Below are 56619 nucleotides of genomic sequence, written 5' to 3'. Positions count from 1 at the left end.
GATTCATTCCTCGATCCGTCATGGTCGGATTCGTCAATGCTTTAGCGATTTTGATTTTCTCGGCACAACTGCCGCAGTTCGAAGGACAGAACTGGATCATGTACGCAATGGTCGCAGCATCACTCGCCATCATCCTGTTATTCCCACGCGTGACGAAAGCGATTCCGGCACCACTCGTTGCGATTACGATCATGACAGTGTTGACGGTCGTCTTCTCACTCGATACACGAGTCATCGGGGACATGGGACAAATCGAAGCGGCGTTACCAAGCTTCTTCTTACCGGATGTTCCGTTCTCGCTTGAGACGCTGCAAATCATCTTCCCGTATGCTTTGTCACTTGCATTCGTTGGTTTGATCGAATCGTTGCTGACGGCACGAATCGTCGATGAGATGACGGATACGACATCAAACAAAGCAATGGAATCACGCGGACAAGGGATTGCGAACATCATCGCAGGTATGTTCGGTGGAATGCCGGGCTGTGCGATGATCGGTCAATCGGTCATCAATGTTACGTCCGGTGGGCGCGGTCGCTTGTCGACGTTGACAGCAGGTGTGTTCCTGATGCTGTTGATGTTTACGATGAACGATCTATTGATGACGATTCCAATGGGAGCGCTCGTCGGTGTCATGTTCTTCGTTTCGTATGCGACATTTGACTGGGGCTCATTTAAGATGCTCAAGACGTCACCGAAGAGTGATTCTGCGGTCATGCTCGCAACCGTTCTTGTCACCGTATTGACGCATGACTTATCGATGGGCGTTCTTGTCGGGATCTTGCTTGCTGCGCTATTATTCGCGTCAAAAATTTCTCGTATTCAAGTCGAGCGCAAGGAGCAAACAGATCGAGTCCGTTATACAATACGTGGACCGTTGTTCTTCGCATCGACGACGACATTTTCAGAACAGTTCCAGCTCGAGGCTGATCCATCGTCCGTCATCACGCTTAATTTCTCAGCGTGTCACTTGTTTGATGATTCCGCTATTGAAGCAATCGAAAACGTCGTCTTGAAATACGAACGACTTGGCAAAAAAGTCGAACTCGTTGGATTGAATGAAGAGTCGCGGGCTCTTGTTGATCGGCTCGCTCAACGGATTGCGTAAAGATTAAATGAGAAGGTAGAGATAGGGAGAAGTAGCCGGAGCAGTGTCGGCTACTTTTTTTAATCTCTGATATATCGATGAAAAGTGCGTCCATTGATTGGGTTCGCTATACTTAAAACAAAAGGGGGCAATTAGAATGAAATGGTTTCGATTTGAGCAAGACGGAAAAGTAGGCATCGGGGTTGAACGGGATGGCTCTACATATGATGTGACGGCACAAGTCTATACGGATTCATTGCTTGAAGTGATTTCACGTGAGTTCGATGTTGATCTTGATTTGGATATCGCACCGTTACTTAAAGGGAATGTTCGCCAGCTCGCACCGTATGTACCGGCACGTAACGTCATCTGTGTCGGCAAGAACTATGCCGATCACATCAAGGAGATGGATACGGCGGGAGCGGGGAAATTCGTCTTATTCACGAAAGCACCGACATCGATCGTCGGTCCGTTCGAATCGATTGAGCGGCATGCGGATTTGACACAGCAACTGGATTATGAAGGAGAACTCGCCATCATCATCGGCACAACGGGGCGTGATCTGACACCTGAGAATGCACTTGATCACGTGTTCGGCTATAGTATCGTCAATGACGTGACAGCGCGGGATTTACAAAAAGAACACGTCCAGTTCTTCCGTGGTAAATCGCTTGATGGGTTCTGTCCGTTCGGACCGGTCATCGTCTCAGCGGACAGCTTTGATCCGCGTGACGTCCTCGTCGAGACGCGCGTGAACGGGCAACTCCGACAGTCGGGATCAACCGCGTTGATGTTGCGTGACGTTGTGACGATTTTAGTTGAAGTGTCGCGCGGAATGACGCTTGAAGCAGGGGACATCATTGCGACAGGAACTCCAGCTGGTGTGGGTCACGGCATGAAACCACCGGTCTACCTTCAGACAGGGGATGTCGTCGAGGTATCGATTGAAGGAATCGGTCGCCTGCAAAATGAAGTCCAGTGAACGAAGATGACCGAAATGATTGAATTTCATTCACCGCTTTCCACATTACTTTGGAAAGCGGTTTTTTATTTTGCGAAATACATAGATAATTTGAAAAATGATTGATTTTATTCGATAAAACAGTCATCATATGACCGTTTTTGATGTATAATGAAACTATAAGGACGGTTTAATGTCGAAAAAAGTCGTATTTTGAACGTTTTATAGAGAAATTATATAATTTTTGAACGTTTTTGATTGATTTTTGAATGTAAACGCTTTATATTATAGATGTGGAGGGAAACCTTATGTTAACGAAAAAACGCCATCAACTCATTCTCGAATTACTAGCTCGAGAAGAAGTCGTCAAGATGCAAAAAATCGTCGAGCAAACCGGTGCCAGTGAGTCTACGATTCGTCGGGATTTATCACAGCTTGAGACAGCAGGTCATCTGCGTCGGGTGCACGGGGGCGCGACAGCGAACCATTTGCAAATTGAGGAACCGAGTTACTTCGAAAAGAGTGACAAACATGTCGAAGAAAAGGAACGGATCGCACGAGCGGCCGCTGACCTGATCGAAGACGGCATGTATGTCTACCTCGATGCCGGAACGACGACGCTTGCCATCGTTCCGTATCTCGAAGAGAAGGCGATTACGGTCGTGACGAACAGTCTTCCTCTAGCGAACACGTTACTCTATCACCGTATCCCGACGTTCGTCGTCGGAGGTCAACTGAAGCATTCAACGCAAGCACTCGTCGGTTACAACGCACGTGAAGGAATGTTGATTTACCATTTTGATGTCGCGTTCCTTGGGATGAACGGTGTTCATCCGACACAAGGCTTCACGACACCAGATCCGGAAGAGGCACTCGTAAAGAAGACAGCGATCGAGTTAGCAAAACAATCGTATGTACTCGTCGATGAGACGAAACTGGATGCAATCAGCTTCAGTCGGGTGGCGTCCTTGCAAGCGGCGACGATCATCACGACGACATCCAGCGAGCAAGAAGCGAAATACAGTCAATACACAGAGGTGGTGAACGCGAAATGATTTATACACTGACACTCAATCCATCCATCGACTATTATGTCACGTTACCGGTATTTGAGGCAGGACAAGTCAATCGTGTCGAACAGGCGGAAAAAGTGGCCGGAGGGAAAGGAATCAACGTCTCTCTCGTCCTAAAAAACTATGAGGTAGAAACACAAGCACTCGGATTCCTTGGGGGAAGTACCGGACAATTCATCCGGACAGAACTCGAGAAACGAGGCGTGTTAACAGACTTCACACCGATTCAAGATGAGACGCGGATCAACGTGAAGATTCGTGCCGATCAAGAATCTGAGCTGAATGCAGCGGGACCGAAGATTCAACCGGAAGAGCTGGAGCATTTATTATCCCGATTCAAGACGATGCAAGCCGGTGACATCGTCGTCTTCGCAGGCAGTATCCCAAGCAGTCTGCCGCATGATCTCTATCGTCATATCGCGACGATCTTGAATGAACGGAACGTCCGCTTCGCCGTCGATACGACGAAGGAAGCGATGCTTGAAGTCTTACCGCTTGGTCCATTTTTAATCAAGCCGAATCACCATGAACTCGGTGAAATTTTCGACGTCGAGATTACGTCGAAGGAGATGGCCGTTCCATACGCACAGCAGCTCGTCGAGCGTGGTGCCGAGAACGTCGTCATCTCATTTGCAGGAGACGGAGCACTGCTCGTCAATCGGCAAGGTGCCTACACGGCAAATACACCGGCAGGAAAGCTCGTCAATTCTGTCGGTGCAGGAGATTCACTCGTCGCCGGATTCGTCGCCAGCCATGCGCTCGGTAAATCACCAGAAGAAGCGTTCCGCTATGCGGTGACGACTGGTAGCGCGTCTGCTTATTCCTTCGGTCTTTGTACGAAGGAAGATATTGATCGTCTCCTCGTAGATGTTAACGTCGTTGAACTCATTCAATCCTAAAAGGAGTGTGACTACTCATGAAAATTACTGATCTCTTGACACGTGATACGATTCAGCTCGATTTACAAGCGTCATCTAAAGCCGCTGTCATCGACGAACTCGTCAACGTCCTCGATCGGGCAGGAAAACTGAACGATCGCTCGGCATATAAAGAAGCGATTCTCGCACGGGAAGCGCAAAGCACGACAGGTTTAGGGGAAGGCATTGCCATCCCACACGCAAAAACAGCAGCAGTCAAAACACCAGCGATCGCTTTCGGTCGTTCGGCAGGTGTTGACTACGAAGCACTCGATGGTCAACCAAGTCGGTTGTTCTTCATGATCGCAGCGGGTGAGAACGCAGATAATGCGCACCTTGAAACACTTTCGAAACTATCCGTTTATCTGATGGATATGAACTTCCGCGATACGATTCTTGCGGCTAAAACAAAAGACGAAGTGATCGCAGCGATCGAAGCGAAGGAACGCGAAGAAGAAGGTCCGGTTGACGTCTCAAGCGACAACGTCGACCAAGACGCACCGTATATCCTTGCTGTCACAGCTTGTCCTACAGGAATCGCACACACGTATATGGCAGCTGATGCCCTTCGTCAAAAAGCGGAAGAGATGGGTGTCCGCATCAAAGTCGAGACGAACGGATCGACAGGAGTCAAGAACGGTTTGACACAACAAGACATCAACGATGCGACAGCGATCATCGTCGCTGCGGATAAAGCGGTTGAGATGGATCGCTTCAACGGGAAACACGTCGTTGAAGTACCGGTCGCACAAGGAATTCGTAAACCACAAGAATTGATTAACCGTGCCGTCAAACAGGACGCGCCTGTTTACAAAGCAAGCGGTTCAAGCGAAAGTTCAAAACCAGCTCGTGGTGGATTCTACAAACACTTGATGAGTGGGGTATCCGCGATGTTGCCACTCGTCGTCGCTGGTGGTCTCTTGATCGCGATCAGCTTCTTCTGGGGCATCAACTCCGCAAACCCGGATGATCCATCGTACAATGAATTTGCTGCACAATTGATGACGATCGGAAAAGCCGCATTCGGTCTCTTGATTCCGATCCTCGCTGGATTCATCGCGATGTCGATCGCTGATAAACCAGGTCTTGCTCCTGGTCTGATCGCTGGGTTCCTTGCAAGCAGTGGTAACGCTGGTTTCCTCGGTGGATTGATTGCCGGTTTCCTTGCTGGTTACGTCGTTCTCTTACTCGTTAAAGTCTTCAAAGGTCTCCCGGCAGCTCTTGAAGGAATCAAACCAGTCTTGCTTTATCCATTGTTTGGTTCATTCATCACAGGGATGATCATGTTGCTCGTCATCAATGAGCCGATCGCGCAATTCATGAAATGGCTCACGGATTCATTGAACGGACTCAGTGGCGGGAACGCAATCCTCCTCGGTATGCTCGTCGCAGGTATGATGGCAATCGACATGGGTGGTCCAATCAACAAAACAGCATACGTTTTCGGTACAGCTGCTCTTACAGCAGGTAACACAGAAGTCATGGCAGCCGTTATGGCAGGTGGGATGGTTCCACCACTCATCGTGGCTTTCTCATCAACATTGTTCGCACGTAAGAAATTCACACCGCAAGAACGTGAAGCAGGTATCGCTGCTTACGCAATGGGTGCATCGTTCGTCACAGAAGGTGCGATTCCATTCGCAGCAGCCGATCCACTCCGCGTCATTCCGTCAAGCGTCATCGGTTCAGCGATCGCTGGTGCGTTGACAATCGTCTTCGGCGTCTTGCTCCCGGCACCACACGGCGGTATCTTCGTCTTCCCGCTCCTTGATGGTCCATCAGGTACAGTTATGGCAATCGTCGGTTACGCAGGTGCGATCCTCATCGGGTCACTCGTCGGTGCGGCAATCCTATCCTTCCTCAAAAAACCGCTCGTTGACCAATCGGTCGCAAAAGCGGAAATGACAGAAGGAACAGGTACGAAAGCATCATAATTCACTCAAATCCTCTCCGTTTTCAAGCGGAGGGGATTTTTTGTTGAATTTTGACGGCTAACGGTGAAGAATAGAGGGCATACTGAATAAGAAGGAGGGATGGACATGGGTGGACAATCCTTACAAATCGGACCACGGACCATCAAGACAGGTCTTGCAGTCATCTTGGCGCTGTTGATCAGTAATCTGTTCAACCTTAGCCCGATCCTGCCTGCAATCTCGGCAGCGACGACACTCCTGCCTTCGGTCTATCAGACATGGAAACAATTTCTCGAGGAAGCAGAGGCCAACTTGATTGGTGCCTTTTTGACGTTACTCGCACTTTGGATTTTAGGGGATAATCCGGCGAATCCGCTTGCGATCGGAATCGTCATCATGGCAGCAATCTCGATCTTGCTTGCCTTTGGTTTTGGGCGGACGATTCCACACGTCGTCTTGATGATCATCGTCATTCTTGAGAGTGTAGCGACCGCGACCGAGCCACTTTGGCAAGTCGTCTTGATCCGTTACTTGCTCGTCATGCTCGGGATCGGCTGTGCGCTCGGTATCAATGCGTTGATCTTCCCGCCGCGCTACGGCAATGTCTATTACCAGAAAGCGACGAAACTCTTCGAGAAGCTGCTCGTCGTCACGCGAGCGATTGCCTTTGAAGGCAAGGTCGCCCCGTATCGTGCGGCAATCGATAAGATGGGACGTTCGCTCCTTGAGACACAAAATCTGTTCAACCTACACAAGGAAGAGATTCGAGGAACGCGTCAGAAGCACGCCTCGCTCTTACGGAACCTGTTAATCCTCAAACATATGCAATCGTGCCTTGAACGTGGTGTCGCGACGGCAGAGCGCTTCAGAGAGCGAGAGAAGGCACTCGACTCCATCGCGGACGATCTTCGGAGCGAGTTGTTCTATCACTTGATGCATATCGCTCAGCGCCAGGAGAAGGTCTTACTGACATATGATCTCTTGTTGACGGAAGAACCACTTGCGATGGAGGATCTCGTCAAAGAGAACATCGCCTTCGTCAAACACTCTTTCCTGGACCGCGATGAACTCGAGGAAGAAGTCATCATGGAAATCTTACCGATCGTCGTTTCGATGAACGAGTGGATCCAAGAGCTTGAGGCATTCGAAAAACGGCTCAATGGTGCGCTTCGTCGTCACATCACCTCACTGACGATCGAACAAAAATCAGTCCGTGATAAAACATTTAATCGATTTAAACGTAAAAAAGCCATTGACGAAAGTAAAAAGTAAGCGTATAGTCCTCCTTAACGATACTTTACTTGCTAAAAGCATAACAGTATAACAGCATAACAGAACGAAAGATTAAGCGATGATGAAACCGAAGTAAAGACCATCTCCCTGTTTCAGAGAGCACGTGGCGCTGCGAACGTGTACACAGATGGTGTTGAATTACAGTTTCTGAGCTTCTTGCGTAAGCGAGCGGAGCACACCGTTATCCCAATCATGAGTGACTCAGTCGATGACTGGGTAATCAGGGTGGTACCGCGGCTTTCGTCGCCCCTGTCGAACAATATGTTCGGCAGGGGCTTTTTTGTTATCTCACATTCATTCAAGGGGGAACTCATATGTCTACACCAATCATTCCAAGTCACTTACGTCCACACGTCGCACCACAGCACTACGAAGACTACACACCAACGGATCATGCCGTTTGGAGATACGTCATGCGACTGAATTTAAATACATTACAAGATACAGCACATCCGGCATACCTCGAAGGGCTTGCTGCATCGGGTATCAGCCCGGAACGGATTCCGGATGTGCGTGAGATGACAGCGAACCTAAGCCGTGGAGGCTGGGGAACAGTCGCTGTTGATGGTCTCATTCCTGGCGTCGCCTTCTTCGATTTCCAAGGGCACGGTCTCTTGCCGATCGCGACTGACATCCGGAAGGTCGATAACATTCTTTACACACCAGCGCCAGATATCTTGCATGAAGCAGCGGGGCACGCGCCAATCTTGATGAACCCGGTCTACGCGGAATTCGTTCGACGCTTCGGTGAGATCGGGGCACATGCCTTTAACCATAAAGCTGAGCATGATGTATTCAAGGCACTAAAGAAATTGACGATCGTCAAAGAGAGCCCGTTCTCGACGCCAGCCGACATCGAGCAAGCTGAAGTTGAACTCGCGGAGACACGGACACACGTCAAAGGGATTTCGGAAGCGAACGAAATCTCACGTCTGTTCTGGTGGACGGTTGAATTCGGTCTGATTGGTGATATCGACAACCCACAAATCTATGGGGCAGGTCTTCTATCATCTGTCGGTGAAAGTCGTCACTGCTTAACGGACGCGGTCGTTAAACATCCATTCTCGCTTGAGAAGGCACTTGCGACGAAACATGACGTGACGAGCATGCAAAAAGAACTCTTCGTTTGTGAATCGTTCGAACAGCTCCGCGATGCTCTCGAAGAATTCGCACAGTCGATGTCTTACATCCGTGGTGGTATCCACGGACTGACGAAAGCGGTCGAATCAGGTAACTTATCGACGCTCGTTTTCGACAGTGGTCTCTCGCTCGTTGGTGTTCCTGAAACGCAAGAGATTCACGATTCGCTGCATCTCGTCAAACTAACAGGTCCAACAGCACTTGCTGCGAACGGTGAAGTGTTGACAGGTCAAGGACTGGCAGATCATCCGGAAGGCTTTACACTCCTTCACGGCAAGGAATTGAACGAAGTATTGATGCAAGTCAAAGTCGGTGAACGTCTCGACTGGGCGGAAGGAAATGTTCACGTCACTGGGGAGATCACAGCGATTCAAAATGTCAATGGAAACCGGGCGCTTGTCGTCTTAGAGGCAGCGACGCTTGTAAACGACGGGAAAACGATGACGATGGACCGGATGGAATTGATCGTCGGTGACATCACGTCAGCATTCCCGGGAACGGAAGTTGAAGCACTGAAGCCGATTCCGGAAACGGTCGAGTTCGAACGAATCGAACGTCCGTTGACAGCGGCTGATCCGATCTTCGAAGTCGTCCGCGAGATTCGTGAAGGACGTGCCGGTCGGGAACGGTTGCCGCAACTGATCGACCAGACACTCGTACAGTTACCGGACGCTTGGTTACTCCGTCTTGAATTACTCGAGTTAGCGGATGAAGTCGATCAACCACGTCTGATTGCAGATCTCGAGCGCTTAAAAGCGACGTCTGAGCAGCGAAATGAATTGATCACGCGTGGGATGGCCTTACTCGACGTCGTTCATCAATGAGTCGAACTCCGGTTCTGAACCTGTTAGAATGGAGACATTCGGTAAAAGGGGATGATCGGTTATGACAAATTATTATCAAGACGTAAAGGAATTCCACCGTGTGTTTTCACACCCTGGTGCAATGACGCCAACACCTATGACGGTCGATCGTGGAATCAAACGTTCGACTTGGACGGCGGAAGAAGCGGTCGTTGAGTTCCTGCATCAATCGGCGACGAGTGAAGCGGAATTTCTCGAAGCGATCGAACGTTTCAAGTCAGGACTTGATACAGCGGTCGAAAAATCGCTCCAGATGAAACAACCCAAAACAGATGTCGAACGGCTCGTCGGACAAGGAGATGCCTTGACGGACGCTCTCTACTTCATCATGGGAAGCTTCGTTGAGATTGGGCTTGATCCGGCTCCATTGTTTGAGATCGTCCAGCGTGCGAACATGGCGAAGCTTGGACCGGACGGAAAACCAATCTTCCGGGAATCGGACCAAAAGGTCATGAAACCGGAAGGCTGGCAACCACCAGAACCACAACTCGAAGCAGAAGTACGTCGACAAATCGCTGTAGCTTCGAGTACGTCGAAGGCTTGATTCATGACGATAAAAAGAGAGGGATGACTGGTCTGCGGACCGGTCATCCCTCTCTTGTTGTATCTATTCACTTTTGACTTGATAACGTGATAAATCAAGTTGACGGGCGGTCAGGAATTCGACACCTTCTGCTTCAAGCGCCAGTCGCTGTTCATCGCCTTCAAGCGATAGTTTTCCACCAGCAGCAAGCACACGGTACCATGGTAGACGTTCCGTTTTACTCATACTGTGAAGAATCCGCGCTACTTGTCGTGCGCTACGCGGATGGCCAGCGAGTCGAGCGACTTGCCCGTACGTCATGACCCGACCAACAGGGATCGAACGGATGATGGTCAGGACATCTTGCGTGAATGGTGTCATGTTTCGTCAGAAGCGACGACGTACTGTTGAATCTTATCGTCTTCATCAAATCCGATCGTCACATCGATGATGCCTTGCTGCAGGCGAATCTGCAGTTCGAGACGGTCCTTGATGTCGTCTGCTTGTGCGATCGTCAACGCCGGATCGACCTCGATCTCGACTTCGACATGGAAATGGTCGCCTTCTTTAATAACTTCAAGCTTACTAATATCCTTGACGTCAGGATCCTTCATAATTAGTCCGCCGAGACGTGCTGCCATCGTCTCATCGGCTTCACCCAGTGCACCAGCTGCGTTTTGCAAGAAAACATTTCCGACGACGTAAAACATCATCAGTCCGATTAGGATCGAAGCGATTCCTTCTGCCTGATGGAACGGTGTCACATGCGAGATGATGACGGCAATCATCGCGACGACGCCACCAGCCGTTGCGACCAAATCTTCCAGGAACACAAGGCGTGTTGCGGGTTTCGCTTGTTTGAGTGAGCGGAAGCTGTCGAGAATCAAACGTGGTCCTTTCGAGTCTAACTTCGCATCGTGTGCGATCTCTTGCATCGCTTTGACAAAAACGCCACTCTCCAAAACGACACCAGCGAATAAGACGGATAACGTAATCCAGAAGCCTGTTGATTCGGTTGGTTCAATGATATGGGCGATGCCTTCATGAATCGTTTCGTACGCCATGATACCGACGAAGAGGATGGCACCGAGCAAGACGAGATTGACGAGACGACCGAAGCCGTTCGGGAAACGTTTCGTCGGTGCCTTTTTACTGAGGGCAGAACCGATGAAAACGAAAAATTGGTTGGCAGCGTCCCCGAGCGTATGCATCATCTCCGCGAACATCGCGACATTTCCCGTCAGGACGTAGGCAATTGCCTTGATGATGGCGATGATGGAGTTAACAATGCCTGCCGTCAGCGCCGACCGGTTTCCCCGGCGTAATAATGTAAAAAATTCTCCCATGATTGTACTCCTTTTAGTTAAGTTACGTATTAGTTCATTTTATTATGTTACATCATTTTGAGAAAAACGACTATCTTCACATGAAAAAACCCACGCAAGTTGCGCGGGTTTAACTCGTCAAGACAAGTCGACTGTCTTATTGATTTCGTTCTCATCGTCTTTGCCGACGACTTTCTTCAATACTTGTTTGACGGACTTCGTCGTGTTTCCCGTTTCCCAGTATTCAGCAGCTTCCGTGTTGACCTTGATCAAGACGACTTTCGGATCTTCGTATGTCGTTCCAAGATATGCTTCATAGCGTGGGCTCCAAAGCTCTTTTTTTCGTTCGATGTCTTCGACGAGTTCTGCTGTCCCACGAATCGAGACGTATGATTTGTCGACGTACGCGACGTTGACACTCGGATTCTTAAGTAGTTCTTGGTACTTGTCTGTCTCTTTTGAAGTGAGGAACCAGAGGTCGCCATCAAATTCGATATCCTGTGTCTGCATTGGACGCGATACGAGCCCTTCTGCTGAAATCGTCGTCAGCATCGCTGTTTCGATTTTATCAATCAGTTTCTTGACCGTTTCGACTGCTTCTTGATTCGTAGTATGGGTTGACATGTGACTCCACCTCATTCGTTAGATTTTTATGCTCACTTAGGCATTGTTCCCTGAATTTCAAAATGAAAACGTCCCCATGACGGAAAGAAGCAGTTTCGTTGCACCGTACAACGAGGAGGCGTACAGTGTAGGTACGCATTCGAAAGAAAAAGGAGAGACATACATGAAACTTAGTATTTTAGACCAATCCCCGGTCTCTAAAGGACAATCCCCATCTGATGCCTTACACGAAACAGTCGAGCTCGCAAAAATCGCGGACGAACTCGGTTATCATCGTCTGTGGGTATCTGAGCACCACTTCGCGAAAACACTGGCGGGTTCAAGCCCGGAAGTCTTGATTGCCTACATGGCGGCGGTGACGAAACAGATTCGTCTCGGTTCAGGCGGTGTCATGTTGCCGCATTACAGTGCCTATAAAGTCGCAGAGAACTTCCGTGTCCTTGAAGGTCTTGCACCGAACCGGATCGACCTTGGACTCGGTCGGGCACCGGGCGGTATGCCGCTTGCGACACGTGCGTTGCAAGAAGGATCGTCACCACGTTTTGGTGGAGCCGATTACGGCGAACAACTCGATGATCTCGTCGATTACTTGAAAGACGGAGCACCTGCCGGACATCGGTTCGCGGGACTCGTCGCAACACCAGAAGTCGATACGACACCAGAAGGCTGGTTGCTTGGATCAAGTGGGGGTAGTGCCTTGAACGCCGCACAACGCGGATTCGGATTTGCTTTTGCTCACTTCATCAATGGACAAGGTGGACAAGAAGTGATGGACTACTACCGTCATAACTTCATGGCGACGTCGTTCAATGAGACACCACAAACGCTCGTCTCGATCTTCGTGACGTGTGCTGAAACGACGGAAGAAGCAGAACGGTTAGCTTCAAGCCTGGATCTGTCACTACTCTTACTTGAAAAAGGGGTCTCGTCGACAGGAACGCCAACTCCAGAAGAGGCAGCGGCGTATCCGTATACGTTCCAAGACCAATTCCGAATCGCTGAAAACCGGAAGCGGATGATCGTTGGTAACCCGGAATCCGTTGCAAAACAATTGCAAGAGCTCGCTGATTCGTACGGGACAGACGAAGTAATGATCGCTTCGATGATCGCTGACAAGGAAGCAAAACAACAATCATTAAAATTGATCATGGATGCCGTCAAAGCGACGGTCTGACCGATACGCACGTCCTTTCTCACGAAGTGAGGGAGGACGTGTTTTTTGCGTCTGCTACAGGAATGCTCTCGGATAAGATGTCTTTACGAAGTCGAAGGAATCCGAATGATGCAGCACCGAATAAGCCGACTGTACCGACTCCAAGTAGCACGATGATAGATACATGATCACTGAGTAAACCAAACAATAGGGTACCAATCGGCATCATCGCCATCGCGACCGATTCCAGCACGCCGATGACACGTCCGAGGTATGCCGGATCGGTCTGTTTTTGAACGATGAGCTGTAGTGGAATATTCATCCGTAAGACGAGCATGCCGTCGATGAACAATAGAATCATGAAAAAAGGTAGTAGTAGAGCAGGTTGAACATAGCCGAGTAGGGCAAGTGCAGGAAGCGCATAACAAGAGGCGATTAAAAAGAGCGACTCGAATATCGTGCGTAACGGACGTTTCACCGTAAAGCGAGGTAAGGCAAGAAGCAACGAAGCGACAAGAAGACCGGCACCGAGTGCGGACTCGACCAGTCCAAACCGAAATGGTGTGAATTGCAGTCGATCGAGCAAAATGATCGGTAACAAGATTTCAAAAGCGACAAAAAAGAAGTTCAGGACGATCGCCATCAGGACGAGTGTCGTCAAGACTGGTTGACGGAACAGATAGCGGTAGCCCTCTTTAAACTCCGAGACGAAAGACAGCGTATCGGTAGTAGCTAGAGGAGAAGTATCCACTGCAAGAAAGCGGAGGCGGCTATTCCACCAGGCAGCAGAAGCAAACAAGAGGAACGGTAAGATCAAGAATTGCGTGATGGAGACAGTGGCGATAAGCAATCCCGCAACGAGTGGAGCGGTGATCGTTGAGGTCGATTGAATCGTTGAGAAGAGCGCGTTCCCGCGTTGTAACTCCTCTTCTGCTACAAGTCGCGGTAACGAGCTTGATAAGGTGACGGACAGGAACGTTGACAGGCTCGTCAAGAGGACACTCGCAACGATGTAATGAACGGTATGTAGAGGGGCTTGTAGCGAATAGAGCAAAAGTCCAAACAAGACGAGTGCACTTAAGCTTTCGGTCATGACGATGATTCGTTTGCGGTTCCAGCGATCAGCAAGGACACCAGCAACCGGTGAGAGTAAAATTCGTGGCACTGATCCTGCAAGCAGGACGAGCGCAAACTGAAAACCAGACGATGTTTCCCGTAAGACGGTCAGTCCGGCGACGAAGGTGAATAGACTAGCCGCAAATAACGAACAAAACTTTCCAAATAAGACACGCTTTAAATTAAATGACATCATGTTCACTCCTTTAGAGTTAAATTTTATTGAACTTTAGTGTAGGATAAAGGAGTGGAAGAAAAATGTAAAGATAAAGTTCAATATAATTTAACTTTTATGATAAAAGGAGTGACCAGTGTGTTAGGGGAACGTATCAAACAGATCCGAAAACAGAAAAAAATGACACAAACGGACGTTGCGACCGGCATCATCACGAAGTCGATGCTCAGTATGGTTGAGAATGGGAAGGCGACACCGTCTGTACCCGCATTACAGGCGATTGCTAGGCGATTACAGGTGACAGTCGAAGAATTAATGCTCGATCCGCGAGATGTTCAGATGCGGGAACTCATCGAAACAATCCGTTCACGGCATACCCCATATTTTTCAGACGAAAAAATTCAGGAACTTCTAGAACCTTACTTGGTTCCGGAAACGACTTCCTATTGGCAAGGGCAGGTCTACCATAAATACGGCGATGCCCTCCGAGCGTCTGACCCGGAGCTTGGTTTGACATATTACGAGAAAGCAGAGCGAATTTTTCAACTGCTCGGTCGTCAAGATGAGCAGTTGCTCGTTCAGATCTCGACAGTCTATTTTTTATTCAATCTCAAACGGACGAAGGAAGCGTACGAGCTGATCGAAGCAATGGATGTACCACGCGAGATTCCGCTGGCGCCGAAAACCTATTTAAATTTCCAAATCCTTCGTGCGCTACGGGCGAGTTTGTTTGATGATCATTACGCAGAAGCGATTGCCTTATTGCGTGAAGGTGTTCAATACATGCGGGAGCAAGACGTCTATTATCATGTCATTTCGTTTCAACGTTTCCTCGGACTGTTTTTATATCTAGAAGGGGAAATCGAGCAATCACAGCAAGAGTTTGATCGATTGGAACAATTTTTTGCCTTTAGTGAAACGACTGCCGTCGGACGGATCGAAGTCGATTTGACGAAAGGACTCATCGCGATTTTTGAAAACGATACAGACGGCATGCAAATGGCGTGGGAAAAACTCGTCACTGTGGCGATCGACGACGCGAAGCATTACATCGGACAACTCGAAGTCCATCTCCTTGTCAACGGCATTGAATTACCGAATCAGACGCTTCAGCAGAGCGTCGATAAGATATGGGCGATGCAAGATGCGTGGCTTGCCGCAAGTGGATTCGACCAAGCGATGATGTTACAGACGCTTGTACTAGCGATGCAACGAGGAATTGGTCAGGAACGGCTGGAGGATGTCTTGCGATTGAAAGATAACCTTCAAAGTGAACGCCTCAAAGGCGATCTTGATCGAGAGATACAAGCGTTGGTTAAGGTTCAATGACGAAAAAACAGGCATGAAGCGAGTGCGTTTCATGCCTGTTCGCGTGAGGATGTCGTTCTTCTGAAAATCAATAAGACGCATGCAAGTGTCGAAACGACGAGATGCCCGATGTAGACGTCCCCCGTCTGGATATAATGCAAGAACATCGAACCACCAAAAATTAATAAGGCAAGAAAGAGAAGTCGGACATAAAATGTTTTGTAAGACAAGCAGACACATCCTTTCTATATCCAGTATATCCCAAATAAAAGTGGTAACACAAAAAAACATCCATCCCGAAGGATGGATGAAGGATGCCTTAAAGTGATTTAAAGCCTAACAGTTTTTGAGTCCAGTAGCGCTCTGAAAGACGACTGATACCTAGAGCAGGTTCATTCGCATGAATGAACTGATCATTGTTCAGCATGATGCCGATATGTGTTGGACCAGCAGCATAGGTGTTTTCGAAGAAGATGATATCGCCGCGTGCTGGCTGACGCAGCTTCGAAAGCTTCGCCCCAAGATACCGGTCATCGTTCCAGTAACCGTTGACGTTCGTCCGTCCGACAGAATAGCCAGCGGCATTCAACGTATAATTGACGAAGCCAGAGCAATCGAATCCACCGTTGACTGGATTACTAGATCCCCAAACGTAAGGGGTTCCGAGATATTGTTGCCCGATTGAGATCGCGCGTTCCATCAATGTCGAACCAGGGACGGATGTCACAGGTGGTGGTGTGACCGGAGGCGTCGTCGTGACGGAGCCCGTCGTGATATAACTTTTTGCGACATAGTAGAGTCCTGTTCCAATCTTGATCTGATACCAGCCGCTATCTTTTCCTGTCGTTTCACCTGTGACGTTGACAGTTGACGCATGCGCGACTTGTGTGAAGATGTTTGAAGATGTTGAGGGTAGCGTACGTACATTCAGTCCTGTCGGTGCATTGACGCGATACGTCTTCGAAGCATCAACCGGCGTCACAGAGACTCCGGGAGTCGTCGGTGTTGTTGGTGGCGAAGCTTTTGTTGAAACTTTGACATAGGTTGAGGCAACATACGCTTCTTTTCCGTCGAGCTTGACTTGGTACCACGAATCAACGGCACCTGTCACATCAAGAATCGTCTCGTGTGGTAATGTTTTGTAGATTTTAGCGCTTGTCGCTGCGGCAGTCCGTGCGTTTAGTCCTTCCTTTGCGTTAACCGTATAGACCTTCGAACGATCAACCGCTTTAATGACGTTCTTGACGGGTGTCGTCGTAGCAGGTTTTGACGTAGACGTTACTTTCACTGTCTTTTTATCAACTAATGATGCATGGATAAAAGCTACTTGCTTCTTATACGTGATTTGATACCAATCACCAGATTTTTTCTTAACAGTCAACACGCTGTTCTTTGCGAGTTTGCCGAGTGATTTTGAGCTCGTCGTTGCTTGTTGACGGACATTGACAGCATCGGTATTCGTTATGTAGGTCGTTGATGTCGTAGTCTTTACTGTCGTCGCTTTGACGTATGCTGAAGTGATAAAGGCTGGTTTTGACTGGTAACGGATTTCGTACCAGCTGTTGACTTTCTTAACTGCTGCCAGCTTTGTCCCTTTTTTCAGTGTCGTGATGACCTTTGCGGAAGTTGAGGCAGCCGAGCGAATGTTGACGTTATCCGTCAAAGTTAAAGTCGTTGACGCAGCAGAGACAGGTCCGCTTGAACTGATCAAAGCAATCGTCGTGAGAGCGAGAAATGTCTTCTTCACGTGACATAGCTCCTTCCAATAGAAATAGGTAAAAATCGTTGTTACCATTTTGTCATAAAAAATGACGATTCCCCTGATTTTAAAATATATTTTTACTCTAAAAAACTATGCGATTGTTTTAAGCAAAAATGAATAGTTCGATACAGTATTTTCAAAAAAGTTCGAGTACACTAGGAGTATTCGGAAGGAGGCTACACATGTTACGCCGTTTTTATCAGTATTATATCCCGCACAAACGATTATTCTGGCTTGATTTCATATCTGCCTTATTCGTCGGGGTGTTAGAACTTGCTTTTCCACTCGCTGTCAAGTGGTTCATCGACTCCTTGTTGCCAAACGGTGAGATGAACTGGATCATTCTCGTCAGCGTCGGACTATTAGCACTTTACATCATCAGTACGTTGATGCAGTTTGTCGTCAACTATTTTGGGCATAAGCTCGGAATCAACATCGAGACCGATATGCGTCGTCAACTGTTCAGCCATGTTCAGAAACAGTCGTTCCGTTTCTTTGATAATACGAAGACGGGGCATATCATGAGCCGGATCACGAATGACTTGTTTGATATCGGGGAACTTGCCCATCACGGTCCGGAAGATGCCTTCATTGCCGTCATGACATTGCTTGGTGCATTCTCGATCATGTTGACGATCAACGTTCCGCTTGCCCTCGTGACGATCATCGCCGTACCGTTCCTGATCTGGTTGATCAGTTATGCGAACGTCCGAATGAATAAATCGTGGGACCGGATGTATGGGAATATCGCGGAAGTCAATTCACGTGTCGAGGACAGCGTCTCCGGTGTCCGCGTCGTCCAGTCGTTCACAAACGAAGCTTACGAAATCGAGCGTTTCGAAAAAGACAACGCGACGTTCCGGCAGTCAAAGATTAATGCGTACAAGGTCATGAGTAAGAGTCTATCCGGCATCTACTTGACAACCCGTTTGATGACGCTCGCCGTCTTAGTCGTCGGTGCCTATTTGACGTACCGTGGCTCCTTGTCTGCAGGGGAACTCGTCGGCTTCATTCTCTATATGAATATCCTGCTGAAGCCAATCGATAAGATCACGGCATTGCTTGAGATGTACCCGAAAGGAATGGCCGGATTTAAGCGATTCCTCTCAATGATTGATGAAGATGAATCGATTCCGAATGTGCCAGACGCACTCGTTGTTGATCGGTTGAATGGTGGCATCGTGTTCAAGGATGTCGCGTTCGGTTATGAAGCCAATCGTCTTATTCTAGAGAATATCAATCTGGCAGTCGAACCAGGTCAAACCGTCGCGTTCGTCGGAACATCGGGAGCAGGGAAGACGACAATCTGTTCATTGATCCCACGTTTTTATGATGTCTTAGACGGAGCCATCACGATTGATGGAATCGACATCCGGCAGATGACGAAGGAGTCTCTGCGGCAACAAATCGGGATCGTCCAACAGGATGTCTTTTTGTTCTCAGGGACGATCGCTGAAAACATCGCTTACGGTGATCTGAATGCGACGCAAGAAGACATCGTGCAAGCAGCAGAACGTGCTCATCTCGGTCCGATGATTGCGGATCTACCTGATGGATATGCGACACAAATCGGCGAACGCGGACTCAAACTGTCGGGTGGACAAAAGCAACGACTCGCGATTGCACGGATGTTCCTGAAGAACCCGCCGATTCTGATTCTCGATGAAGCAACGTCTGCGCTTGATACGGAAACGGAAGCACTGATTCAAGAATCACTTGCCGAGTTGTCTGAGAACCGGACGACACTCGTCATCGCCCATCGCTTAGCAACGATCCGAAATGCCGATAAGATTTTCGTCGTCACGAAAGACGGAATCGTCGAAGAAGGCTCGCATGACGAGTTGATGGATCAAGGTGGTTACTTCTCCCGTCTGTTAGAGAGACAACGAGTGTGAATCGATTTTGAAGAAGGGAAAGCAATGGACATGTTCCGTTGCTTTTTTTGTTCGTTCAAAAATAAGGTTGTGTAAACTAATTTTAGGGAAAACGATTTATAGAAAAGAAGGTGAGGTGGAAAGATGTACGGTCAATTCTGTGAAAACTACGACGAGAGTTATCCCGTCTTGCGGGAAGAGACGTCACATGATTTCCATCGTTTTTTTGCGCTGTCGTATACCATTCACGATACCGTCTTTGAGCAGACTGTCTACGAACGTCTGATGCGAACGATCAAACAAAAGACAACGCGTTTTTCAGCGCTTCGGAGTCGCTATACACCGTTGCTCGTTGCCCATGTGCAACTCAATAGCACGGATCCTGATGTCCTCATCGAAGAAATCATCGTTGCGGAAAAGAAGATTAAACATCGATTGATTCGTGATAAAGGAGTCCGGCCCTTCTTTGCACTGAACGAAGTGCTGAACCGTCGACAAGGTATTGATGCCTTTCCCTACATGGAACGCTTGCATGCGACACGACCTCATCTAAATGCTGCGAAACAGTATGTCGTGACATCGACCTTGCTTGAACAGCAGCCATTACCAGAGGAATTTTTAGAGCGTGTCGATACATCGGAAGAATGGCTCGCGCAATATATGGAACGGACGAGCGAACGTGTCATTACAGCGCAAATCTTAGCTTCGCATCCGGATGCGTCAGCACAACAGGAACGAATCATTGCGTGGAGGGAGCTGTTAGAACGGCGCGAAATCATCATTTGGGATCGTTTGATGCCACTCCTTGCATTACTACCATCGATGGAACGCGTCGACTGGATTTACGTGACCCGCATCGTCGACCGGGAACGGGCACGGAATCGTTTTTCAGATGAGGTCAACTGGTTGATTGCCTTTCATCTCTTACTAGCTAAATCAGGAGTGACACGGGTTCAGGCTACGTTATTATTACTTGCGGCACTCGAGTTGACGAAAAAACCGTAAATGAAAACGAACGAGGAGTGGCGCATGCCATTCCTCGTTCGTTTGGTTTATCCTCAAGTGACTTAATCGAACGTCGTAAACGTCGCATGTCGTTCGACCGGATAAAGTTCCGTACCCGCGACCGCGTTTAAGATCAATTGGTTCCGTGAGACGGACATGCCGAGATTGTCAGCTGCTGGACCATGTGATAATTCTAAGTTAGCGGTTGCATACAGATGATGTGCCGTCTCGGTCGAACGCACGATTTGGTAGTCCGCATCGACTTTCCAAGCATGTGGTGCTTCGAACACGATATCAAGTCGATCAATGAAGCTTGGAAGGGATGGCGAAAAACCGGTCGCCGCGATGACAGCATCTGTTTTAGACGAACGTTCATCATTGAGTTCTTGGTGTTTCATCGCGATCGTGAACCGTTCATCGTACGTGATCTCTTTCACTTCAAGATTCGCGCGAATCGCGACTTTTTGCTGTTCCTCTTCCGTCAAATCATAAAGGTGAGCATAGATTGATTGTAAAGTCTCAGGACTGATGCCGTTCTGAGAACGGGCGAACTTCTTGACCGACTCTTGTCGAACTGCGAGTGGGAGCTGATTGAAGTATGTCACATAACTCGGTGAAAAAATTTCTTCGCCGAGTTTGCCGGTCTCGAGTGTCTCAAACAGTGTCGAACGCGCGATCCACTCGAGTTCAGGACGCTCTGGAGCAGGTGTCGTCAAGAGATCGAGGAAGATCTCGGCAGCGCTTTGACCAGATCCGACGATGCTGATTTTTTTTCGTTGTAGCAATTCTGCTTTTTTCATGACATATTGCGTATTGTGAATGACACGCTCGTCAAACGTGTCCGGAATCGCAGGTTTTGAACCGGTTCCGATGACGACGTTTCGTGCTTCGAAGGTTTCCCGTTTACCGGTCGTGACATCTTCGACGAGGACCTCGAAACTATCACCAGTGTCTTGCACATCGACGACACGGGTTGAAAATCGTAAATCGTCAAGCTGTGTCGCAACCCAACGTAAGTAATCATTGTAACCTTGTCTTGAGATTAGAAGTTTTTCGTAGAAGTAAAACGTATGAAGACGGTGGATCGACCGTAAGTAATTGAGGTAAGAAAAAGTGCTCGTCGGATCAGCAAGTGTGACGAGATCGGAGATGAAGCTTGTCTGCATCATCGAGTCTTGGATCATCATACCGGGATGCCAGGAAAATTGTTCACTTTCGTCAAAAAATAACGTCTTTAATTCCGTCGGATGCGCGAGTGCACTCAACCCTAAATTCATCGGACCAATACCGATGCCAATTAAGTCATACATAGAAAAAGCCTCCCAATTCGATATTGTTCTAAAACAATACCCGAAAAGGAAGGCGAACGAAACGTCAGACTGAAGGTTTACAGCTGGTCGGTCGTTGTTGTTTTGGTTTCCACTGTCATCGTTTTTCCGTCACGAATGATCGTCAATGAAAGTGGACCGTCTGATTTGATAAGTGCCGTTTTGATGTCGACGAACCCTTTAATCTCAGAGTCGTTGATTTTCGTGATGACGTCACCTGTTTTCAGTTTAGCGGCAGCAGCTGGACTGTTCGGTTCGACGGACATGACGACGACACCTGTTTTTTGACTGTCTGGTAAGTTGACTTGATCTTTTAGATAACCGGCAGGAAATGCGGAGACATCTTGTAAGGAAACACCAAGTGTTGGATGTTCAACTTTACCGTTCGTCTCAAGTTGTTTAAGGATTGGTAACGCATCATCGATTGGAATACTGAAACCGACCCCTTCAACACCCGACTCAGCGATTTTCATCGAGTTGATGCCGACGAGTTGCCCTTGTTCATTGATCAAGGCACCACCAGAGTTACCAGGATTAATAGCGGCGTCCGTCTGGATGACCGTCGTATTGAAGTCGTCTTGACCATCGTTATTCGTATCGACCGGTACAGTCCGGTCTTTTGAACTGACGATTCCGCGGGTAACGGAGTTTTGGAATTCACCTAGCGGATTACCGATCGCTAGAACGGTCTGTCCGGCTTTTAAGTCAGCCGATTTACCGAGTGTGATGACGCCTGGAACATCGTTTGCGTCGACTTCTAATACAGCTAAGTCATACGTTTCGTCACTACCGAGTAATTTAGCGTTCAGTGTTTTGCCGTTGTTAAGCGTGACATCGAGTTTCGATGCGCCATCAACGACGTGATGGTTCGTGATGATGTATGCTTTTCCATTCTCCTTTTTATAGATGACACCAGATCCTGAGCCGGCAGCTGCTTCTTTTTGTGACATCGAATTACCAGTTTGATAATTTGTTACCGTCACGACGGATTTCTGGGCAGTGGCGACTGCATTCGTCACTGGATCATTTGATGTCGTCGAGACTTGTTTCGGCATCCCGTTTGAGAGTGGTGTATCCGCGACCTGTTGTTCTTGGTCGAGCAAGATTGGAAACGCAATCGTCGCCGTCAGAACGGCACCGATGATTCCTCCAGTCAATCCAGGTAGTAGTCCTTTTGTTTTTCCAGCCATAAGTCGTCATCCCTTCCTGTATGATTTCTGACTTCATCATAGCAAATGAAGTGACTTATCACCTGATTACGGGAGACATTCCGAAATGACTCATCATTCCCCATAATTCGACGACAATTTCTAAAAGTTGAGATAATCGGGTCAGTTCGATACACTGAAACTGTTTCGAAAGAATCCGTAAAGTGGAAAGAAAGAGAGAGTGAAAGATCATGCTATTACGTCTAGTCTATGGAGCTGGATTACTGTTTGCGGGAGTTGGTCATTTCCGCAACGAGAAGGGGTTCGTCAGCATCATGCCGTCGTTCATTCCGTTCAAACGCTTCTTCGTCCAAGTAACAGGTGTCATCGAGATCGCTTACGGTCTCATGCTGTTGACAGGAAAAGGAGTACATCTCGTCCGTAAGACGCTACCTGCCTTCTTGTACGCGGTATTACCGGCAAACGTCAACATGGCTGTCAATCCGAAGCCGATTAATGGAAAACGTCTTCCGTCTTGGTTGCTTTGGACACGGTTGCCGCTCCAATGGGGCCTCGTCTCACTTGCGAAACGTCTGAAATGAATCGGAACAAAAAGCCGCCACTTGGGCGGCTTTTTGTTTTAGAAACGTTTATTGACAGCAAGTAATGCGGCTTTTGCAATCTCTTCGTAGGTAGAGTCGTTCGGATGGAACTGGTCGCTTGATAAATCACGTTTGACGTCGCGGACGAGATTGAACGTGTCGATGATCTCGACGTCATATTCGATCCCTAGCGTTCGGGATTTAGCATTCCAGTCTTGTACGATTGCATCGAACGCTTCACCGTTTTCCGTCGCGCGGAAAGGATTATAGAGTCCGACATAGAAGATGACAGCATCCGGGTTTTGTTCACGCAGGATCCGGAATGTCTTGTTCAAATTGTCTTGGGCTTTCGTAATCGTTGCAGCCGTTTTCTTCGCATTGAAGTTTGAGACACCTTCGCCACGATTGAACAAGTCATTCCCACCAATCGTCACCGAGATGACTTTCGCTTGACTGATCGAACGTAGTACTTCTTTTTGTTTGAGTTGTTTCAATAAATCTTCCGTCCGGGCACCACTGACAGCAAGATTCTGGAAACGCTCGACCGTGTTCGCTTTGACAAGGTCGCGTCCGACAAGAGCAGCATAACTATTACCGTTCGATGCTCCGACACCACGCGTCAAGGAATCACCAAGCGCAACGTACGTTCCGCCTTTTTTGACAGGTTCTTCCTTCGTCGGTGTGAGGACGGCACGCTTCGGTGGTTTGACGACGTCACTATAGGCGTTGACGAAACCGTAACCGAACAGCGCGGTCAGTAAGAGTGAAACGGTTAAAAACAGGGGCCAGCGTAATCGCTTCATGAACGTTCCTCCTTCTAGGTTCTATCCTGATTGTAGCAAATGTTGAAAGAATGTGCGGAAATGAAGTGTTCTGACAAGTCAAATGATTCATTATTCCGCTAGAATAGACAATAAGAGGTGAGAGACGTGAAACCAACAGTGAAATTAGAAGGTGTAACAAAGGTGATCGGAAAAAAGACGATCATCGATAATATCTCGTTTGAAATTCAACCGGGTGAGGTCTTCGGCTTCCTTGGACCGAACGGGGCAGGGAAAACGACGACGATCCGGATGCTCGTCGGACTGATCAAACCGACGTCCGGTAAAATCACAGTCTGTGACTTCGACGTCCGTAAACAGTTCGTCCAAGCGATGGAGCGAATCGGTTCGATCGTTGAGAACCCGGAGTTGTATAAATATTTGACGGGTCGCGAAAATTTACAAGTCTTCGCCCGGATGTTACCGAATGTCGACGAGGCAAGGATTCAAGAAGTCATCGATCTCGTCGATTTGACGGCGCGGGTCGACGATCAAGTCCGAACATATTCGCTCGGGATGCGTCAGCGTCTTGGCATCGCACAAGCATTACTCGGACGACCAAGCGTCTTGATTCTCGACGAACCGACGAATGGTCTCGATCCGATGGGAATTCGGGATTTACGTCAATTCATCCGCCGGCTCGTCGAGGAAACGGGACTATCGGTCCTCGTCTCGAGTCATATCCTCGCTGAAATCGAGATGCTCGCCGATCGTGTTGCGATCATGAGTTACGGTAAAATCGTCCAAGTCGGAACGGTCAAGGAACTAGTCGAGTCGCTTGCTCCTGGCGTTGACTGGCGTGTCGATGATGCCTTCAAGGCGAACGAGATTTTATCGGCTTCTGATTTAGTCCAAGTATCCGAAGTCGTCGATGCGAATACGGTCCATACTTTGATGGATGCTAGTAAAACCCCGGCACTTAATAAGCAGCTGCTCGAAGCAGGTGTCGAAGTCTGGACGATTGAACGAAAAGTCCAGACGCTTGAAGATCTGTTCATCACATTAACGGGAGGCGATCACATTGCGTAATCCGAACATGGTCGGTCTCGTCCGAAATGAAGTCACGAAAATCGCTTCGAAGCGTCGTTTTGCTGTCGTTGCGATCATCCTTGTTGTCCTCGTCTCAATGTTTACGTACGCACAGTACCGAGACATTCAAGAGCAGATCAAAAAGCAAGGAACACTTGATTGGCGGGTTGAGCTTCAACAAGATATCGTCGATACACAGAACCGACTTGCTTCTAGCAGTATTCAAGACGAGTTCCGTCAGTTCCTGGAATTTGATTTAAAACAAAATCAGTACTATCTCGATAACGACATCAACCCAAACTATCCGGGAGCCCCGACGTTCATTCGGATATTCTTCTCGCAAGGATTGACGCTGATCTTACCACTGTTCATCATCGTCATCATGGCGGATATCGTCAGCGGGGAACAAAATGACGGAACGATCAAGACATTGCTGTCGCGACCGGTCCGGCGCTGGAAGATTCTCATGGCGAAATGGTTGACGGTGTTACTTTATACATCGATGCTGATGGCATTGACCGTCGTCGTCTGTTATGCGATATCTGGGATCGTCCTCGGCTATGACGGCTGGACCGCACCGATCTTGACCGGATTCCAAGCCTCACCGAGCGGTACGTTTTCAACCGAATTCGTGCATACGTTACCGATGTGGGAATATCTATTAATGGCGGTCGGTCTAGCCTGGATCGTCACAGCTGTTGTCGGAACGATCGCCTTGATGGTTTCTGTTCTCGTCAAAAACACAGCGACCGGAATCGGGATCATGATGGCAGTCTTGATTTCCGGTACGTTACTGACGACACTCGGTTCGAGCTGGACGAGTTCGAAATATCTCGTCAACGTCAACTTTGGGTTGATTAACTACCTCGACGGTCAAGCCCCACCCATCGAAGGAATGACACTTCCGTTCTCGCTTGCTGTCCTCGGTTGTTGGACGGTCGCGGCACTAATCGTTGCCTTCTGGAACTTCACGCAAAAAGATATGTATTAAGACAGACGGGTCCACCTGAAAAGGCGGACCCGTTTTTCATTATTTGTAAGGCGGTTTGTCGTATGTTTCCATTATTTTTTGATACTGAAGCTGCGTCGGTAACGAAGCGTCGAGTATCAGAACAGGAGAAACCGACCGTTCCATTTGATGTTGGTGTTCCGCGAACGTGCCAATCATCTTGGGGTCCTTCGCCGTATGATACGTCCGGCACCAGTCGAGGAACTCATTGGATCCTGAAAAGTCAGGATAACGTGCTGCTTCGCGTGCGATGAGCCGTTCCATCCGGATCGATTCGTCGAGCGACAGGAAGACAAGCAAGTCTCGATTGGTGAAACCATCCGGGTGCCAGGCGAAGACGGAACCTGAGACGACATAGTCACGGTAAGACAGTATATCGGCTTCATACATCGAAAATCGCTCGGAGACGTCACGTTTTTCAGTGAACTTCGTATCTTTCCAGAGATAATGGTCAGTATCAATCCACGCAATCCTTTCGGATTGTGCAATGAAGGCGCCTAGTGTACTTTTTCCGGTGCCAGACCCACCAATGATTTGAATGCGCACGAAAACCACCTCCTTTCGAAATAATCGCCTAACACGAAGAACAGGCCCGGGCATGATGCCGGACCTGTTCTGTGGAAGAAGGAAATCTTCCTATGTCGCCTCGTGCAAGCACAAGACATGGAATCGAGAGGCAGTGCCTCTAATAGGAAGCCGATGCAGGTCAGCCTCCGCGCTACGTACCAATCGTACTTTTATCATACTGATTCCAAGAATTGGTGTCAAACCTGCTCGAAAGGGTTTACAAACTGTTCAAAAAGTCAAAAGAGAGAATAACGATGACTAGAGGAGGAACGACCATGGCAGATTGGGGCATCATGCTGACAGGCGTCGTCATTTGTGGGTGGTGCATTTTTAGTGCCATCTACGACGATTTCATCCGTCGCGTATAAGACGAGTAAACGTGAACCGTCCGAGTGGGCGGTTTTTTTCATGGATTTTTTTAACCCGAGTAAATGGCTATGGTACACTCGAAGCAGAACGAAAAGATAGAGAATGGGTGAGAAAAAATGAAGAAACAACCAGTCATCGTCATCGTCGGACCGACGGCAGTCGGAAAAACGAAGACAGGCATTGAACTAGCAAAACGACTAAACGGAGAAGTCTTATCGGGAGACTCCGTCCAAGTCTATCAAGGGATGGACATCGGATCAGCAAAAGTGACGACAGAAGAGATGGAAGGTGTGCCGCACCACTTGCTTGATCTCGTCACACCAGACGACGAGATGAGTGTAGCGCGCTTTCAGACGGTTGCCCGAGCGACGATCGATGAGATCGCGAGTCGTGGTAAGTTACCGATCATCGTCGGTGGAACAGGGCTTTATATCCGGTCGATTTTATATGATTACCAGTTCACCGAGCAGGCGGAGGATCCAGCCTTACGGGCTGAACTCGAAGCGTATGCGGCGACACATGGAGCGAATGCATTGCATGACCAGTTGAAAGAACTCGATCCGGTGCGCGCTGAAGCGATTCATCCGAATAACATTCAGCGAGTCGTTCGGGCGATTGAGGTCGCGCGGACGGGTCAGACACAAACGACTGGTAGTAAGCCAGCACTTTACGAGAGTCTGTTGTTCGTCTTACACATGGAAGACCGCGATCGCTTGTATGACCGAATCGATCAGCGGGTAGATTTGATGGTCGCTAGTGGACTTCTAGAAGAAGTAGCGCGCCTAAACGCTGCCGGGTATCGACAAACGAAGGCGCTGCAAGCAATCGGTTATAAAGAAATGTTACCGGTTCTTGACGGGGCACCACTTGAACCTGCCGTCGACATGCTAAAACGAAACACGCGACGTTTTGCCAAACGTCAATTGACGTGGTTCCGTCATCAATTTGATGGCGTTTGGGTAGATATGGGAAAGTTTTCATTTGAAGAAACGTTCAAAATTATCTATGATAGAACTGTAGAGTTTCTGAAAGCGGTTAAATAAGAGTTGCCCGAAGACAGAAACAGATAAAAAGAGGGGGCACGGGGAATCATGAAAGCGACATACAACATTCAGGACGTCTTTTTAAATCAATTACGGAAAGATGCAGTCCCGACAACGGTTTTCTTAATCAGCGGATATCAATTACGGGGGCTGATCAAGTCATTCGATAACTTCACAGTCATCTTGGAGTCGGAAGGCAAACAGCAATTGATCTATAAACACGCAATCTCGACGTTCGCACCAGCGCGCAACGTGACGTTATATGAGCAAGAAGAGACACAAGAAGTCTCTCGCTAATGAAAAAGACGACCGGGGGGTCGTCTTTTTTTAGGCGTCATTCAGGTGTGACGCTTTGCAAGTGAAGCAAAAATAATAGCTGCTTCACTCCATCATAAACGTATCATTACAGTAATGGTGTCAGTTCCTCGACTGCCTCTTCATAACGTCGAAGTGAGACATCCTTATAAAGACACGTCTTCTGCAGACGTTCTTCCTTCGTCATCTCGTCCTGATACGTTTTTAGAATGAAACTGTTGCGTAACATCGACGGCGTCAAGATCCGTTTATTATCCGACCGTTCATTCAGCTGACGCATCATCTTCGTGATCATGACGATCGACAGTTGCTTCGGTGCATTCTTGCTGTAGACCCAGCGGAACGTCATCCGGGCGAAGTCAAAGGCGACGAAAAAGGGATCGGTGCTGTGATAACGCGGGCGGACCGGTTCCGGAATTGTCTTCAAGTAACGCAGCATGATGTCTTGATCCTCCCGCTCGAGGTGAAGCAGGTAACGATTGCCGAGTCGGTCGTGGACGGTCATCTCTTGCTGGGCGAAATTGAGGTCATGCATCTTCAAACCAATGATGTGATGAACACGTAAGCCGTAGCGATAAAACAATCGAAGGATCAGTTCGTTTCGATCGATTAAAAACGGACGTGCCTTCAATTGATGTTCCGTCAATCCACGATCAGATTGATTCGTCCGCACCAATTGCTCGTATTCCTTAAAAGAAGCGACATGTTTTGCCGTCAGTTCGTGCGTCGGTTGTGCGTATTCGATCAGCTTCGCTTTCGTTTGCCGAATCTGGTAATTGACTTGATTGATAACAGTGACAATTCGAGCGACCGTCGCTTGTTGGTAGAGTTTCTCTTCGATCAAGTACTCATTGATGAACGTCTTCCACGTCTCGATCGAAATCGCCTTGAAATCGTCGATTGTCTCGAGTGGTTGATCGACATCCGTCATATAGCGATGGACTTCGATTAAATCATAGCGATAGCGTCGGACGGTCGAAAGTTGCCGTCCACTTGTTGTTAGATAAAACAGGTAGCGTTCAATGAACTCTGGAAGCGTATACGACTGTTCGCGTGCCATCGTTTTCCTCCCTTTCCTCATGGTGTTTCTTCCATCATAAACCGAACGGATGTTTCCTGTCCAAAAAAGTTCAGACGAACCGGTGGCTGTGGTATGATAAGGGGCGCAGTACGTCTTTACTCGTGAAAGGAATGATATTATGTCAGAACGCGTCATCGTCGTTGGTTGCCAGCTCCCCGGTGTCCCGGACCATGTCTATGAAGAATCGGTCGCGGAGCTCGAAGCACTCGTCACGACTGCGCATGGTGTCGTCGTCGGTCGTTTGGATCAAAAACGACAAGCGATTGACCGCCGTACGTTCATCGGAAAAGGAAAGGTTGAAGAACTCGTTGCCTTAGCGGACGAACTTGAACCTGATTTAATCATATTCAATGCCGAGGTCACGCCCGGTCAGATGAAAAATATCCGAATCGCCTTATCGGATCCGGAAGCCATCAAATTGATCGACCGGACGCAGTTGATCCTCGATATCTTCGCTGGACGTGCCCAGTCGCGCGAAGGGAAATTACAAGTCGAACTGGCACAGATGAGTTATCTGTTACCACGCCTAGCCGGGCAGGGCACACAACTGTCACGTCTTGGCGGCGGAATCGGAACACGTGGACCAGGTGAGTCGAAACTCGAGACGGACCGCCGTCATATCCGTCGTCGCGTCGATGAGATCTCAAAACAACTCGAGACATCCGTCGCCCACCGTGCCCGTTACCGAGAACGTCGCAAAGAGAACCAGACGTTCCAAATCGCGCTCGTCGGATATACGAATGCCGGCAAATCCACGATCTTCAACCGGTTGACACAAGCCGACACATACGAGAAGGATGAGTTGTTCGCGACGCTCGATCCGTTGACACGTCAAGTCGATTTGCCGGAAGGCGGGCAAATCCTCCTGACGGATACGGTTGGTTTCATCCAAGATCTCCCGACGAAGTTGATCGCGGCGTTCCGCTCGACCCTCGAGGAAGTGCTGGAAGCCGACTTGATCCTCCACGTCGTTGATGCATCGAGTGAGCATTACTTGAATCAGATGCAGACGACGAACGATGTCCTCGATGAACTCGGTGCCGGTGACATTCCGCAGCTCGAGGTCTACAACAAAAAAGATCAACTGAACCGCTTGTTCACAGGCGGAAAGCTGTTGATTTCTGCCCTTGATCCGCAGGACATCGAGCGTTTGATCGAAGAAATCGAACGCTCGATCAGTGAAATCCTCGAGTATCTCGAGATCCGCATTCCGGTTGACGGTTTTGCCCATTACAATCCGGCGAAGGAAGTCATGATGAACTTGAAGGAATCATTCGAAGAAGATGGTTCCGTCATCTTAAAAGGTTACTTGCGGAAAGATACGCGTCTATACGCGACATTGAAACAATACGAGGTGTAAACATGTTTTCAGAATTAACCCATTACGAAACGCTCCGTCCGCTCATTGATCGGGCGGAGGAACAGATTGCCCCGTACGTCAAGAAGGCGCAAGAGGTCGCGGAATACAATCAATTCCGTGTCCTCGATGCGTTCCGACGTCACAAAGTCAGTGATTTTCACTTCATGCCGTCAACAGGTTACGGCTACAACGATGAAGGACGCGATACGCTCGAACGGATCTATGCCGATGTCTTCGGTGCGGAAGCGGGTCTTTGTCGTCCGCAGATCATCAGCGGAACCCATGCAATCGGTATCGCATTGTTCGGTTTGTTATTGCCAGGCGATGAATTGCTTTATATCACGGGAAAACCATACGATACGCTCGAAGAGATTGTCGGAATTCGTGGTGACGGACGCGGTTCATTAAAGGAACTGGGCGTACGGTATGATGTCGTCGAGATGAAAAATGCCGAGACGATCGACGTACCGGCTGTTCTCGAACGGATCACGCCACAGACGAAGGTCGTCGGGATTCAGCGTTCAAAAGGCTATGCGACGCGACGCAGTCTGCCGGTCAACGAGATCGGTGAAGCAATCGCCGCCATCAAAGCTGTCCATCCGCACGTCTTGATCTTCGTTGATAACTGCTACGGTGAGTTCGTCGAGACAATTGAACCGACACACGTCGGAGCGGACTTAATGGCAGGGTCGTTGATCAAAAACCCGGGTGGCGGTCTTGCGAAGACCGGCGGTTATCTCGTCGGTCGGACCGACTTGATTGAACGAGCGTCGTTCCGGATGACGACACCAGGAATTGGCGCTGAAGCCGGTCCGTCGTTATCGGCACTTCCAGATATGTATCAAGGCTTCTATATGGCACCTCATACGGTCAGTCAAGCGTTGATGGGCGCGATGTTCACGTCGAGCATGCTTGGTCAGTTTGGCTTTGATACGGCACCACACCATACGGCAGAACGGACGGATTTGATTCAATCGGTCTCGTTCCATGCACCGGAGCCGATGATTGCTTTCTGTCAGGCGATTCAAGCGGCTTCACCCGTCAATGCGCATGCGCTACCGATTCCGGATTATATGCCGGGATATGCGGATGATGTCATCATGGCAGCAGGAACATTCGTACAAGGCTCATCGATTGAGTTATCAGCGGACGGTCCGATCCGTGCGCCCTATACTGCGTACGTCCAAGGTGGTTTGACGTATAGCCACGTCAAGATTGCCATCATCTCAGCCGTCAATCACTTGATGGAAAAACAATTAATTCCAGAAAAAAACGTTTAATACTAGAATATCTCGTGAAAAGACCTCTGAACGACTTCATGTAAAGCGATTAAAAAAAGTTGTGTTAACTTTTCTTACATCGCTTGACAAGTTGCCTGACAGAGGTTTATTCTCATGGAGTAAGGAAAAAGGAGGAACCACATGGCAGACTCATCACGCCAGTCCAAGCCACTATTTCCCATCGGAGTCGTTCAAGAGTTGACCGCGCTATCTGCCCGCCAGATCCGATACTATGAAGAACAAGGACTGATCAAACCGGAGCGGACAGAGACGAAGCGTCGCCTCTATTCGTTCAACGATGTCGATCGTCTGTTGTCGATCAAGGAATACCTGGATCAGGGACTGAATATCGCAGGGATCAAATTGATTTTTGAAAACGATCTCGTCAAACGCGAACGCGTTGCGGAGAGCGTCGTCGAGACGCGTCCGGAACTATCTGACGGCGAATTGTATAAACTCCTGAAAAATGAATTGAAGGAAGCAGGACGACATGGAAAGACGTCGCTCATCCAAGGTGAGCTCGGACGTTTCTTCAAGTAAGGACCTGTAACCATATAAAAACGAATCGGAGAGGGGATTTGTCACATGACACGTCGCAACATTACACGAGAAGACATTTTGAAAATCGCTAAAGCTGAGGATGTACGCTTTATTCGCTTACAGTTCACAGATATCCTCGGAACGATCAAGAACGTTGAGATTCCAGTAAGCCAATTGGAAAAAGCACTTGATAACAAAATGATGTTCGATGGTTCATCGATCGAAGGATTTGTCCGGATCGAAGAATCAGATATGTATCTCTTCCCAGACTTGAACACATGGGTCGTCTTCCCATGGACAGAAGATGGAACAGGGAAAGTTGCACGTTTAATCTGTGACATTCACAATCCGGATGGCACGCCGTTCGCAGGAGACCCACGTGGTCAGCTCAAACGGGTACTTAAAGAGATGGAAGAGCTCGGTTTCTCATCATTCAACGTTGGACCAGAGCCAGAATTCTTCCTCTTCAAGAAAGATGAAAAAGGTCGTCCGACACTTGAATTGAACGACCAAGGTGGATACTTCGACCTCGCACCAGTCGACCTTGGAGAAAACTGCCGTAAAGAGATCGTCATCGAGCTCGAGAACATGGGCTTTGAAATCGAAGCATCACACCACGAAGTTGCTCCAGGTCAGCACGAAATCGACTTCAAATATGCGGATGCGATCACGACAGCGGATAACATCCAAACGTTCAAACTCGTCGTCAAGACGATTGCTGCGAAGCACAACTTGCACGCGACATTCATGCCAAAACCACTCTTCGGTGTCAACGGATCAGGAATGCACGCGAACATGTCGCTCTTCAAAGGCAACGAGAACGTCTTCTTCGATGAAGGCAACGAAGACATGCAATTGTCGGATGATGCACGTGCCTTCACGGCAGGTATCCTCAAACACGCTCGTGCGTTCACAGCGGTTTGTAACCCGACAGTCAACTCATACAAACGTCTTGTTCCTGGCTACGAAGCACCTTGCTACGTGGCATGGTCAGCACGTAACCGTTCACCACTCGTCCGTGTTCCTGCAGCACGTGGACTCTCGACTCGAATCGAAGTTCGTTCAGTCGACCCAGCAGCGAACCCGTACCTTGCGCTTGCGACATTGCTCGCTTCAGGTCTTGACGGAATCAAGAACAACTTGAAAGCACCGGCTCCAATCGACCGTAACATCTACGTCATGGACAAACCGGAACGCGTTGCGAACGGAATTGATGATCTTCCATCAACACTCAGCCACGCACTTGAAGTCTTGAAAGCGGATGACGTCGTCATGCACGCTCTCGGCGATCACATCGCAGAGCACTTCGTCGAATTGAAAGAAATCGAATGGGATATGTTCCGGACGCAAGTCACGGAATGGGAACGCGATCAGTACATGGTCTTGTTCTAATCCAACTCAAGCACTTCTGGACTTCTGTCCGGAAGTGCTTTTTTCATAGCGCCGACAGGGATTGAGTCAAGAATGTGGAAAGATACAAGAGTACAAAGAAAGGGAGACGATACATTATGAAAAAAGGATATGAAGGCAAAGAGATCACGGTCTATTTTGATTCGGAAGTCTGCATTCACTCTGGTCATTGTGTACAAAGTCTACCAACTGTCTTTGATGTCAAGCGGCGTCCTTGGATTGAAGCGGACGGTGCACCGGTTGAAGACGTCATGCGCGTCGTCGACGGTTGTCCGAGCGGTGCCTTATCTTACGAACGGAGGGAAGCGAATGGAGCTGAAACGAGCGGAACGTAAAATCGAAGCCCATCAGGAAGGGGAAGTGATTGGGGAAATCACTTACAGCGATACGAATAACGGCATGTGGATCATCGATCATACGTATGTCGATCCCGCGCACCGCAATCAACAGATCGGGGAACAACTCGTTGCCGAGATCGTCAACTGGGCACGGGAAGCAAACGTCAAACTGCTACCGTTATGTCCGTTTGCGAAAAAAGAGTTTGAACATCAATCGGATTATCAGGACGTACAAGCAAATACGTGAACACAAAAATCTCCTCCAGTCTCTCAAGACCAGAGGAGATTTTTTCGAGTCATTGTTTATGATTCCTGATCTCCGTTTTACGAGAAACCATCAGCGTACAGAAATAGGCGATGACGTACAACATAATCAGTCCTTGTTTTAGCAGATAAGGTAGATCCATTTGACTCGCGATTACAAAGATGGTGCACAGCAATATCAAATAGGGTATAAACTGCTTATTTGGCATATCAAGACCTCCTTCACCATCCAATTTATTTCTATATTAAGGATTACACAAAAGATGCATCGAAATAGACTAAAGAAGAATGACTTGCTTATAGATATAATCTTAGAAACGCCATGGTGACGACACCAGTCACGACCGTCCAGGATAAACTTTTACTGAAAACCGCGACCGCCATCGTCGGTAATGCTGCGAAGACATGAAGCGTCGAAACCGTCGGAAATGCCTCATCTTGAGCGATGAGGAGATTCTGAAAAAAGAGGGCACCAAGCAGGCAAATCGGAATGAACGAGAGCCATTCTGTTACAAGACGCGGTAACGTCAGTCCATGAAGGACGAGAAACGGTAAGACGCGTGGAGTCCAAGTGACGAGTCCACAAGCTAAAAAAAGAGCAATTAATTCTGGGCGGATTTCCATCGTGTGATCACGACTCCTATACTTGCACCACCGAGCGTCGCGCAAAGAACGGCGACTTCTGGAGAAAAGTAGCGCATGGTTATGTAAAGCAATAGTAAGACAATCAGTAAAAGAAAACTATTCACGGCAATACGGGAACGTTCCCCTTCAAACTGTAAGTACAATAAGCCGATGAACATCGCTGTCAGGGCAAAATCGAGACCGAAGCGCTCGGGATCTGGTAACCAGCTGCCGACAAAGGCGCCGAGTACGGTTGCGACGATCCAACTAAAGTAAGCAGTCAGATTCAAGCCATTCATGAAGGACGGGGAGAGCTTCTCTTTTTGGGCAGTGTTCATCGCGACAGCGAACGACTCATCCGTCAGTAGCGTTCCGGTACCGAGGCGGTCGCGAAGATGACGTGTCTCAACATGTGGCGCAAGCGTCAGACTCATTAACAAGTGCCTGAGATTGACGATGAACGTCGTCAGAATGATGGCAGAAGCAGGACTATTTAATAGTAAGAGACTCGTGATGATGAACTGAGCGGCGCCGGCATAGATGAAGACGGACATGAATCCGACTTCAAGAGGGGATAAGCCGGAGGCACGACCAACGATCCCGGCTGAGAAGCCGATGCCGATATATCCGAGGACAGTGGGTAGACAGGCACGGACACCTGCTTGAAAGGCTGATGACATTCGATTCCTCCTCTTTTTTAAGAGCATAGCATTCATGCGGGATATCGTCACCAACTGGTCAATATTTTCATCATTTTTTTCGACATATTCGACTTGATTTGGTGGTAAAGACTAAGTGGTACGGCAAAATCAGTTAGGTAAAGGAGCGTTTTTCATGCACAAATTAATGAAAGATTCAAACCGGTTCGTTTCAGACATGGTCGACGGACTCGTATTAGCTCACCCTGATTTGTATAAAAAGGTCGAAGGGGTCAATGTCGTCGCGCGGAAAGTACCGCTCGATGGAAAAGTCGGACTCGTTTCTGGTGGGGGAAGTGGGCATGAACCGGCGCACGCTGGATTCGTTGGTGACGGTATGCTTGCAGCGGCTGTTTGTGGGGAAGTCTTCACGTCACCGACACCGGACATGGTGCTTGAAGGTATCAAGGCAGCCCATGGCGGAAAAGGTGTCCTCCTTGTCGTCAAGAACTACTCGGGTGATGTCATGAACTTCGATATGGCGAAGGAACTCGCTGAACTCGAGGACATCGAAGTCGACACGGTCATCGTCAATGATGACATCGCGATCAAAAAGGAAGAGGATCGTCGTGGTGTTGCGGGAACGGTCTTCGTCCATAAGATTGCCGGAGCTGCGGCTGCAGAAGGGAAATCATTGAGTGAAGTCAAGGCAGTTGCTGAAAAAGTAATCAAGGGCGTTCGCTCGATCGGAATGGCACTCTCGCCATGTTACATGCCGGAGAGTGGCAAGCCAGGCTTTGAGTTGCATGATGACGAGATGGAAATCGGAATCGGGATTCATGGCGAAAAAGGACTCGAACGAAAAGCTGTCGCTTCCGTTGATGCGATCGTCAAAGAGTTGCTCGATCGTCTGACGAAAGAGGTACCAGACAAAAAAGTCGCCGTCATGGTGAATGGGATGGGTGGAACACCAGAATCCGAACTGTATATCACGTATAAATACGTCGCGGAAGAACTTCAGGCACATGGTTACGAGATTGCCCGTTCGTTCGTCGGAAACTATATGACGTCGCTCGAGATGCACGGATTCTCAATCACGCTCTTACCAGTAGATAATGAACTGCTCGGTTATCTCGATGCAGAAACGAAAGCGATTGGATTCTAATTTAGATAAACGGGGTGTACAAAGATGAAGTTGACGACGGAACAGTTGCGAAGCGCACTTATCAAAGCAGCGGAACAGATTGAACAGCACAAGGATGAATTGACGGACCTTGACCGGGAAATCGGTGACGGGGACCACGGGATCAATATGTCACGAGGCTTTCAAGCAGTCCAAAAGACGTTAGAAGAACATGGTGAATATGAGGACTTAGGGGCTCTATCGAAAGAAGTCGGGATGACGCTAATCAAGACGGTCGGTGGAGCATCCGGTCCTTTGTACGGCACGGCCTTCGTTAAGTTCGCTGGTGCGTTCAAAGGAAAAACAGAAGTCGAAGGTGCAGAACTCGCGGATGCTTTCCATGAAGCGACGGAAGGTATTAAATCTCGTGGGAAATCAGAATTTGGTCAAAAGACGATGGTCGATATCTGGACACCGTTCCAAGAGGCGCTTTCGCAAGAATGGGATTTGAAAGCAGCAATCGATCAAGCGCTTGCTGATACGAAAGCGCGCATCGCAACGAAAGGACGCGCATCTTACTTCGGTGAAGCGACGGAAGGCGTCCAAGATCCAGGTAGTCTATCGAGTGCATTGTTGCTCGGCGAAATCGCGGAGGTGCTTCATGGTTAATCTTGTACTCGTTTCCCATAGTGAAAAACTTGCCACTGGACTAAAGGAACTGTTGGCAGAAATGGCGCCGGATACGACGGTCTTAATAGCAGCCGGTCTTGAAGACGGTAGCATTGGAACGGACGCGACGCGAATCGAAGAAACACTGAATACGCTAGACGATGATGGAGTCGTCTTAACGGATATCGGTTCTGCGACGATGAACACGGAACTGGCACTTGAACTATACAGTGGCGAACGGACGGTTCGGTTTATCGATGCACCACTCGTCGAAGGTGCGTTTTTAGCGGCAGTCCTAAGCGGTCAATCCAAATCCGTTGACGAGATTGAAGACGGATTGAAAAAAGAATTCGGTAAATAATTGATGAAAGCCCTCTTTGCAATAAAGCCAAGAGGGCTTTTTTATACCATCGGATATCAAAAACCCGGTCCCTCTGCAAAAGGGACCGGGTTAATTGTCTTATTTCGATGGCTTGAAGATCATTGTTGCTTCCACCGCTTTTTGCCATCCAGCATAGCGTTGTTCACGATCGTCTTCTTTCATCTCTGGTTTGAACTGGTGATCCAGCTTCCATTGTTGTTTGATTTCCGCTTTATCTTTCCAGTAACCGACGGCTAATCCAGCAAGGTAGGCTGCACCGAGTGCTGTCGTTTCGTTGATTTCTGGACGATCGACAGGAACACCGAGGATGTCCGATTGGAACTGCATCAAGAAGTTGTTAGCTACAGCACCACCATCGACACGAAGTGTCTTCAGTTCGATACCAGAATCTTGTTCCATTGCTGTCAACACGTCGCGTGTTTGGTAAGCGAGTGATTCAAGCGTTGCCCGAACAAAGTGCTCCTTATCAGTTCCGCGTGTTAATCCAAAGATTGCTCCACGAACATCTGAATCCCAGTACGGCGCACCAAGACCAACGAAGGCAGGAACGACATAAACGCCGTCTGTCGAATCGACTTTCGTTGCGTAGTCTTCTGAATCCTTGGCGTGCTTCAACATACGGAGTCCATCACGGAGCCACTGGATCGCAGAACCAGCGACGAAAATAGAACCCTCAAGCGCATATTCGACTTTTCCATCAACGCCCCAAGCAATCGTCGTCAGGAGTCCGTTATCAGAAGAAACAGCTTTCTCACCCGTATTCATGAGCATGAAACAACCTGTTCCGTATGTGTTCTTACCTTCACCTGCTTCAAAGCATGTTTGACCGAAGAGTGCAGCTTGTTGGTCACCAGCGATTCCGGCAATTGGCACTTCGTAACCGAAGAAGTGATACGGTACTGTTTTATCGTAGACTTCACTCGATTGACGAACTTCTGGCAACATCGATGCAGGAACACCGAGGATATCGAGTAACTCTTCATCCCATTTTTGTTCATAAATGTTATACATCAATGTTCGTGAAGCGTTCGTGTAGTCCGTGATGTGCGTTTTTCCACCAGACAGTTTCCAAACGAGCCACGTATCGATCGTACCGAAGAGTAATTCACCGTTCTCCGCTTGCTGACGCGCACCTTCAACATTGTCGAGAATCCATTTGACTTTCGTACCAGAGAAGTAGGCATCAATCAAGAGTCCTGTCTTATCACGGAACTTCTGGTTTAAGCCTTGTTCTTTTAAGTCATCACAGATACCAGACGTTTGACGTGATTGCCAAACGAGTGCATGATAAACGGGTTTGCCTGTTTCTTTGTTCCAGACGACCGTCGTTTCACGTTGGTTCGTAATGCCGATTCCAGCGATTTGCTCAGGTTTGATATCTGCTGTTCCGAGTGCTTCTGCCATGACAGCAAGAATCGAACCCCAGATTTCGTTTGCATCATGCTCGACCCAGCCTGGTTGCGGGAAGTATTGTTTGAATTCCCGTTGTGCCGAGTTGACGATTTTCCCATCGTGATCGAAGATGATCGCACGTGAGCTTGTCGTACCTTGGTCGAGTGCTAGGATATACTTGTTTTCCATTTCGAAATCCCCCTTGAGCGGTATGTGTTAGTGAAACGTGATCTTATTAGTAGATCAATTGATAGATGAACACGGCAAGCGCTCCACCGATGATTGGACCGACGACTGGAATCCATGAGTAGCCCCAGTCAGAGGAACCTTTATTCGGAATCGGTAGAATGGCATGCGCGATACGCGGTCCAAGGTCACGGGCTGGGTTGATGGCGTACCCTGTTGTACCACCAAGCGATAGACCGATGACGACGACGAGTAAACCGACGATGAGTGGTTTTAAGCCATCACCAAATGTCGTTAAACCGAGTGCCAAGATTCCGAAGACGAGAACGAATGTCCCGATGATTTCAGAAATCAAGTTCGACGGTGTATGACGAATTGCTGGACCCGTTGCGAACACACCAAGTTTTGCAGCTTGATCATCAGTCGCTTCAAAATGTTTCATGTAATGAAGCCAAACGAGAATGGCGCCGATGAAAGCTCCGACAAGTTGTCCGGCAATGTAGACAGGAACGTCTGCCCATGGTAAATCAGAGTTCAAAGCAAGTGCAATCGTTAAAGCTGGGTTCAAGTGCGCACCACTCTCAGCAGCGACGAATGCTGCTGTCATGACGGCAAGACCCCAAGCGAACGTGATGACGATCCATCCGCTGTTTTCCGACTTCGTCTTTTTCAAGACGACACCGGCGACGACACCATCCCCGAGCAGAATGAGGATCATCGTACCGATCATTTCTAGTACAAAGTTATTCATGCAAAAACCCTCCCTTTGGATTAAAGCAGATAATGGTCTTTCTACTTTAAATTACTCCGATTTGAGAACGTTTTCAATACATATAATTGAAATATAGGAATGGAAATTTTTTATTTTGATGTTTAAAGATACGAAAAAGTGGATAAGAAAACACCTCGTCTTGCCTGCAAGCAAGCAAAAGAGGTGTTAACGACGACGCTTTTTTCTTTTTTTAGGTCGAAACCAACTACTGGAATAATCTAGTAGAATATGAATCGTACTCGCTATCATGATGCCGATGACAAACGCAGGCAGGGAAGCGAACCAAGAATCGATGGTCTCTGACGCGATGATTTGAAAATACAAGCTGAGAAATAATAAGGGGATCACAAGTGCAGCGCTATAAAGGAGTCGAATGACATCCCCGATGATCAATCCGTGTGACCAAATTGAGCGATGGGGCATGATCTTGACATACGGCATCCACAGAACTCGAAATGGTCCGAAACGATAATAGGGTTCTGATTTTAAATCGAGGTCGGGTGACAACCAAAGGGTACCGACAGCGATGCCGATGGCGGTCGGTAACCAATCCGTTTGTTGCGTTGCGACCGAATACGCAACGTAACCCGTCAATGCGACGGTATTGACGGTATCATGTACATTTCCTGAAGGCATGAAAAAAGACCAGTCGTAACTGGTCCCTCCGTCAATGAATCGTCCGATACACGCCGATTACCTTACCAAGAATGGAGACATTATCGAAATACATCGGATCCATCGAGTCATTTTCTGGTTGTAGACGTACCTGTTGATCTTCTAAGAAGAACCGTTTCACCGTCGCTTCGCTATCTTCGGTCATAGCTACGACGATTTCTCCGTTTTCTGCTGTGTTTTGTTGGCGTACGATGACACGATCGCCGTCAAGAATACCTGCGTTAATCATCGATTCACCATCGATCGTCAACATGAAGACTGTTTCATTTCCTACATAATGTGCAGGAAGCGGGAACTGTTCTTCGATATTTTCAATCGCTGTAATCGGAAGGCCCGCTGTGACTTTCCCGATGACGGGAACATGGACAATGGCTTCCGTGATTTCTTCAGGCTTATCAAGCAATATCTCAATCGCACGTGGTTTCGTCGGGTCACGGCGAATCATTCCCCGTTTCTCGAGTCGATCCAAATGACCGTGTACCGTCGAGCTAGACGCGAGTCCGACTGCTTCTCCGATTTCACGAACTGATGGTGGATACCCCTTCAGTTTCACTTCAGAGACGATGTAGTCGAGAATCTCTTGTTGGCGCTTAGACATTTTCCGCATACGAATTGCCACCTCTTTCTGGATTGAAGTTTGAAATGTAAGAATATATGTTTCTAGATTCACTATAACATAGAACAAATGAGCGTACAAACAATTGTTCGACATTTTGTGTTGACCGAACACGGGTTCTGTGTTTATTATGAGTTATGCGAACAATTGTTCCGAGAACATTTATTCTAACTCATTCATTTCATATTTGGAGGGATTCATGATGATTCATTCGATTCGTACTCATGCTTTTTCAATTCTCTTCTATGCCTTAAGTATTGCCTTCGTGATCTTTTTACTCATACCACGTCCGGATGAAAAGGTAGCGCAATTGATGACCGCTTCCGTTACGGTCGATGAGAACGCTACAGTCGAACAAATTGCAGAAGTTTACAATGACGGTTCGATGTCAGATGAAGAATACGTCAACTGGTTGATCAAAAATAATGATGTCGAGACAAAACATGTCATCTCAAAAAGCAAAATCGTTGTACCAATCGCACAACAATGACAAAATGGAAAAGTTGTGAAAGAACGAACAGGGATGTGAGGTACGATGAAGGTCGTGATTTATTGTCGGGTATCGACCGAAAAAGAAGCACAAGATAGCTCGATTGAACGCCAACGAATGGAGCTTTCGAAGGTCGCGTCTCAAAAAGGGTTTGATGTCGTAGATATCGTCTCTGAAAAAGAGAGTGGATATGATGTCGATCGCGAAGGGATGCTGACGGTTCTTGATCATGTGACACGTGACGCAGTAGATGCAGTCCTCGTGACGGATGATACACGGATTGGTCGAGGGAATGCGAAAATCGCTATTTTGCACACGTTTAAAAAGCACGGTGTTCGGTTGATGACACTTGATTCTGATGGAGAATACCAGCTTGCTGATGCAGAAGCAATGGTCCTTGAGATTGTCTCGCTGGTGGAAGAATATCAACGGAAATTGCATAACGCTAAAATCGCGCGTGGCATGAGGCGAGCGGTCGAGCAAGGTTTTCGCCCGGAGCGTAATCTCAATCGTCAAGGAGAGAACGCTGGGCGTAGTCGAAAAGACGTACCGATCGAAGAAATCGTACGCCTCCGAGAACTCGGACTGACGTTTTCAGATATCGCCATTACGCTTCGCGGGATGGGACATGATATCTCAAAGGCGACGGTCAATCGTCGATATCTTGAATACCGCGAAATGACGCCTAGCCCGGAATGAGAAGCAAGTAACCTGTCGACTGACACGGTTAACTTGCTTTTTTTTGTAAGCTCTTTTACAGTAAGAATACAATTGAACTACTCAAGTTTGAGTCATAGAGAAAGAGGGATTCCATGTTATCACAAGAACAATTAGATCGAATCAATGCATTAGCGAATAAATCAAAAGTCGAGCCGTTATCGGAAGCAGAAACAGCAGAACAAAAAGAGCTACGTGCTGCGTATCTCGCAGCATTCCGTGGATCGTTCAAAAACCAACTCATGGGCATGAAGATCGTTGATGAAGAGGGCACGGACGTAACACCTGAGAAATTAAAACAAGCACAAGAAGAAGAACGGAATAAACAATAATCGTTTATTTCTTCTATAGAAGAAAGGAGGTCTCCGTCAGGTGGACCTCCTTTTTGTTGGAGTGGTTAGATGAGGAAACATTGCACGATAGCAATACATCTTAATAACGATCTTTCATCAATTCATGCATCCTGTATGAGTCGATAGAACGGCTATAGATAGCGCATTTATTTTAATGTGACATACTATTTAGAAAAGTTGTATCACATTTAAGAGTGTGCTAAAATGAGTAGGAATTTGTGAAAAAGAGAGAGGATGATTGTTTTGACGAACATGACGACAGTAGAACAATTAGCAATTAATACGATTCGTACCTTATCGATTGATGCCGTACAAAAGGCGAATTCGGGTCACCCAGGTATGCCAATGGGAGCAGCACCGATGGCATTCTCGCTTTGGGCGGATCATATGAACCATAACCCTAAAAATCCAGAATGGTTCAACCGCGACCGTTTTGTACTTTCAGCCGGACACGGTTCGATGCTTCTCTACTCACTCCTCCACTTATCGGGATATGATCTATCAATGGATGATCTTAAATCATTCCGTCAATGGGGATCAAAAACACCAGGTCACCCGGAATACCGTCACACGGCTGGTGTAGATGCGACAACAGGTCCACTTGGTCAAGGGATCGCAATGGCAGTTGGTATGGCGATGGCAGAACGTCATCTTGAAGCAAAATACAACCGTGACGAGCTCAACGTCGTCGATCACTTCACATACGGAATTTGTGGAGATGGAGACTTAATGGAAGGTGTCTCAGCTGAGGCGGCTTCACTCGCAGGTCACCTTGGTCTTGGTAAATTGGTCGTATTGTACGATTCAAACGATATCTCACTTGACGGCGATCTCGATAAATCATTCTCTGAAAACGTCCAGAAGCGCTTCGAAGCGTACAACTGGCAAGTCATTCGCGTAGAAGACGGAACGGATATCGATTCGATTTCGAAAGCGATCGCGGCGGCACAAGCAGAGACGACAAAACCAACATTGATCGAAGTCAAGACAGTCATCGGTTTCGGTTCACCGAACAAATCAGGTAAATCGGCTTCTCACGGTGCACCACTCGGTGAAGCGGAAATCAAATTGACGAAAGCTAGCTATGTATGGGATCACGAAGAGTTCTACGTCCCTGAGGAAGTCAAATCATTGTTCGACGAGCGGATCGTCCAACGTGGTGCTTCTGCGGAAGACGCATGGAACGAAACGATGAAACAATACGAAGCAGCGCATCCAGAATTGCATGCGGAACTCGTTCGCGCAATCGCAAACGAATTGCCAAGTAACTGGGAAGCAGATCTTCCGACGTACGACTTGTCATCAAAAAAAGCGACACGACAAACGAGTGGTGAAGTCTTGAATGGCCTTGCGAAGAACGTTCCGACATTGTTCGGTGGTTCAGCTGACCTTGCAGGATCAAACAATACAATGCTCAAAGGCGAAGCAGACTTCGATATCGACCCGAGCGGTCGTAACATCTGGTTCGGTGTACGTGAATTCGCAATGGCTGCGGCTGTCAACGGTATGGCACTTCACGGTGGCGTCATTCCTTACGGCGCGACATTCTTCGTCTTCTCGGATTACCTCCGTCCAGCAGTCCGTCTTGCTGCGTTAATGGGACTACCATCAATCTTCGTCTTGACGCATGACTCGATCGCTGTTGGTGAAGATGGTCCAACACACGAGCCAGTCGAACACTTGATGAGCTTCCGTGCAATGCCGAACGTCACGATCTACCGTCCAGCAGACGGAAAAGAGACGATCGCAGCATGGAAAACAGCGGTTCAAGCAAAAGACAAACCGACACTTCTCGTCTTGACGCGTCAAGGTCTACCAGAGCTTGAAGGTACAACGACGGAAGGCGCTGAAAAAGGTGGTTATGTCATCGCTGGTGATGTGACGAAAGCTGATACGCTCTTGATCGGTACGGGTTCAGAAGTTCACCTTCTTGTCGAAGCACAAAAAGAACTGGGTGAATCAGCAGCTGTCGTTTCGCTTCCATCATGGGAAGTATTCGAAGCACAGTCAGCAGAGTATAAAGAATCAGTTCTTCCGAAACACATCACGAAACGTGTCGCGATCGAAGCAGGCGCTTCACTCGGTTGGTACAAATATGTAGGAACAGAAGGACAAGTCATCGGAATCGATCGTTTCGGCGCATCTGCTCCTGGAGACTTCCTCTTGAAAGAATACGGCATGTCTGTTGAGAACGTTTTAGCGACAGTCAAACAACTCGGATAATCTTTTCCGGAAAAACGGGTCCGATCTTACGTCGGGCTCGTTTTTCATCTATTATCATCTATGCAAACAATTGGAATTATAGTATAGTAAAAAGCGACGTTTTAAGTTAGAGGAGGAAGCAACTTGGCTACATGGATTTGGATTTTAATTGCCCTTCTTTGCTTGGTAGCAGGTGTCGCCCTTGGTTTCTATATCGCTCGTCGATACATGATGAACTACTTGGAGCAAAACCCACCAATCAACGAAGATATGATTAAGACATTGATGATGCAAATGGGTCAAAAGCCATCACAAAAGAAAGTCAACCAAGTGATGCGTTCAATGAGTGGTTCAATGAAATCACCTAAAAAATAAGTTGTACGAAAGGGGGCCAAACGGTCTCCTTTTTATTTGCTATTTTTTAGAAAGAGAACTAATCTAAAATGTGAGACTATTTCAAATAATCATAGGATTTAAAAAGGGGGGAGACTTGAATGGGAGTCTTCAAGAAACTCGGTTGGTTTTTCCGACGAGAATGGAAAGCGTATAGTCTTGGGGTCATCTGCTTGATTTTTGTAGCAGGATTAGAACTCATTCCACCGAAGGTCATTGGATCGACAGTCAATGGTCTGAGCGAAGGAAGCTTGACGAAGCGTGATTTGATTCGTCTCGCCGGTACGTTGCTACTCATCGGGGTTGCGACCTATTTCATTCGTTATTTTTGGCGTTTTCACATTTTTGGGGCATCGATTCGCCTCGGACGCTTGTTACGTAGTCAACTGTATGGTCATTTTTCAGATTTGGATCAATCGTTCTATAAGAAATACCGGAGTGGAGATTTAATGGCACATGCGACGAACGACGTACAGGCGGTATCGATGACAGCGGGGGCCGGTATTTTAACGCTCGTTGACTCGGTGACGATGGGGAGCTTCGTCATCATTACAATGGTCACGACGATCAGTTGGAAATTAACGCTCGTGTCACTTCTGCCGATGCCGCTGATGGTTTACTTGACGTCACGCTACGGGAAAATGTTGCATTCACGTTTTCATGATGCGCAAGAAGCCTTCTCCGATTTGAATGATAAGGTCGCGGAAAGCATTAGTGGTGTCCGCGTCTTAAAAGCAACAGGAGAAGTTGAGTCTGATGTACAGACGTTTACGGATCTATCCGATGACGTCGTCCAAAAGAACCGTCGTGTCGCAAAAATCGATGCGCTGTTTGACCCGACGATTTTTGGATTAGTCGGTCTATCGTACATCATCGCGGTCGGTTACGGCGCCTATTTGTTACAACAAGGTGAGATTCGAATCGGTGACATCGTCTCATTCACTACATATCTTGGTTTATTGACATGGCCGATGCTTGCCTTCGGTTGGTTGTTCAACATCGTTGAACGTGGTCGTGCTTCTTACGACCGGATCGAGCGGATGCTTGCAATCGAACCGGAAATCAAAGATGCGAAGGAAGCGGCGACGAGTGTCTCGTCACCGGAACTCCATGTCGGGATTAAACGATTCATCTATGATACGCAACCGGTCTTACAAGACGTCGATGTGACATTGGAACCCGGGAAATCGCTCGGAATCGTCGGGAAGACGGGTGCTGGGAAATCAACGTTTGTCCGTTTATTGTCTCGCGAATATGACGTCAAACAAGGTGCGATCATGATTGGCGGACGAGACATCAAACAATTGACACGGGATACCGTTCGACGTCAAGTGGCGATCGTTCCGCAAGATCATTTCCTGTTCTCCGCGTCGATTGCCGATAACATCGCCTTTGCAAAACCGGACGCATCAATGGAAGACATCATGGAAGCGGCACGCATTGCGGCAGTCCATGAGGACATTCTCGGCTTTAAGGAAGGATATGCGACGATGGTCGGGGAACGAGGAGTCACATTATCCGGTGGTCAAAAACAACGGATCTCGATTGCCCGGGCATTACTAGCAGACTGTCCGATTTTAGTGCTCGATGATGCGTTGTCTGCGGTCGATGCTAAAACGGAGGAAGCGATCATCCATCACTTCCGCACAGCGGATCATGACCAAGCACAAATCATTGTTGCCCATCGTCTGTCGGCTGTGTCACATACCGATGAGATCATCGTCCTCGAAGACGGTCGGATCATCGAACGGGGCACGCATGAGCAGTTACTCGCTCATGACGGTTGGTATAAAGAGACGTACGATCGCCAGCAACTAGAATCACTTGTCGAACAAGGAGGGCGTTCCGAATGAATCATGATATCAATGAAAAAGCCGTCCTGAAACGATTGCTTGATTTCGTCAAACCGTTCAAAAAGCAGGTCAGCATCGCCTTCATTCTGCTGTTCATTACGACAGCGGCAAAACTCGGGGGACCGTATCTCGTCAAGATTTTCATTGATGAATACGTCGCACCGGGTACGTATCCGGTACAGGAAGTCGCACTTTTGTTTACAGCGTACTTGTTACTGCATACGACAGGAATCATCGTCGATTACTTACAAGCATTCGAATTCCAAAAGATCGCCTTACAAGTCATTCAACGCTTGCGTATCGATGTCTTCCGACACGTCATGCATTTACGACTTGCCTATTTCGACCGGACGCCTGCCGGGGTACTCGTTTCTCGGATCACGAACGATACGGAAGCAATTAAAGAACTCTACATTGGTGTCTTATCGACATTCGTTCAAAGTGGGGTCCAGTTGATTGGAACATATATCTTCCTCTATCTATTAGAGCCGCGACTCGCGACGATTGCGTTACTGTTGTTACCGCTGTTTTATTTCATCGTTTGGATTTACCGGAAGTATTCGACGAAATATTACGCGGAAGTCCGCGATTTACTATCGAAAATCAACGCCCAACTCAATGAATCAATCAACGGGATGGCGATTATCCAGCAGTTCCGTCAAGAAAAACGATTGATGGCGGAATTTGAAGAGACGAACGTCGCCCACCAGAACGGACGTTATAAGAACTTGAAACTCGATAGCTGGTTACTACGACCCATCATCGAATTGTTACTGGCGATCTCGATTGCGACACTTGTGACGTACTTCGGTGTCTTGTCATTCTCGCAAACGGTTCAAGTCGGTGTTGTTTATGCCTTCATTAGTTACATGGAGCGGATCTTCCAACCAGTTCAGCAAATCATGCAACGCTTGTCCGAGTTTCAGCAAGCTGTCGTCTCGGCAGACCGAGTATTCAAGGTCCTCGATACAGATGAACCAGAACCCACGAAACAACTCGAAGGGGAGGCGCGTGTGTCAGAAGGACATATCGTTTTTGAAGACGTTCGCTTTAGTTATGACGGTGAGAAGGATGTCTTGAAAGGGATTTCGTTTGAGGCGAAAAAAGGACAGACAATCGCTCTCGTTGGTCATACGGGAAGTGGCAAAAGTTCAATCATCAATATCCTGATGCGTTTTTATGCCTATCAATCGGGTCGAATCTTGATTGATGGTCAACCACTCGAGCAGTTATCGGAGGAAGAACTACGACAGCATGTCGGACTCGTGTTGCAAGATTCATTCTTGTTCACGGGAACGGTCGCGGACAACATTCGATTATTCGATAGTTCGATTTCCTTTGATCGTGTCGAAGCGGCTGCGAAGTTCGTTCAAGCGGACGGATTCATCAATCAACTGGACCAGCAATATGACAGTCCCGTTGCGGAACGGGGGGCGACGTTCTCAGCTGGGGAACGTCAGTTGATTTCCTTTGCGCGCACGATGGCGCGGGATCCGAAAATCCTGATCCTCGATGAAGCAACCAGCTCGATCGATACTGAGACAGAGGAGAAAGTGCAAGTCGCACTTGAACGGATGCGTCAAGGGCGGACGACGATTGCCATTGCCCACCGTCTATCGACGATTCAAGATGCGGATCTAATTCTTGTTCTTCATCAAGGGGAAGTCATCGAGCAAGGTAATCACCAAGAATTGATTGCACAAGATGGTCTGTATAAGAAGATGTATCAACTGCAATCCGGTCATGTCACAGTTTCTTAAAAAAATAGCCATAAAAAAAGCCTGCCAGGCGGTCTCGCCCGGCAGGTTGTTTCATTTGATTAGTAGACAGTAACTGTGACGTTTTGGCGACCCCAGTTGAGTGCTTCTTGTTGTGAACCAACGAGAAGATCAAGACGGTTACCTTGGATTGCGCCGCCACGGTCGAGTACGATTGCTTCACCAATGCCTTCGATGTGCATACGTGTACCGATTGGGTATTGTGAAGAGGCTGCTACGATACGCATACCATTGTACGTGATCGTATTCGTGACGTCATAACCGCTTGCTGTTAACGCACGGCCATTGTAGAGTTGGCTACCATTGTTAGATGGATCGTTCGTGTAAGCACTGACGTTCATCGTCACTTTTGTACCTGATTTTGCAGGTGTTGATTGTTTTGTTGCAGTTGCTGGTTGAGCAGCTGCTTTTGGAGCTGGCTTCGCAGCTGGTTTAGCAGCCGGTTGTGCTGCTGGTGCTTTAGCTACGCTACCAAGTGTTGTATATGCACTGTGTACATAGCGTGTTTTACCATCGATTGTTGTTTTAATCCATGCACCAACTTTTCCTTCTACGTTAACTTTTTCGCCTTTGTAGAGGTTACCGACGTCTTTCGAGCTTGTCGTTGGTTGTGTGCGGACGTTTAGTACTGCCGTAGTAACTGTCGCTTTTTTAAAGTCGAATGAGCCTGCTGCAGACGTATATGCGCCATGAACGTAACGTTTTTGACCGTTAACTGTTGTTTTGATCCATGCGCCAGAACGTCCTTCGACATTTAATGTTTGACCTTTATATACATTCCCTACGTCTGCTGATGCAGTTGTAGGTGCTGTGCGTACGTTGAGTACTGGTGTATTTACTGTTACCGTTTCTGAGGCAGCCTCTGTCTCTTGGGCAAATCCTACTGATAGAGCTGTTGCTGCAAGACCGGCAGCGAAAACTGCTTTTTTCATTATTGATGTCCTCCTGACATATGCTGTGTTTACTGTTCCTACTTTACACGGCAAAACTGACCTGTGCGTTTACAGGTCAATGTCATTCGAGTTACAAACCGAGCTTGTATGACAACAAGATTGCAAAAGGGCGGTTTTTGTCATCGATAGGACATACTGATTATGAAAAAAGGCTGTCTATAGGTCTTTTGAATTACTATTGCTAAATAATTCGAAAAATTCAACAGAAAAAAGACTCGAAAATAGAAATTATGTCATCCAACTATCGTTTAGTGATAAAAAAATGAAATGGAAGACATGTAGTTCAATACTTGACGATTGTCGTCACCCCGAACGCTGACAGATAGGAACGATGGTACAATTCCTGCATCCAATCGTTAGCGGAAAGTTGAAACGTGCCGTGAATCGTTTGGTACGTTCGCTGGCGAATATTGATTTCGATCGGCTCTAGTAGCGGAGTGGACGGTAGATGGTCATGCATGCTGTCATTTTGATTTTCGATATAGAGCAACTCTAAGACATCTCCTTCTTCCATATAACGCTCTAGGTAAATCATGAACTCCCATTGATCGGCGCCTTCAATCGTATACAGGTAAGGCATCGTGAATCGTCCTCGCTTCAATGAGACATATTCAAGCGTTTCGACTTCATGTACGTATAATCGAGGGAGATCGTCAGGTATATGGAAGGAACGTGAACTGGCTAAGAAAGTCAAAGCGGACATAAAGCACCTCCATCAGAAATAAGAAGTCATAAAAAAGTCAGCATTCACACTCGAATGCTGACCAAATCAATCATTAAGATAAGAGCGGCTCATTCGAACCGTGAATGGTGTAGTTTTGGACCGTCCGTGAATATTCTAAAAGTAGGACGTCGAGTTCATGGCTAAGTTGTAAAACACGCGGGGAGGTAAAGCTGGACTGGTCAGCTTGATGATATAGTTCGCTACGTTTGGCTTCGATGGCTAACGTCAATAGTTGTTGTGTCGTCATAGCAGTCTCCCTTACATTGGTGTCGTATCCATATTCTAGCAAGTCCATTTACGAGGTGCAACGAGATTTCAGTAAAATCGACGAAATGTAATTTTTTTGTAATTTTGGCGGACACGAATCTTTTGCAACTTTCTGTGAGATAATAGGTGCTAAATGCAGAGGAGTTTGGCAAAATAGAGGAGGAACTTCTTCTATAGTAGTAAAGAAAGGGGATGCTCAGATGGAGCTCTCATTATGGTTAGCGTTCGGAGCCGGTCTGTTATCATTTGTCTCTCCGTGTACGCTGCCGCTGTATCCTGTATTTCTCTCCTATATTACAGGGGTATCGGTCACGGATTTGAAGGAACGAGGGGTACGGGAAAGACAATCCTTGTTTCATACGTTAGCGTTCCTCGTTGGATTTGCAATGGTTTTCGCTGTGCTCGGACTCTCGACGTCCTTGTTCGCAGATGTCTTCATCACCTATCGAGATACGTTACGGATGGTTGGGGCACTCGTCATCTTCGTGTTCGGTGTCGTCCTCGTCGGGTTATGGCAACCGACATTCTTGATGCGTGAAAAGAAACTGAATCTTGGGGAACGAAAAGGGGGATACGTCGGAACAGTGCTTGTCGGAATCGGTTTTGCGGCCGGTTGGACACCGTGTACAGGTCCGATTCTCGCAGGAGTCATCGGATTAGCTGCGACCAATCCGAGCCAAGGCATGTTTTACATGCTTGCATATGTTCTCGGATTCTCGATTCCATTCTTATTAATGGCGTTCTTCGTTGGTCGTTCGCGTCTATTCGTGCAGTATAGTCTGAAATTAACGAAATTCGGTGGAGCTTTAATGATGGTCTTCGGTGTCATGCTGTATTTTGATGGTCTCAGTAAATTCGCAGCATGGATGAGTGACATCGTCGGTTTCACAGGATTTTAATCAAGGAAGTGATCAGATGATTTGGATATCAACTGGAGTAGCGCTCATCATGGGATTGCTGATCAGCTTCATTCGCGTGAAGGCATCAGCAAAACCGACGAACGCTAAAAAAATCTTGATCCCACCGTTTGCGATGTCAACGGGAATGCTGCAGTTTTTATACCCGGCATCCCGTCTGACATGGACGGAGGTAGCGGAAGCATTGCTCGTTGGAGCCATCTTCAGTATCTTTTTGATTAAGACATCCAATTTTTATGAAGCGGAAGGGCAAATTTATTTGCAACGTTCGAAAGCATTTTTCATCGTCTTATTCGGTATCTTACTCGTTCGGACGGTTGCGAAATTTTTCATCGGAGGACAGATTGATATCTTCGAGACGGGTGGGATCTTTTATCTCGTTGCCTTCGGAATGATTGCACCTTGGCGCTTCGCGATGTATCTAAAATACAAACGGGTGAAATCGGGCACCGTACCGGTCGCGCATTTACCTCACTAAAAAAAACCGCTGAAGGAGACTTCGGCGGTTTTTTCGTGCATCCTTTAATTTTGGAAATATAATGCGTAGTCTCGCCAGTCGATGGCGTGCTCCGTCAAAGCTTTTTTCAAGAATTTATGATCGCGTTTCGGTGTCGCAGAAATATACCCTTTGACGACGAGTTCAGATGTCATCTCTGTCGCCCGTTCTTCGAGTGCGAACTGTCCGATCCGCCCGGCAATTTTGCGGCGGGCGACATCACGAAATGCCGATGGAACCGGCATGACGAGAGCATTCAATAATTCCATCGTCTCATCCGTCCAAAGGTGTCGTGTTTTGTCGATGTACTCATCTTCCCAGTCCATCATCGATTTACCGTCTTCTTTCGGCAACTTCTTGAGGAACTTCCGGAACATGAAAAACCCGCCGATCGCCATGAGTGTAATCATGATAAAGCCCCAGAGCAGAATCCCGTTCATGAACCATTCCATGCGCGACTCATCCCCCTTTCACATCAAATATAGATTAGCATAAATCAGGTGGACGTGCTATGATGAATGACGGAGAAAGTGAGGCGAAAAAATGCTGCAACCATACGTACAATTGGACGAGACCGGACAGCCCCGTAAAGGTGTCTTACCTGAAACAGCGGACGGTCGGATCGTTGAATTCTATTATGATACGAAGGGTGAGGAAATCACAGTCATCTTCGTCACCGTTCCGGCAGAAGATGCGAGCCGGAAGCGTGCGTTTACGGTCGGGAAAACGTTCAAGACGGTCTCGACGCTTGAAGATTTCACGTTACTTCACTATGAATGGGCAAATGACCAGATTTTCGCGACACTCGAGATGTTTGCGGATGGGTCGAAACGTCAAATCGACGCTTCGAGATTGCTCGACTATTAAAAAAGAAGGAGATGCGGATTGCCGCGTCTCCTTCTTTTAATATTCAAGAAATATGAAGTCGGATGACCTTGTCATGGAGATCAACCTGTCCACCGATCGGGAACGTAAACAGAGGACTCGTATGTCCAAAGTCGACATTCGCAAGGACCGGTATTTGTTTTAGTGATGGGTAAAGTGAGATTAAATAACGCAGATGTTCTTCCGTCATCTTCGTTTCGAGTTGGAAGCGTCCGAAGACGATTCCGCGAACCGTCTCCGCACCCGGTTGCGCCATCAACGATGCGAAATCACGGGCGAACGTCGCTGGGTGGACTTCGTAATCGTCTTCAAGGAACAAAATCGCATCCCGTAAATCGGGAAAATGCGGTGTGCCTTGCAGGAGATTTAACGTACAAAGATTCCCACCGAGCAGTCGACCGCTTGCTTTCCCATGAGATAAAAGGATTGGTCCATTGTTCGGTAACGTGATGACATGTCCGCGATCGTTATCGCGCCAATGAATGGATGGCTTGATCGTAACGGGTTCTGTTCCAAACAGCACTTGTTTGAAGTAATCGATCGTATAGGCGTCGCGGTCCCGAAAAGCCCGTAACATCGGTCCCGAATATGTCACTAAGCCGGTATTCGTCAAAATGGCGTGACTGAGCGCCGTGATATCGGAGAAGCCACAAAGGATCTTCGGATGTGTCCGAATCAATTCGTAATCGAGTAAGTCGACGAGTTCATTCGTACTGAACCCACCGCGAACGCATAGAATCGCATCAACGTTCGGATCCGCGAACGCAGCATGAAGATCAGCAACCCGTAACTCAGGATCACTGGATCCGAACGGATTGACGGCACGCGCATGTTGACTGATCGAAACCCGTAAGCCGAGCGATTCGAGTGTCTCGATTGCACCATCGATGATCTTCATCTCGACCGTCGAGAGGCTAGAAGCGGGTGCGATTAAGCGGACATGAGAACCATCCATCAATTTCTTCGGTGTTAACGTCGGCAGGTGGGCAGCGATGATTTCCAACCGGTTACCGAAGGGATCCGCCGTGAAGAAACGACGGCGTGGCGCAAGGCGTGTATCATGCTCAACCGGATAACCGGCAGCTTGAAGAGCATCGCTCAACGCTTCGAACGCAGCGACAGTTAATCCAGGATGCGCTTTTTTTGCAGGAGCGAACGGTTCCTCGATACCGAGGTGAATCGCTGCACCGTGCTCTTCGAACCAGACACCACCACTGGCTTGAACACCAGTCGGTTTTTCGACTTCCTTCATATGTAAAAGCCCGGCATAAAATGCGCGGGCGCGATCTTCTTCGTTTTCTGGCATAGCGAGCTGGACATGATCTAACATGAAGACACTTCCTTTACGAATGAGATTCAGGCAACGAACTGGGTGATCCGTTTCAGTTCACGCTCGACGAGATTCAAGTAAAAGACACCTTCGATCCGACGATCGAGAGATTGAGCAATCTCATAGAGGTTCGTTCGGAGCGCTGCGAGATAAGACGCTTCCTCACCGAGCGATTGCCGATGGGCAAATGCATAGTGAGCGAGTAAGAACTGGAGATATCCACGGTCGGTCAAGAAGGGGATCAATTGTTTTTTCTCTTCCATCGACCACGTGTAGTTCGTATCGTAATACATCTTCGCATACAGATGATACGGTTCATCACCACCTGTAAAGAGGGTTTCGCCACGTTTAACTTCTTCGATCAAGCGTTCGCTCCAATCAAAGCGTTCTTTTTTACGACTGAGAAATAGCGGGAGAATATATGGATGTGCCTGATCTGGCATCCGTGAACAGCCACGTTCATGCCGAAGTGCTGCATAAAGTAGCAAAGCACGATCTTCGAATCCGCGCTCGATCGCATACGTCATCCGGCTGAAAGCTTCACAGGATGGACAATCGCTGAGTTCGTCGCTTGGCGCGTCGACCCATTCCGATAGATAATGATCGGCTTGTTCCTCGTCACCGAGTTTGCTATAGACCATGAAGCTGATATAGTCACGTGTCCGAATAAAGCCATGCGCATCACAGAAATCGATGAAGCGATCAAGATCTTCTTCGAGAAGCGAGACCGTCACGTCTTCTTGTTCTGCCATATAGATCAAGTAGGACTTGTAGTTCCAGTACAAATCAAGTTCTTGTTTTGGAGTTAGTGTCATCTCATCTTTTCGGATCCATTCCATCAAGAGCGTGAAGGACACAAGAAACGATCGGAAGTGTCCTAAATCAAACTGATTTTGTGAAAATGTCCATAAAGAGAGGAAGCGGAGTGAATCATCAGCTGTTTCCTCAAAGATGGCCCATAAGGCCTCACCGCGTGCAACGGAGGGTTCTTCTTCCTTTAAGCGAAGATATAAGAGATGGAGTTCTTCTTGAGGGTTCATCTGTACCCCTCCTTTCTTATATAAGTATACCACGAGCGTTTTGAGAAATCGCAATTGAGCGAGGACGGAATAAAAAAAGATTCCGAACCCGCTCAATCGCGGTTCGGAATCATTTCAAGTATTTGTGGATGAGTTTCAGCTGTCGGATGTAGCAAATCATGTACTGTGTAACCATTGAGTACTTGATGGAACGCCGCAATGGCATCATCGAAAGCATCACGTGCTGGATTGAGCGAAGGAATCTCGTGAATGCCTTCTTGCGGATCGAGAAAATGAACGGTTGGTTCAAACAGTTGTACGACGTCACCGATATGAATTGCATCCGGAGGGCTCGCTAATCGAAAACCACCTCCACGACCACGGACAGATTCAATCAGACCACTCTGTCCTAAACGATAGACTACTTTCATCAAATGATTCTTAGAAATGTCGTAACAATCCGCTACTTCCTGGATTCGGACTAAACGATCGGGATGGGCTGCTGCGAACAGCAGGGACCGAATCGCGTAATCCGTATAACGTGTCATGCG

At 47.9% G+C, this 56619-nt stretch carries 60 protein-coding genes and 1 other annotated feature (2 of these 61 cut by a window edge); of the genes, 36 read left to right on the top strand and 24 right to left on the bottom strand.

From position 1 onward, the window contains the following. From ACHWTJ_RS11085 to ACHWTJ_RS11050, 8 genes are all read left to right on the top strand, one after another. Positions 1–1106, top strand: partial view of a SulP family inorganic anion transporter gene (locus ACHWTJ_RS11085; RefSeq protein WP_394679719.1) — the 3' portion only. It extends 337 nt beyond the left edge of the window; the window shows 1106 of its 1443 coding nt (coding positions 338–1443); its start codon lies off the left edge, out of view; its stop codon occupies positions 1104–1106. A 136-nt stretch (positions 1107–1242) separates the two neighbouring features. Beyond that, a complete protein-coding gene (locus ACHWTJ_RS11080; RefSeq protein WP_294749621.1) occupies positions 1243–2067 on the top strand; it encodes a fumarylacetoacetate hydrolase family protein in 825 nt (274 codons plus the stop codon). A 287-nt stretch (positions 2068–2354) separates the two neighbouring features. Beyond that, positions 2355–3101 carry a DeoR/GlpR family DNA-binding transcription regulator gene (locus ACHWTJ_RS11075; protein ID WP_029341218.1) on the top strand — a complete coding sequence of 249 codons (747 nt, stop codon included), beginning with the start codon at positions 2355–2357 and terminating at the stop codon, positions 3099–3101. Next, positions 3098–4018, top strand: a complete 921-nt coding sequence (gene pfkB, locus ACHWTJ_RS11070; RefSeq protein WP_035408794.1) for a 1-phosphofructokinase — start codon at positions 3098–3100, stop codon at positions 4016–4018. The genes ACHWTJ_RS11075 and pfkB overlap by 4 nt, the downstream gene beginning before the upstream one ends. 17 nt (positions 4019–4035) lie before the next feature. Continuing rightward, positions 4036–5970 carry a fructose-specific PTS transporter subunit EIIC gene (locus ACHWTJ_RS11065; protein ID WP_294742473.1) on the top strand — a complete coding sequence of 645 codons (1935 nt, stop codon included), beginning with the start codon at positions 4036–4038 and terminating at the stop codon, positions 5968–5970. 105 nt (positions 5971–6075) lie between these two features. Then, entirely contained in the window at positions 6076–7221 is a 1146-nt protein-coding gene (locus ACHWTJ_RS11060; RefSeq protein ID WP_294742471.1) for an aromatic acid exporter family protein, read from the top strand. 70 nt (positions 7222–7291) lie between these two features. Then, positions 7292–7496 (top strand) — a binding site (T-box leader). A gap of 60 nt (positions 7497–7556) precedes the next feature. Continuing rightward, positions 7557–9206, top strand: coding sequence for an aromatic amino acid hydroxylase (locus tag ACHWTJ_RS11055; protein WP_294749884.1), 1650 nt, complete (start codon positions 7557–7559; stop codon positions 9204–9206). Positions 9207–9267: 61 nt separating this feature from the next. After that, positions 9268–9789 (top strand): hypothetical protein, encoded by a 522-nt coding sequence (locus tag ACHWTJ_RS11050; RefSeq protein WP_394679718.1) that lies wholly within the window; start codon positions 9268–9270, stop codon positions 9787–9789. Between the two features lie 63 nt (positions 9790–9852). On the opposite strand, the gene ACHWTJ_RS11045 is transcribed toward ACHWTJ_RS11050, so the two are convergent. The 3 genes from ACHWTJ_RS11045 to ACHWTJ_RS11035 form a co-directional block, all read right to left on the bottom strand. Continuing rightward, on the bottom strand, positions 9853–10149 hold the full coding sequence (locus tag ACHWTJ_RS11045) for an MGMT family protein (RefSeq protein ID WP_394679717.1): 297 nt from the start codon (positions 10147–10149) through the stop codon (positions 9853–9855). Then, positions 10146–11114 carry a cation diffusion facilitator family transporter gene (locus ACHWTJ_RS11040; RefSeq protein ID WP_394679716.1) on the bottom strand — a complete coding sequence of 323 codons (969 nt, stop codon included), beginning with the start codon at positions 11112–11114 and terminating at the stop codon, positions 10146–10148. The genes ACHWTJ_RS11045 and ACHWTJ_RS11040 overlap by 4 nt, the downstream gene beginning before the upstream one ends. 117 nt (positions 11115–11231) lie before the next feature. Next, a complete protein-coding gene (locus ACHWTJ_RS11035; RefSeq protein WP_023467736.1) occupies positions 11232–11717 on the bottom strand; it encodes a pyridoxamine 5'-phosphate oxidase family protein in 486 nt (161 codons plus the stop codon). 163 nt (positions 11718–11880) lie between these two features. On the opposite strand from ACHWTJ_RS11035, the gene ACHWTJ_RS11030 reads away from it, so the two are divergent. Beyond that, positions 11881–12891, top strand: a complete 1011-nt coding sequence (locus ACHWTJ_RS11030) for an LLM class flavin-dependent oxidoreductase (protein WP_023467737.1) — start codon at positions 11881–11883, stop codon at positions 12889–12891. Between the two features lie 19 nt (positions 12892–12910). Here ACHWTJ_RS11030 and ACHWTJ_RS11025 read toward each other — a convergent pair whose 3' ends face one another. Beyond that, positions 12911–14179, bottom strand: coding sequence for an MFS transporter (locus ACHWTJ_RS11025; protein ID WP_394679715.1), 1269 nt, complete (start codon positions 14177–14179; stop codon positions 12911–12913). 120 nt (positions 14180–14299) lie between these two features. On the opposite strand from ACHWTJ_RS11025, the gene ACHWTJ_RS11020 reads away from it, so the two are divergent. Then, positions 14300–15490: a helix-turn-helix domain-containing protein gene (locus ACHWTJ_RS11020; RefSeq protein ID WP_294747396.1), complete on the top strand. Its 1191-nt coding sequence runs from the start codon at positions 14300–14302 to the stop codon at positions 15488–15490. 29 nt (positions 15491–15519) lie between these two features. Here ACHWTJ_RS11020 and ACHWTJ_RS11015 read toward each other — a convergent pair whose 3' ends face one another. Together ACHWTJ_RS11015 and ACHWTJ_RS11010 are read right to left on the bottom strand one after the other, a co-directional pair. Further along, positions 15520–15699, bottom strand: coding sequence for a hypothetical protein (locus ACHWTJ_RS11015; RefSeq protein ID WP_394679714.1), 180 nt, complete (start codon positions 15697–15699; stop codon positions 15520–15522). 89 nt (positions 15700–15788) lie between these two features. Then, positions 15789–17216, bottom strand: a complete 1428-nt coding sequence (locus ACHWTJ_RS11010; RefSeq protein WP_294742452.1) for a C40 family peptidase — start codon at positions 17214–17216, stop codon at positions 15789–15791. A gap of 197 nt (positions 17217–17413) precedes the next feature. On the opposite strand from ACHWTJ_RS11010, the gene ACHWTJ_RS11005 reads away from it, so the two are divergent. Then, on the top strand, positions 17414–19126 hold the full coding sequence (locus tag ACHWTJ_RS11005) for an ABC transporter ATP-binding protein (protein WP_294742450.1): 1713 nt from the start codon (positions 17414–17416) through the stop codon (positions 19124–19126). A 123-nt stretch (positions 19127–19249) separates the two neighbouring features. Beyond that, complete coding sequence (locus ACHWTJ_RS11000) at positions 19250–20110, top strand: hypothetical protein (RefSeq protein WP_394679713.1); 861 nt, start codon at positions 19250–19252, stop codon at positions 20108–20110. Positions 20111–20172: 62 nt separating this feature from the next. On the opposite strand, the gene ACHWTJ_RS10995 is transcribed toward ACHWTJ_RS11000, so the two are convergent. Beyond that, the gene (locus ACHWTJ_RS10995; RefSeq protein WP_394679712.1) at positions 20173–21420 is read right to left on the bottom strand and encodes a lysine N(6)-hydroxylase/L-ornithine N(5)-oxygenase family protein; all 1248 of its coding nucleotides are present in this window, start codon (positions 21418–21420) and stop codon (positions 20173–20175) included. Positions 21421–21497: 77 nt separating this feature from the next. After that, positions 21498–22628, bottom strand: coding sequence for a S1C family serine protease (locus ACHWTJ_RS10990; RefSeq protein ID WP_294747388.1), 1131 nt, complete (start codon positions 22626–22628; stop codon positions 21498–21500). A gap of 209 nt (positions 22629–22837) precedes the next feature. Here ACHWTJ_RS10990 and ACHWTJ_RS10985 point away from each other — a divergent pair, with 209 nt between their 5' ends. Then, positions 22838–23188, top strand: a complete 351-nt coding sequence (locus tag ACHWTJ_RS10985; RefSeq protein ID WP_023467746.1) for a hypothetical protein — start codon at positions 22838–22840, stop codon at positions 23186–23188. Between the two features lie 38 nt (positions 23189–23226). Here the strand turns inward: ACHWTJ_RS10985 and ACHWTJ_RS10980 are convergent, their stop codons facing one another. After that, complete coding sequence (locus ACHWTJ_RS10980) at positions 23227–23991, bottom strand: SGNH/GDSL hydrolase family protein (RefSeq protein WP_294742441.1); 765 nt, start codon at positions 23989–23991, stop codon at positions 23227–23229. Positions 23992–24117: 126 nt separating this feature from the next. On the opposite strand from ACHWTJ_RS10980, the gene ACHWTJ_RS10975 reads away from it, so the two are divergent. Continuing rightward, the gene (locus ACHWTJ_RS10975) at positions 24118–25038 is read left to right on the top strand and encodes an ABC transporter ATP-binding protein (RefSeq protein ID WP_023467748.1); all 921 of its coding nucleotides are present in this window, start codon (positions 24118–24120) and stop codon (positions 25036–25038) included. Beyond that, complete coding sequence (locus ACHWTJ_RS10970) at positions 25031–26029, top strand: ABC transporter permease (protein ID WP_294742439.1); 999 nt, start codon at positions 25031–25033, stop codon at positions 26027–26029. Before ACHWTJ_RS10975 ends, ACHWTJ_RS10970 begins: the two co-directional genes overlap by 8 nt. Before the next feature lie 39 nt (positions 26030–26068). Here ACHWTJ_RS10970 and ACHWTJ_RS10965 read toward each other — a convergent pair whose 3' ends face one another. Continuing rightward, positions 26069–26593, bottom strand: a complete 525-nt coding sequence (locus ACHWTJ_RS10965) for a shikimate kinase (RefSeq protein ID WP_394679711.1) — start codon at positions 26591–26593, stop codon at positions 26069–26071. Between the two features lie 506 nt (positions 26594–27099). Between ACHWTJ_RS10965 and miaA the strand changes: the two genes are divergently transcribed. Together miaA and hfq are read left to right on the top strand one after the other, a co-directional pair. Further along, entirely contained in the window at positions 27100–28026 is a 927-nt protein-coding gene (gene miaA / locus ACHWTJ_RS10960) for a tRNA (adenosine(37)-N6)-dimethylallyltransferase MiaA (RefSeq protein ID WP_294742436.1), read from the top strand. 48 nt (positions 28027–28074) lie between these two features. After that, positions 28075–28323 (top strand): RNA chaperone Hfq, encoded by a 249-nt coding sequence (gene hfq / locus ACHWTJ_RS10955; RefSeq protein ID WP_023467753.1) that lies wholly within the window; start codon positions 28075–28077, stop codon positions 28321–28323. 106 nt (positions 28324–28429) lie between these two features. On the opposite strand, the gene ACHWTJ_RS10950 is transcribed toward hfq, so the two are convergent. After that, positions 28430–29401 (bottom strand): tyrosine-type recombinase/integrase, encoded by a 972-nt coding sequence (locus tag ACHWTJ_RS10950; RefSeq protein WP_294742434.1) that lies wholly within the window; start codon positions 29399–29401, stop codon positions 28430–28432. A gap of 139 nt (positions 29402–29540) precedes the next feature. Here ACHWTJ_RS10950 and hflX point away from each other — a divergent pair, with 139 nt between their 5' ends. The 6 genes from hflX to ACHWTJ_RS10920 all read left to right on the top strand — a co-directional run bounded on the left by hflX (position 29541) and on the right by ACHWTJ_RS10920 (position 34597). Beyond that, entirely contained in the window at positions 29541–30782 is a 1242-nt protein-coding gene (hflX, locus tag ACHWTJ_RS10945) for a GTPase HflX (protein WP_034785946.1), read from the top strand. Between the two features lie 2 nt (positions 30783–30784). After that, positions 30785–32062, top strand: coding sequence for an aminotransferase class I/II-fold pyridoxal phosphate-dependent enzyme (locus tag ACHWTJ_RS10940; RefSeq protein ID WP_394679710.1), 1278 nt, complete (start codon positions 30785–30787; stop codon positions 32060–32062). Positions 32063–32203: 141 nt separating this feature from the next. Further along, positions 32204–32602, top strand: coding sequence for a MerR family transcriptional regulator (locus ACHWTJ_RS10935; protein WP_023467758.1), 399 nt, complete (start codon positions 32204–32206; stop codon positions 32600–32602). 45 nt (positions 32603–32647) lie between these two features. Then, entirely contained in the window at positions 32648–33994 is a 1347-nt protein-coding gene (glnA, locus tag ACHWTJ_RS10930) for a type I glutamate--ammonia ligase (RefSeq protein ID WP_023467759.1), read from the top strand. Between the two features lie 116 nt (positions 33995–34110). Then, positions 34111–34347, top strand: coding sequence for a (4Fe-4S)-binding protein (locus ACHWTJ_RS10925; protein ID WP_058713286.1), 237 nt, complete (start codon positions 34111–34113; stop codon positions 34345–34347). Beyond that, positions 34322–34597 (top strand): GNAT family N-acetyltransferase, encoded by a 276-nt coding sequence (locus ACHWTJ_RS10920; protein ID WP_035398130.1) that lies wholly within the window; start codon positions 34322–34324, stop codon positions 34595–34597. The genes ACHWTJ_RS10925 and ACHWTJ_RS10920 overlap by 26 nt, the downstream gene beginning before the upstream one ends. 314 nt (positions 34598–34911) lie before the next feature. On the opposite strand, the gene ACHWTJ_RS10915 is transcribed toward ACHWTJ_RS10920, so the two are convergent. After that, positions 34912–35238 (bottom strand): AzlD domain-containing protein, encoded by a 327-nt coding sequence (locus ACHWTJ_RS10915; RefSeq protein ID WP_394679709.1) that lies wholly within the window; start codon positions 35236–35238, stop codon positions 34912–34914. Further along, a complete protein-coding gene (locus tag ACHWTJ_RS10910) occupies positions 35217–35918 on the bottom strand; it encodes an AzlC family ABC transporter permease (RefSeq protein WP_394679708.1) in 702 nt (233 codons plus the stop codon). The genes ACHWTJ_RS10915 and ACHWTJ_RS10910 overlap by 22 nt, the downstream gene beginning before the upstream one ends. Positions 35919–36072: 154 nt before the next feature. Between ACHWTJ_RS10910 and dhaK the strand changes: the two genes are divergently transcribed. From dhaK to dhaM, 3 genes are read left to right on the top strand one after another with little or no spacing between them, the layout of a single operon-like run. Beyond that, positions 36073–37041: a dihydroxyacetone kinase subunit DhaK gene (gene dhaK, locus ACHWTJ_RS10905; RefSeq protein ID WP_294742420.1), complete on the top strand. Its 969-nt coding sequence runs from the start codon at positions 36073–36075 to the stop codon at positions 37039–37041. 24 nt (positions 37042–37065) lie between these two features. Then, positions 37066–37668, top strand: a complete 603-nt coding sequence (dhaL, locus tag ACHWTJ_RS10900; protein ID WP_394679707.1) for a dihydroxyacetone kinase subunit DhaL — start codon at positions 37066–37068, stop codon at positions 37666–37668. Continuing rightward, positions 37661–38029, top strand: coding sequence for a dihydroxyacetone kinase phosphoryl donor subunit DhaM (gene dhaM, locus ACHWTJ_RS10895; RefSeq protein WP_294742400.1), 369 nt, complete (start codon positions 37661–37663; stop codon positions 38027–38029). Before dhaL ends, dhaM begins: the two co-directional genes overlap by 8 nt. A gap of 99 nt (positions 38030–38128) precedes the next feature. Here dhaM and glpK read toward each other — a convergent pair whose 3' ends face one another. The 4 genes from glpK to lexA form a co-directional block, all read right to left on the bottom strand. Next, on the bottom strand, positions 38129–39631 hold the full coding sequence (gene glpK, locus ACHWTJ_RS10890) for a glycerol kinase GlpK (RefSeq protein WP_294742397.1): 1503 nt from the start codon (positions 39629–39631) through the stop codon (positions 38129–38131). A 46-nt stretch (positions 39632–39677) separates the two neighbouring features. After that, positions 39678–40379, bottom strand: a complete 702-nt coding sequence (locus ACHWTJ_RS10885; RefSeq protein WP_294742395.1) for an MIP/aquaporin family protein — start codon at positions 40377–40379, stop codon at positions 39678–39680. 186 nt (positions 40380–40565) lie between these two features. Continuing rightward, a complete protein-coding gene (locus ACHWTJ_RS10880; protein WP_394679706.1) occupies positions 40566–41036 on the bottom strand; it encodes a metal-binding protein in 471 nt (156 codons plus the stop codon). 31 nt (positions 41037–41067) lie between these two features. Next, on the bottom strand, positions 41068–41682 hold the full coding sequence (gene lexA, locus ACHWTJ_RS10875) for a transcriptional repressor LexA (RefSeq protein WP_023467770.1): 615 nt from the start codon (positions 41680–41682) through the stop codon (positions 41068–41070). Between the two features lie 211 nt (positions 41683–41893). Between lexA and ACHWTJ_RS10870 the strand changes: the two genes are divergently transcribed. The 7 genes from ACHWTJ_RS10870 to ACHWTJ_RS10840 all read left to right on the top strand — a co-directional run bounded on the left by ACHWTJ_RS10870 (position 41894) and on the right by ACHWTJ_RS10840 (position 49459). Further along, positions 41894–42181, top strand: coding sequence for a hypothetical protein (locus tag ACHWTJ_RS10870; RefSeq protein ID WP_394679705.1), 288 nt, complete (start codon positions 41894–41896; stop codon positions 42179–42181). 45 nt (positions 42182–42226) lie between these two features. Further along, positions 42227–42880, top strand: a complete 654-nt coding sequence (locus ACHWTJ_RS10865) for a recombinase family protein (protein ID WP_394679704.1) — start codon at positions 42227–42229, stop codon at positions 42878–42880. A gap of 113 nt (positions 42881–42993) precedes the next feature. Beyond that, the gene (locus ACHWTJ_RS10860; protein ID WP_035398122.1) at positions 42994–43230 is read left to right on the top strand and encodes a DUF896 domain-containing protein; all 237 of its coding nucleotides are present in this window, start codon (positions 42994–42996) and stop codon (positions 43228–43230) included. 255 nt (positions 43231–43485) lie between these two features. Beyond that, on the top strand, positions 43486–45474 hold the full coding sequence (gene tkt, locus ACHWTJ_RS10855; protein ID WP_294749949.1) for a transketolase: 1989 nt from the start codon (positions 43486–43488) through the stop codon (positions 45472–45474). A gap of 123 nt (positions 45475–45597) precedes the next feature. After that, a complete protein-coding gene (locus ACHWTJ_RS10850) occupies positions 45598–45828 on the top strand; it encodes a YneF family protein (RefSeq protein WP_012370001.1) in 231 nt (76 codons plus the stop codon). Positions 45829–45947: 119 nt separating this feature from the next. Then, the gene (locus ACHWTJ_RS10845) at positions 45948–47699 is read left to right on the top strand and encodes an ABC transporter transmembrane domain-containing protein (RefSeq protein WP_294742376.1); all 1752 of its coding nucleotides are present in this window, start codon (positions 45948–45950) and stop codon (positions 47697–47699) included. Beyond that, positions 47696–49459, top strand: coding sequence for an ABC transporter ATP-binding protein (locus ACHWTJ_RS10840; protein WP_294742375.1), 1764 nt, complete (start codon positions 47696–47698; stop codon positions 49457–49459). The genes ACHWTJ_RS10845 and ACHWTJ_RS10840 overlap by 4 nt, the downstream gene beginning before the upstream one ends. 59 nt (positions 49460–49518) lie before the next feature. On the opposite strand, the gene ACHWTJ_RS10835 is transcribed toward ACHWTJ_RS10840, so the two are convergent. The 3 genes from ACHWTJ_RS10835 to ACHWTJ_RS10825 form a co-directional block, all read right to left on the bottom strand. Continuing rightward, on the bottom strand, positions 49519–50409 hold the full coding sequence (locus ACHWTJ_RS10835) for an SH3 domain-containing protein (protein WP_294742372.1): 891 nt from the start codon (positions 50407–50409) through the stop codon (positions 49519–49521). Positions 50410–50713: 304 nt separating this feature from the next. After that, positions 50714–51133 carry a hypothetical protein gene (locus tag ACHWTJ_RS10830; protein ID WP_394679703.1) on the bottom strand — a complete coding sequence of 140 codons (420 nt, stop codon included), beginning with the start codon at positions 51131–51133 and terminating at the stop codon, positions 50714–50716. A 73-nt stretch (positions 51134–51206) separates the two neighbouring features. Further along, positions 51207–51401 (bottom strand): aspartyl-phosphate phosphatase Spo0E family protein, encoded by a 195-nt coding sequence (locus ACHWTJ_RS10825; protein ID WP_023467779.1) that lies wholly within the window; start codon positions 51399–51401, stop codon positions 51207–51209. 220 nt (positions 51402–51621) lie between these two features. Between ACHWTJ_RS10825 and ACHWTJ_RS10820 the strand changes: the two genes are divergently transcribed. Beyond that, positions 51622–52320 (top strand): cytochrome c biogenesis CcdA family protein, encoded by a 699-nt coding sequence (locus ACHWTJ_RS10820; RefSeq protein ID WP_294747294.1) that lies wholly within the window; start codon positions 51622–51624, stop codon positions 52318–52320. A 16-nt stretch (positions 52321–52336) separates the two neighbouring features. Then, positions 52337–52816, top strand: a complete 480-nt coding sequence (locus ACHWTJ_RS10815; RefSeq protein WP_294747290.1) for a CcdC family protein — start codon at positions 52337–52339, stop codon at positions 52814–52816. A 44-nt stretch (positions 52817–52860) separates the two neighbouring features. Here the strand turns inward: ACHWTJ_RS10815 and ACHWTJ_RS10810 are convergent, their stop codons facing one another. Further along, positions 52861–53286 (bottom strand): DUF2621 family protein, encoded by a 426-nt coding sequence (locus tag ACHWTJ_RS10810; RefSeq protein WP_035408684.1) that lies wholly within the window; start codon positions 53284–53286, stop codon positions 52861–52863. A gap of 91 nt (positions 53287–53377) precedes the next feature. Between ACHWTJ_RS10810 and ACHWTJ_RS10805 the strand changes: the two genes are divergently transcribed. Beyond that, a complete protein-coding gene (locus ACHWTJ_RS10805; protein WP_023467783.1) occupies positions 53378–53701 on the top strand; it encodes a hypothetical protein in 324 nt (107 codons plus the stop codon). A 43-nt stretch (positions 53702–53744) separates the two neighbouring features. Here ACHWTJ_RS10805 and ACHWTJ_RS10800 read toward each other — a convergent pair whose 3' ends face one another. The 3 genes from ACHWTJ_RS10800 to ACHWTJ_RS10790 all read right to left on the bottom strand — a co-directional run. Further along, entirely contained in the window at positions 53745–55049 is a 1305-nt protein-coding gene (locus ACHWTJ_RS10800) for an LD-carboxypeptidase (protein ID WP_394679702.1), read from the bottom strand. A 26-nt stretch (positions 55050–55075) separates the two neighbouring features. After that, positions 55076–56089 (bottom strand): hypothetical protein, encoded by a 1014-nt coding sequence (locus ACHWTJ_RS10795; RefSeq protein ID WP_023467785.1) that lies wholly within the window; start codon positions 56087–56089, stop codon positions 55076–55078. A 92-nt stretch (positions 56090–56181) separates the two neighbouring features. Beyond that, positions 56182–56619, bottom strand: partial view of an Rrf2 family transcriptional regulator gene (locus ACHWTJ_RS10790; protein WP_023467786.1) — the 3' portion only. Its footprint extends 3 nt past the window's final position; only the last 438 of its 441 coding nucleotides appear in the window; its start codon lies off the right edge, out of view; it ends in the stop codon at positions 56182–56184.

The organism is uncultured Exiguobacterium sp. (genome assembly GCF_964277885.1).
Classification (GTDB): domain Bacteria; phylum Bacillota; class Bacilli; order Exiguobacteriales; family Exiguobacteriaceae; genus Exiguobacterium_A.
This window is presented reverse-complemented; position numbering and strand designations above follow the sequence as displayed.

Coding starts and splice junctions, on each gene's coding strand:
- ACHWTJ_RS10880 (WP_394679706.1), bottom strand. CDS start 41,036: ATGCCTTCAGGAAATGTACATGATACCGTCAATACCGTCGCATTGACG.
- ACHWTJ_RS10805 (WP_023467783.1), top strand. CDS start 53,378: ATGCTGCAACCATACGTACAATTGGACGAGACCGGACAGCCCCGTAAA.
- hflX (WP_034785946.1), top strand. CDS start 29,541: ATGTCAGAACGCGTCATCGTCGTTGGTTGCCAGCTCCCCGGTGTCCCG.
- glnA (WP_023467759.1), top strand. CDS start 32,648: ATGACACGTCGCAACATTACACGAGAAGACATTTTGAAAATCGCTAAA.
- ACHWTJ_RS10815 (WP_294747290.1), top strand. CDS start 52,337: ATGATTTGGATATCAACTGGAGTAGCGCTCATCATGGGATTGCTGATC.
- hfq (WP_023467753.1), top strand. CDS start 28,075: ATGAAAGCGACATACAACATTCAGGACGTCTTTTTAAATCAATTACGG.
- ACHWTJ_RS10860 (WP_035398122.1), top strand. CDS start 42,994: ATGTTATCACAAGAACAATTAGATCGAATCAATGCATTAGCGAATAAA.
- ACHWTJ_RS11000 (WP_394679713.1), top strand. CDS start 19,250: ATGTACGGTCAATTCTGTGAAAACTACGACGAGAGTTATCCCGTCTTG.
- ACHWTJ_RS10845 (WP_294742376.1), top strand. CDS start 45,948: ATGGGAGTCTTCAAGAAACTCGGTTGGTTTTTCCGACGAGAATGGAAA.
- glpK (WP_294742397.1), bottom strand. CDS start 39,631: ATGGAAAACAAGTATATCCTAGCACTCGACCAAGGTACGACAAGCTCA.
- tkt (WP_294749949.1), top strand. CDS start 43,486: ATGATTGTTTTGACGAACATGACGACAGTAGAACAATTAGCAATTAAT.
- ACHWTJ_RS10800 (WP_394679702.1), bottom strand. CDS start 55,049: ATGTTAGATCATGTCCAGCTCGCTATGCCAGAAAACGAAGAAGATCGC.
- ACHWTJ_RS10935 (WP_023467758.1), top strand. CDS start 32,204: ATGGCAGACTCATCACGCCAGTCCAAGCCACTATTTCCCATCGGAGTC.
- pfkB (WP_035408794.1), top strand. CDS start 3,098: ATGATTTATACACTGACACTCAATCCATCCATCGACTATTATGTCACG.
- ACHWTJ_RS11025 (WP_394679715.1), bottom strand. CDS start 14,179: ATGTCATTTAATTTAAAGCGTGTCTTATTTGGAAAGTTTTGTTCGTTA.
- ACHWTJ_RS10920 (WP_035398130.1), top strand. CDS start 34,322: ATGGAGCTGAAACGAGCGGAACGTAAAATCGAAGCCCATCAGGAAGGG.
- dhaL (WP_394679707.1), top strand. CDS start 37,066: ATGAAGTTGACGACGGAACAGTTGCGAAGCGCACTTATCAAAGCAGCG.
- ACHWTJ_RS10990 (WP_294747388.1), bottom strand. CDS start 22,628: ATGGCTGGAAAAACAAAAGGACTACTACCTGGATTGACTGGAGGAATC.
- ACHWTJ_RS10865 (WP_394679704.1), top strand. CDS start 42,227: ATGAAGGTCGTGATTTATTGTCGGGTATCGACCGAAAAAGAAGCACAA.
- ACHWTJ_RS11030 (WP_023467737.1), top strand. CDS start 11,881: ATGAAACTTAGTATTTTAGACCAATCCCCGGTCTCTAAAGGACAATCC.
- miaA (WP_294742436.1), top strand. CDS start 27,100: ATGAAGAAACAACCAGTCATCGTCATCGTCGGACCGACGGCAGTCGGA.
- ACHWTJ_RS11065 (WP_294742473.1), top strand. CDS start 4,036: ATGAAAATTACTGATCTCTTGACACGTGATACGATTCAGCTCGATTTA.
- lexA (WP_023467770.1), bottom strand. CDS start 41,682: ATGCGGAAAATGTCTAAGCGCCAACAAGAGATTCTCGACTACATCGTC.
- ACHWTJ_RS11005 (WP_294742450.1), top strand. CDS start 17,414: ATGTTACGCCGTTTTTATCAGTATTATATCCCGCACAAACGATTATTC.
- ACHWTJ_RS10830 (WP_394679703.1), bottom strand. CDS start 51,133: ATGTCCGCTTTGACTTTCTTAGCCAGTTCACGTTCCTTCCATATACCT.
- ACHWTJ_RS10820 (WP_294747294.1), top strand. CDS start 51,622: ATGGAGCTCTCATTATGGTTAGCGTTCGGAGCCGGTCTGTTATCATTT.
- ACHWTJ_RS10950 (WP_294742434.1), bottom strand. CDS start 29,401: ATGGCACGCGAACAGTCGTATACGCTTCCAGAGTTCATTGAACGCTAC.
- ACHWTJ_RS11035 (WP_023467736.1), bottom strand. CDS start 11,717: ATGTCAACCCATACTACGAATCAAGAAGCAGTCGAAACGGTCAAGAAA.
- ACHWTJ_RS10910 (WP_394679708.1), bottom strand. CDS start 35,918: ATGTCATCAGCCTTTCAAGCAGGTGTCCGTGCCTGTCTACCCACTGTC.
- ACHWTJ_RS11055 (WP_294749884.1), top strand. CDS start 7,557: ATGTCTACACCAATCATTCCAAGTCACTTACGTCCACACGTCGCACCA.
- ACHWTJ_RS11040 (WP_394679716.1), bottom strand. CDS start 11,114: ATGGGAGAATTTTTTACATTATTACGCCGGGGAAACCGGTCGGCGCTG.
- ACHWTJ_RS11050 (WP_394679718.1), top strand. CDS start 9,268: ATGACAAATTATTATCAAGACGTAAAGGAATTCCACCGTGTGTTTTCA.
- ACHWTJ_RS11075 (WP_029341218.1), top strand. CDS start 2,355: ATGTTAACGAAAAAACGCCATCAACTCATTCTCGAATTACTAGCTCGA.
- ACHWTJ_RS11045 (WP_394679717.1), bottom strand. CDS start 10,149: ATGACACCATTCACGCAAGATGTCCTGACCATCATCCGTTCGATCCCT.
- dhaM (WP_294742400.1), top strand. CDS start 37,661: ATGGTTAATCTTGTACTCGTTTCCCATAGTGAAAAACTTGCCACTGGA.
- ACHWTJ_RS10885 (WP_294742395.1), bottom strand. CDS start 40,379: ATGAATAACTTTGTACTAGAAATGATCGGTACGATGATCCTCATTCTG.
- ACHWTJ_RS10915 (WP_394679709.1), bottom strand. CDS start 35,238: ATGGAAATCCGCCCAGAATTAATTGCTCTTTTTTTAGCTTGTGGACTC.
- ACHWTJ_RS10985 (WP_023467746.1), top strand. CDS start 22,838: ATGCTATTACGTCTAGTCTATGGAGCTGGATTACTGTTTGCGGGAGTT.
- dhaK (WP_294742420.1), top strand. CDS start 36,073: ATGCACAAATTAATGAAAGATTCAAACCGGTTCGTTTCAGACATGGTC.
- ACHWTJ_RS10810 (WP_035408684.1), bottom strand. CDS start 53,286: ATGGAATGGTTCATGAACGGGATTCTGCTCTGGGGCTTTATCATGATT.
- ACHWTJ_RS11080 (WP_294749621.1), top strand. CDS start 1,243: ATGAAATGGTTTCGATTTGAGCAAGACGGAAAAGTAGGCATCGGGGTT.
- ACHWTJ_RS10825 (WP_023467779.1), bottom strand. CDS start 51,401: ATGACGACACAACAACTATTGACGTTAGCCATCGAAGCCAAACGTAGC.
- ACHWTJ_RS10835 (WP_294742372.1), bottom strand. CDS start 50,409: ATGAAAAAAGCAGTTTTCGCTGCCGGTCTTGCAGCAACAGCTCTATCA.
- ACHWTJ_RS10870 (WP_394679705.1), top strand. CDS start 41,894: ATGATTCATTCGATTCGTACTCATGCTTTTTCAATTCTCTTCTATGCC.
- ACHWTJ_RS10995 (WP_394679712.1), bottom strand. CDS start 21,420: ATGTATGACTTAATTGGCATCGGTATTGGTCCGATGAATTTAGGGTTG.
- ACHWTJ_RS10940 (WP_394679710.1), top strand. CDS start 30,785: ATGTTTTCAGAATTAACCCATTACGAAACGCTCCGTCCGCTCATTGAT.
- ACHWTJ_RS10840 (WP_294742375.1), top strand. CDS start 47,696: ATGAATCATGATATCAATGAAAAAGCCGTCCTGAAACGATTGCTTGAT.
- ACHWTJ_RS11060 (WP_294742471.1), top strand. CDS start 6,076: ATGGGTGGACAATCCTTACAAATCGGACCACGGACCATCAAGACAGGT.
- ACHWTJ_RS10980 (WP_294742441.1), bottom strand. CDS start 23,991: ATGAAGCGATTACGCTGGCCCCTGTTTTTAACCGTTTCACTCTTACTG.
- ACHWTJ_RS10925 (WP_058713286.1), top strand. CDS start 34,111: ATGAAAAAAGGATATGAAGGCAAAGAGATCACGGTCTATTTTGATTCG.
- ACHWTJ_RS10795 (WP_023467785.1), bottom strand. CDS start 56,089: ATGAACCCTCAAGAAGAACTCCATCTCTTATATCTTCGCTTAAAGGAA.